Genomic DNA, 57,671 nt, shown 5'->3' on the forward strand with positions numbered 1-57,671 from the left:
AACTCGCGCAGCAGGGCGTCGGAGAGCTGGAAGACGCCCCAGTTGCGGGTGCCGTTGGTGTTGGGCAGCACGTGCAGCGGGTCGAGGAACGACTGGCAGCGCGCGATGCCGGCCGCGCGGTCGGGTTCCTCGGGGAACACCTCGCGCACCCGCGCCTCCACCTGCTCGGGGGTCCAGGTCACCAGGTTCGCGCGCCGCTCGTACAGGGCGTGCTTGGTGGGCTCGTCCACCACCCCCCTGGGCTGGAGGTCGGCCAGCACCTGGAAGGCGATCACCCGGCGCTGCGTCTGGGGGCCGAAGTCGCCGTCCACGTCCAGGTGGGCGCCCGCCTGGCTCAGCAGGACCTGCACCTCGCGCACGCACTCGTCGTGCTGCCCCATGCCGATCACCGGCGGGCAGGCCGCGGACAGCAGCAGCGGGCCCTCCACGTGCGCGGTCGGCCCGGCGGGGCGGGTCCACCACCACACCACGCCGCCGGCCAGGACCAGGGCGACCACCGCCAGCACCGCCGCCCACCTCCGCCGGTCGCGCGGGACCGGTGTCGCGTCGGCGGGCGCGGGGGCCGGGTCGGGAGCGGGGTCGGGTCGGTCGTCGGTCGGGGTCGGCGCGGCGGCCGGCTCGGGCGCGGCGGGCGGTGCGGGTTCCGCGCTCGACGCGGGCGCGGCGACCGGCACGGCGACCGGCGCGGGCGCGGCGGGCCGGGAATCCGGTCGAGGTGCGTCCGGTTCGGGCGCGGAGTCCGGTTCGGGTGCCGGGACCGGTTCGGGTGCCGGGGTCGGCTCGGGTGCCGGGGCCGGTTCGGGTGCCGGGTCGGGCGCGGGCCGGCGCTCGGCGTCGGCGAGCACCCACAGCCGGTGCAGCTCCTGGAGTTCCGCGCGGGTCGCGCCGCACTCCCGCGCGAACCGGTGCACGACGCCGTAATCGGCCGGGACCTTGGCGCCCGCGCAGTACCGGTGCAGGCTCGACCCACTCGTGCCGACTCGCTTGGCGAGCGCTTCGTAACTGCGCCCCGACCTTTCCTTCAGCATTCGCAGCATGCCGGCGAACTGCTGTTCCTGCAGCGGTCGCACCACCGCTCCCCCTCGTATTCGAACTCCTCGCCCGGCGCCGTCCCAGGCGCGTCCCAGCAGGTCCGACCCAGCGCCACGTCAGGGCGCCCCCGGCGTCCCAGCGTCCCAGCGGACCGGCCGGGGCTTGGCCGGGACGCGGCCATTGGTGAAGTGTTCTACCCGGTCCCGATGGATGGGGAAAGACCGCCGCCCCGGACGACTGGGGGTCGTCCGGGGCGGCGGTGGGACGCCGGAGAAGCACCGGGGACAAAAGAATCGGTGTGGTTTTTTCCGGCCGCGGGCGGCGGGGGCACCGAAATCCGGGTTCACCCGCGGCGCGGTTCTGCGAGACTCGCGAGGTGCCCCTCGATCACCACCTGCTCCTCGCGTTCACCCTGACCACGATCGTCGCCATGATCACGCCGGGACCGGACATGCTGTTCGTCCTCGGGTGCGGGATGCGGGGCGGGCCGCGCGCGGGGCTGCTGGCCACCGCGGGCGTGGCGACCAGCGAGGCCGTGCACGTGGCCGTGGCGGCGGCGGGCCTGGCCGCCCTGTTCGCCGCGGTGCCGGTCGCGTTCACCGTCGTGCGCGTCGTCGGCGCGGTCTACCTGGTCTACCTGGGCGTGCGGATGATCCGGCACCGCGGCGACGGTGCGGCCGACGAGCGGGCCGCGCGGGCGGGCCTGACCGGGCGGCGCGCGTTCCTGACCGGGCTGACCACCAACCTGCTCAACCCCAAGATGGTCACGTTCACCATCGCGTTCCTGCCCCAGTTCATCGACCCGGCGCTGGGGCGGGTGTGGCTCCAGTTCGTCGTGCTCGGCGCCATCCTGATCGCGCTGGAGTTCCTGGTCGACGGCACCGTCGGCCTGCTCGCCGGCCGGATCGGCCGCTGGCTGCGCACCCGGCGCGCGGCCCGCAGGCGCATCGACACCGCCACCGGCGGCATCTTCATCGGCCTCGGCGTCCGGCTGGCCCTCGACCGCTAGGCCCTTACGATCGGGGTGTCCGACCGCTCGACGATGGGGGTGCCGTGGAGTTCCAGGACGTCGTCCGCCGCAGGCGGATGGTGCGCAGGTTCACCGACGAGCCGGTGTCCGACGAGAGCGTGCGGCGGATACTGCGCAACGCGCTGCGCGGCCCGTCGGCCGGTTTCTCGCAGGGACAGGCGTTCCTGGTGCTGCGGGATGCCGAACTGGCGCGCTTCTACGAGGTGGTCCGGCTCTGGACGTTCGAGTCGGTCAAGGCCGCGCCGGTGGTCGTGGTGGCGTTCGCGGTGAAGGACGCCTACCTCGACCGGTACGCCGAGCCCGACAAGGGGTGGACCGACCGCAGCGAGGACCGCTGGCCGGTGCCGTTCTGGTACGTCGACACCGGGATGGCGGTGCTGCTGGCCCTGCAGACCGCGGTCGACGAGGGGCTGGGCGCGGTGTACTTCGGGATCGGCGCCGAGGACTTCGACGCGCTGCGCGCGGAGTTCGGGGTGCCCGGGGACCACGTGCCGATCGGGGCGATCGCGATCGGGCACGGTGACGAGGAGGACGTCTCCGAGGGCGCCTCGCCGCGGACCCGCCGGCGGCGGCCGTTCGACGAGGCCGTGCACTTCGGGCACTGGTAGGCGCGTCACGACCGGGGCGCTCCCGGCCCGGCACGTCACCGCACCCGCACGTCACCGCACCCGCACGTCACCGACCGGGTCCGTCACCCCACCTTCGGCGTGGCGCGGACACCGACGTGCACGTACCGCTCGCCGGTGGGCAGCCGGTGGAAGGTCACCGGCACCCACGCGCGCCACCGGGGCTCCCACACCACGTACCGGTCCCGGCCGACGGCCACCAGGTCGTACTCCTGGACCGGGTCGTCCTCCAGCTCGGCCAGCGGGCCGGTCGCGGTGGTCCGCAGCCGCGGCCCCGCCTCGCCCACCAGCACCTCAATCCGCTGGCCCGCGCGCTCGTAGGTGCCCAGGTGCGGGCGGGCGTCGGCGGTCACCGGCTCGTCGGGCGGCCGCGGACCGGGTGGCGGGGTGACGCCGGCCAGCTCGGCGAAGACCTCGCCCAGCAGCTGCTCGGCCAGGGGCTGGGAGCCGTCGCTGTTGGTCAGCAGGACCACCGCCAGCCCCGCGTCGGGCAGCACCCGCAGGTAGGCGGACTGGCCCGGGGTGTTGCCGTCGTGGCAGACCAGCGCGCGCCCGTGCCAGTCGGTGCGGAACCAGCCCAGCCCCATCGACTCGCCCGGCAGGTGCCCGGCGGGCAGCTCGGCCTGGCGGGCCGCCATGGCGGCGACGGCGCTTTCACCGAGCACGCGGGTCCCGTCCGGGGCCAGGCCGCCGGTCAGGTGCAGCCGGGCGAACGCCAGCACCTCCGCCGCGGTGGAGTGGATCAGCCCGGCCGGGCCCACCGAGCGCGGCAGGCCCCAGACCGGCACGGGTTCCGGCCGGGTCCCGGTGTGGCCGACGGCGGCGCGGTGCAGCAGCGCCTCCTCCGGCAGGGTGCCGGTGGCCCGCAGGCCCAGCGGGGTGATCAGCAGCTCGCGCAGCGCGGCGTCCCAGGTGCCGCCGGTCAGCTGCTCGACCACCCGGCCGGCCAGCACGAAGCCGGAGTTGCAGTAGGACCAGGTGGCGCCCGGCGGGTGGTTCTGCGCCACCTCGCCGAGCCGGGCCACGTACTCGGCCACGCAGTCGTCGCCGCGGCCGGTGTCGGTGAACACGTCGCCGTCGATGCCGCTGGTGTGGGTGAGCAGGTGCCGGGCGGTGACCCGCTTGGTCACCTCCGGGTCGGCCAGCCGCAGTTCCGGCAGCACGTCGACGACCGGGGCGTCCAGGTCGAGCAGGCCCTCGTCGACCAGCCGCAGCACCAGCGCCGCGGTCCACACCTTGGTGATCGAGCCGATCTGGAACAGCGAGTCGGTGGTGGTGGGCACGCCGGTGGCCAGGTTGAGCACCCCGTGCGCGACCTCCACCAGGTCGTCCTCGCCGCCGGGGCGCACCCGCAGCACGCCCAGCACCGCGCCGGGCACGTCGTGCAGGCGCGCCAGCGCGGCCAGCCTGCGCCGCCAGTGGTCCGGGTCGGGGCGCGGCGCGGCGGTCGGCGCCGCGTGCCGCTCCACCCAGTCCACCAGGCGCCGGTGGTGGTCGAGCCGGTGCGACGGCGGGAACCCGGCGCCGCCGGGGTAGAGGACCAGCCGGGTCGGCACGCCCCGCGCGCGCAGCGCCGCGTGCCACTGCCGGGTGACGTGCGCGTCCTCGGCGCCGTGCAGGAACAGGGTCGGCGTGCGCCCGTGGTCGCGCTCCCGGAGCGGACCGCCGGGAGCGCGCCCCGGGCGCAGGCCGTCGACCACGGCGGCGGCGAACCGGTCGCCCTGGCCGGTCAGGCGGTGCGCGGTGGAGCCGTGGCCCGCGACGGCCTGCCGCGCCGGGTCGACCAGCCCCTCGGCGATCAACCGGTCCAGCGGCTCCAGCGGGTGCCGCGCGTCGGCGTCGAGCAGCAGCACCACCCAGCCCCGCGCGGCCAGTTCCCGGTGGAGGGCTTCGGCGTCGTGCGGGCCGTCGTGCAGGTCGAGCAGCACCGGGCGCGGTCCCGGGAACGACGGGTCGCGGACCAGCCGGCCGTGGACGGCGGTGCCGTCGGAGGCGGTGAACTCGCGTTCCTCCTCGGGGAAGGGGACGGGTGCCCCGTGGTCGGTCAGCACCGCCTCGGCGCCGGTGGCCGGGTCGAGGCAGACCAGTTCGCCGCGCGAGGTCGGCGTGCGGCGCACCACGACCACCCGCCCGCCCGCGACGGCCGGGTCGGACACCACGAGGCCGGCGGTCGGCACGGGGCGCGGGGTGCCGCCGTCGACCGGGACCGAGCACAGGCGGCCGCGGTCGCGGAACAGCACCGCGCGGCCGTCGTCGACCAGGACGGGCGGCGCCCCCGCACCACCACCCGCCACCAGGTCCGCGGGCGGCCCACCGGCCGGCGGCACCCGCAGCAGGCGGGTCGGCCCGCCCGGTCCGGGAGCGGCCACGACCAGCAGCGCGGTGCCGTCCGCGGTCCACGCGACGTGCCCGGCCACCAGGTCGGCGGGCCCGACCCGCGCCGGCACCCCGCCGGCGGCGGCCACCACGTGCACCGGCACGTGCCCGGTCAGGTCGGCGTCCGGCGCGGTGGCCGCGGCGAAGGCGAGCGCGGTGCCGTCGGGCGACCAGGACGGCCGGCCGGCGTGCCAGTCGCCGTCGGTGATCCGGCGGCACCCGCCGGTGGGCACGTCCACCACGTGCAGGTGCGCGCGCACGCCGTCGGCGCGGTGGTCCAGGCGGTCGACCACGGCGGGTGCCGCCGCGCGCCGGGACCGCGCCCGGTCGTCCCGGTCCGGTTCGGCGTGCCGGTCGACCGGGGCGGTGAACGCGATCCGCGTGCCGTCCGGGCTCCACACCGGTTCGCCCGCGCCCAGCGGCAGCGCGGTCAGCGGCGTGGGCTCGCCGCCGGCGGCGGGCAGCAGCCACACCTGGGCCGGGCCGTCCTGGGCGCGCAGGAACGCCACCCGCCCGCCGTCCGGTGACCACGCCGGCGCGGTGTCGGCCCACCCCGCGGTCAGCCGCTCGGGGGCACCGCCCCGGGTCGGCACCCGCCACAGCCGCCGCACGTCGCGGTCGGCCTCGGTGTCGACGGTGCGCAGCACGTACGCGACGTGGGCGCCGTCCGGCGACAGCGCGGGCCGCTCCGGCACGGCGGACGGGGTCAGGTCGTCGATGCGCAGGCGTCGGGTCACCGGTGGCTCCTGGGGTCGGGTGGTGGCTGCGGCGGACCCCGGCCCGGTCGCGCCCTCCGGAACCGCACGTCCCCGGCCAGGATGACGCGCGCGACACCGCCCGCCCAAGCCCGGGTTCCCGCCGGTCGAGACGGTGCCGACCCGCCGGTGGCCCCGGGCACGGCCCCCGACGTGCTGCCATGCCGATCGGTTATGGCGCCGGGGATTGAGACGGCGTCCGGTTCCGGCCACGCCCGCCGGGGCCGTCAGCCGCCGAACAGCACCGCGAGGCGGTGGTCCAGCACGGCCACCACCTCCTCCACCCGGTACGAGCCGACGAGCACGCCGGACGCCAGGCCGGACGCCATCGCCACCAGCCCGGTCACCTCCAGCTCCGGGTCGACCGACGCGGGCACCGCACCCGCCTCCCGCGCCGCGCGCAGCACGGGCACCAGCTCGTCGGCGACGTGGTGCGGCACCCGGTTCAGCAGCTCCCGCACCCCCGGGTCGCCGAGCGCGTGGGACAGGTACGCGTCGTGGACCGCGGAGAGCACGCGGCCCTCCTCGGTGACCGGCAGCAGGCCCACCAGGCAGGTGCGCAGCACCAGGCGGAGGTCGCCGGTGGTCCGCACCCGGGTCAGCTCGGCCCGCCGGCGCTCGGCGGCCAGCTCCAGCAGCCGGCCCAGGCCGTGGTGGACCAGCTCGACCTTGGTCGGGAAGTAGTACTGCACGAGATTCATGGAGATGCCCGCCTCGGCCGCGACCCGCCGCAGGGTCACCGCGCGCAGCCCCTCGTCCGCCGCGATCCGCCAGAGCGCGCGGGCGACCTGGTCGCGCCGCCCGCCGTGGTCCACCCGCTTCGGCACGGCGTTATTTTATCGTGCAGGTGCACGACGAAACGACCGCGTCACCCGCGCACCGCGGTCACCGGCGCCAGCCACAGCCCCACGATGGCGGCGATCAGCCCGGAGGCCGCCTCGTCCCAGGACGCCCGCGCGGTGGGCGCCCGCGCGGCCAGCGCGCGTTCCCGCTCGGCGCAGGTGTGCGTGAGCAGGTGGCGGGTCATCGCGCCGCGCTCCAGGTACACGGCGACCGGCAGGGCGGGCAGGCACCGGTTGAGCCCGTCGAGCACCCGCACCGCGGACTCCGCGTCCAGCGCCTCGTCCACGACCACCTGCCGCAGCACCGGTTCGGTCATCACCCGCGCGCCGAACCGGGCGTACCAGGTGGGGCTGCCCAGCGCGGCCAGGTGCTCGGTCAGCGGCCGGACCAGGCACGCCACCCAGTCCTCCACGTCGTCGCTGTCGCCGATCCCGGCGAGCATCCGGACCCGGGTGCGCTCGACCTGCCCGGCGTGGCGGCGCACGATCGCGCGCACCAGCTCCGCCCTGGTGCCGAAGTGGTAGCCCACCGCGAAGTTGTTGCCCTGCCCCGCCGCCTCCCCGATGCGGCGGTTGGACACCGCCGACACGCCGAACTCGGCGAACAACCGCTCCGCCGCCGCCAGGATCCGGTCCCGCGTCTCCGAGGACCGCTCGGCCCCCGCCGTCCTGCCGCTCATCGCCCCCCAGCCCAGCACGCCGCGAAAAATCAGTCAAGCAACTGACTTAAAACGCCTGGTAGTCGGGGTGTGACGATCCGTCGCGAGGCTACTCCCCCGCGGGGGTCCGGGCGCGACCCGAGACCGGCGCCAGCCAGAGGCCGGTGATCGCGTCGACCAGCCCGGTGGCCGCGTCGTCCCAGGTGGGCCGGACCGGGGCGATCCCCTCGGCGAGGGCGCGCTCGCGCTCGGCGCAGACGTGCACCACGAGGTCGCGGACCATGTCGCCGCGCTCGGCCCGCACGTCGTCGGGCAGGTCGGGCAGGCACCGGCGCAGCCCGTCGAGCACCCGGCGCAGCGACGGCGTGGCCAGCGCCTCCTCGACCATGACCGCGCGGAACCCCGGGTCGGTCATGACCTGCGCGGCGAACCGGGCGAACCACGTCGGGTCGCCCAGCGCGGCCAGGTGGGCGGTGAAGGGGCGCACCAGGCAGTCGACCCAGCCCCGGACGTCCCCGGCCCCCTCGACCGCGGTCACCGCCTCCAGCCGCAGCGGCTCGATGCGCTCGGTGTGCCGGCGCACGATCGCCCGGACCAGGTCGGCCTTGGTGCCGAAGTGGTAGCCGACCGCGGCGTTGTTGCCCTGACCGGCGGCCGTGCTGATCTGGCGGTTGGACACCGCGTACAGGCCCCGCTCGGCGAACAGCCGCTCCGCGGTGTCCAGGATCTGCCGGCGCGTGGTGCCCACCTGCTCCGCCCTGGGGCTCCTGCCGGTCCCGGTCACCACGGGTGACACCGTACCCGGACCCGCGCGGTCCCGGTGGGCGCCGTGCCACCGGGACCACCGCGCCGTTGACACGGCGTTGGCGCGGACGCCCGTACCGCCCGCCGCTGACCGAGCGGCGCAAGGCCGAGACGCGGCCGGAGATCGCCCGCGAGGCCGTGCGGCTGTTCGCCGCGGGCATCGAGGCGGTGGCCGGGGTGCTGCGCGCCGGCCGGCCCGCACCGAACCGGCGCTGCGCGCGGTGTGGCCGCGGGCGCACGACAGCGCCGAGCCGGCGTTCGCCGCGCTGCGGGCGGCCGTGGAGCACTACGCACTACGCCTGGCACACCGCGCCCGAGGCCCGGCCGGAGGGGGACGAGGCCGGGCTGGTCGACGCGGCGCGGGAGGCGTTGCCGATCGCCGCGGGGGACGTCTCGCCGCTGCCCTCCTGACCGCGGCGGTTGAACAGGCCGTCCAGCAGCACGGGGATCGCGCGCCGGGCCGCGTCCGGCGTCGGCGCGGACTCGACCGCGGCCTGGAGCATGGTCAGCACCACCGCCACGTCGTCCAACTCGACGTGGCACCTGAGGTGCCCCGCCGCCCGGGCCAGGGCGAACGGCCCGCGCAGCGCGTCGAGCAGCCGGCGCAGCCAGTCCCGCCGGTCGGCGGCCGGCAGGCGGCGGAGCTCCTCGACCGTCGGCCGCATCGTCACCTGCTCGACCATCACCGCCCGCAGCAGCGCGTGGAACGCGCCGGGGTCGCCGGCGCCGCGCTTGGCGGCCCGGCGCAGCACGTCCAACCGCTCCTCGGTCACCGCGAGCAGCAGGCTGCGGCGGTCGGGGAAGTGCCGGTAGACGGTGGCCTGCCCGAGGCCGGTCAGGTGGGCGATGCGCGGCGCGGAGGGCACCCGCAGGCCGTGGACCACGGAGCTGCCCACCACCTTCATGATGGCGGCCCGGTTCCGCCGGGCGTCGCTGCGGCGCGGAGCGGTCATGTCGGCACCCCGGCAACCGATCGACGTTACTCGCAGGTAATGAGAGTAGCACCGCCTGTGATCCCTCGGTACCCGTTCGTAACTTCGGCGGACCGGAAGCCTTTCCGCGAGGCGATTCGAGGAAGGACTGGACGTGCGCAAACGTCTTCTCAGGGTCGTGTGTGCAGCGTTGCCCGCCGCCCTGGCGGTCGCGCTCACCGCTCCCGCCGCGCAGGCCGCGGCACCCGTGGACTACGTCGCCCTCGGCGACTCGTACTCCTCCGGCACCGGGGCACCGCCGTACAACAGCGGTGGCTGCTACCGCAGTTCGAGGGGGTACGCCCAGCTGTGGGCCGACACCCACGCCGTGTCCTCCTTCAAGTACGCCGCCTGCGGCGGCGCCACCACCGACAGCATGACCGACCAGTTCGCCTCGCTCGACGCGGGCACCGACCTGGTCACCATCACCATCGGCGGCAACGACGTCGGGTTCGCCAGTACGATGATCACCTGCGTCACCGGCAGCGACAGCAGTTGCACCGGGGCGGTCGACGCCGGCGTCGAGAAGGCCCGCACCGTCCTGCCCGCCAAGCTCGACGCCACCTACGCCACCATCCGCACCCGCGCGCCGAACGCGACCGTCGTGGTCCTCGGCTACCCGCGCCTGGTCGAGCCCAACGGCACCTGCATGAACGCCACCAAGCGCGCCGCCCTCAACCGCGGCGCCGACGACCTGCACGCGGTGATCTCCGCCCGCGCCGCGGCCGCCGGCGTCCGCTACGTCGACGCCCGGACCCACTTCGCGGGCCACGGCGCGTGCGGCTCGTCACCGTGGATCAACCAGTTCTCCCTGCTGCGGCTGGTGGAGTCCTTCCACCCCAACGCGACCGGCTACCGGTCGGGGTACCTGGCGCTGCTCAACGGGGTCACCGGGTGATTCCGGCGGGCCGGGGCCAGGGCCGGGGCCGCGGCGCGTGCTCGTGAACGGGTGACATCCGGTCGGCACCCCCCGGCTTCCGCGTCGGATGACGCGGAAGCCGGGCGCGGCGAGTGGTGCACAGCGACGTGAGAGCAGCCCCGCGCACGATCTGCACCACCGCCCTCGAAGCCGCCAGCGCCTCCCCCCAAAGTCCTGGTGCGCGAACTGCGCAGGCACAACCGCGACAACCCGGTGTTCCGGATGCCGGAGGCGAAACCGCTGGAAGACGCCCCGGCGCACTCGTCCGGGGTGCTCGCGCTGATCGTGTCCCCGCCCCTGTACGACGAGGACGACGGCGGGGAGTTCGAGATCTTCGTCGCGACAGCTCCCCTGGAAGTGGTCGGCACCGTGCGGAACTCCTCCGGCCTCCGCTACGACGCGGAGCGGTTGGCGGAACTCCGGGTGGCGGTCGCGGACCGGGTCCGGGTCGAGGTGGACCCCGACCTCACCCGCCGACCCCCGAGCCGGCGGCCCGCCGCCTTGACAGCACCTGATCACGGCTGTTCCGCTCGGAGCCGTGACCTCCCGAGATCCCGACCCCGAAGAGGTCTACCGGCACGCCCTCCGACTGGACGAGCGGACCCGGACGGTGACCGACCGCTTCGGGTGGAGCGCGCTGCTGGTCGGCGACCGCTCACTGGCCGGCCGCGGGCTCCCGGAGCGGTACCGCGCGGACCTGCGCGCCCGCGCGGGCGACCGGGTGCGGTTCGCGTTCTCCTGCCCCGACGGGGGCCTGCCGTTCGCGCGACGGCTGGGCGTCGACGAGCACGTGCCGTGCCTGGTGGTGCTCACCGACGTCGAGGACACCGGCGCGCACGTGCTGCCGATCGCCGACCGCACGGCCGACGACGTCCACCGCCTGCTCCGCTCCTGGGTCGACGACCACCACGAGGCGAACCGGGAGCGGCTGGAGCGGTGGACCGGCGTGGAGCGGGAGCTGCACCGGCTGCTCGGCTCGCTGTCCGGTTCACTGCGCGCGGTGCGCGACTGGTCCGCGGAGCAGCGCGCGGGGCGACGGCGACTGCGCCGGTTGGCCGAGCTCGTCCGGGAACCGCCGCACGACCTCGCCGCGCTGGACGTGCTCCTCGCCGACCCCCTCCTGGGGCCGCTGGCCGACGCGCTGTCGACGTGCCGGGCGCGCGTGGCCGAGTCGGACGGCGTCCTGGCCGCCCGGCGGCGGGTCGTCGACGCCGCCGGCAGGCTGGCCGGCGCCGACGCCCCGAGCACCGTGCGGCAGGTCCTCGCGGACCTGGTCGCGGACACCGCCGCGCGCCGCGCGCTCAGCGCCGAGACCCTGTCCGCGGCGCGCTCCGCGTTCACCGGCGACGACGACCCCGAGGACTTCCGGCGGTGGCGCGAGGGGAACAGGCCGCTGTTCGCGATGCCGGTGTTCACCGCCGCCCGCCAGTCGTGGCGGTGGATCGCGGAGCAGGGGCGCGAACCGGGTGAGACGCCGCGGCGGCACGGGCAGCGGGACTTCGCCGCGTTCACCCGGGCCCTGGCGGCGCAGCCGCTCGCGGACCCCGGCGCGGCCGCCGACGCGGTGCTCGACGCGCTGGCCGCCCACCACGACGTCACCGACGACGCCGAGTGGGCCGGGGCCACGGCCGGGTTCCACGCCTACCTGGTCGACGCGATCAGCCGGCTGCGCTCGTCCGCGCCGCCGGGGTTCGCGCTGGTCGGCCACTGCCTGCCGGGCTTCCCGCCGCCGGTGCGGCCGCTCGACGAGCGGGAACGCGGGCTGCGGGACGGGTTGGCGCGGCTGCTGGAGCGGGACGCCGGTGCGGCCGGCGAGGCGGAGGAGGAGCGCCGGGCCGCGCTGGCGGCGGTGCCCGCGGTGGCCGAGGAGTTCCGCGTGGACCTGGCGGCCCGGTCGGCGACCGCGACCCCGCCCGAGCCGACCGGCCGGGCGGAGCTGACGGCCCTGGAGGAACTGGCCGGGGTGCTCGACGAGTACGACGACGCGGTGCGCTCCGCCGCGCACCCGCACGTGGCCGATCCCTCGGTGATCCCCGTGGAGGGGCGGGTGAGCGCGTGCGAGGCGGCGGGCGTGCGCGGTGGGCGGTTGGCGGTCGACGTGCTCCGCGAGGAGGTCGCCCGGACGGTCGAGGAGTACCGCCGGGTCGTGGCGCGGTTCCATTCCACATCACCTCGAAACGTTGTCCCGTAACGAAATCCTCGTGGCGCGCGACAAACGGCGGTTGGCACGCGTGCTTCCCGGGGAGGTGGGGGTGCGGGTCGTTCGGCGGTGGGCGGGCGCCGTGGTGCGGCGGACCGAGCACGCGTTCCTGGCGTTCGCCGCCCTGATCGCCGTGCTGGGCGCGTGCACCGGCGCGTCGGGGTGGGCCGCGCTGGACCACCGGCAGGACCGGGTGGCCGACGCGGCGGACCGGCGGGCGGAGCTGACCGCGAAGGCGCTGGACGTGTACCGCGCCATGGCCGACGCCGACGCCCACTCGCTCAACGCGGTGCTGGTCGACGCCGAGCGGAGCACCCCGCTGCGGACGCGCTTCCTGGAGGACGTCTCCGCCGCGACGGAGGCGCTGCACCTCGCCTCGGCCCGGAGCGCGGACACCGGGGACAGGACCGCCGAGCAGGTCCGGGAGCTGGCCGGGCTGCTGCCGCCCTACACCCAGCTGGTGGTGGTCGGGTGGACGGAGAGCGACGCGGGGCACCCGGTCGGCACCTCGTACCTGTCCAACGCCTCGTCCATGGTGCGCACCGAGATCCTGCCCAGGGCCAAGCGGCTGCACGACGAGCAGAGCGAGGCGGTGGTGCAGGCGCTGCGGGACGCGGGCGCGGTGCCGTGGCCGCCGCTGGTCACCGGGGTGGCGATGCTCGTCGCGCTGGTCGCGGCGCAGCGGTTCGTCACGCGCCGGACGCGGCGGCGGGTCAACCCCGGCCTGGTGCTGGCCACCGCGCTGACCTCCGCCGCGCTGCTGGGCGCGGGCGCCGTCGTCGGCGTCGTGGCCGCGCGCGGCGACGTCGGCGAGCGCGAGCTGGCGGTCGTCGGGTCGCTGGCCGAGGTGCGCAACCGCGGCCGGAACGCGGACGAGGCCGAGGCCCGCATCCTGATCTTCCCCAAGGCGGGCGACGTGCGCGCGCTGGCGGAGATGTTCACCGACATGGAGGAGCGGGTCGTGGCGGCAGGCGGCGACGAGGTCGCCCTCGGGGCGCTGCGGGCGTGGCGCGCGCACGACCAGCCCCTGCTGGCCACGGCGCGGGGCGACGCGAAGCCGCCGGGGTTCACCGAGCTGGCGCGGATGATCACCGCCCCGGCGCCCGGCGGCGAGCAGACCCTCGGCCAGCAGCTCGACGCCCGGCTGACCGAGCTGGTCGAGCGGCACCGGGCGGTGGCGACCGACTCGACCGGGTCGGCCAAGGCGACCCTGGCGAACTGGGACGCGGCCGTGGCGGCGCTCATCGCCGCCGCGGTCGTGTCGGCCCTGCTCGGCCTCGGCGTCCGGATTCGGGAGTACTACACGTGATCAGGATCGCAGCCCTCGTCGCCGCACTCGCCTGCCTGGCCGCGTGCGCCGCCCCCGCCGCCCCGGGCGGCACCCCCACCGCGTCGAGCACGGCGAACCCCGCGCTGCCGCCGGGGTACGACGAGCACCCGCAGCGCACTCCCCCGTGCTCGACCACCTCGGCCGACAGCCCCGACCCCGCCGCCGGCCCGCTGGGCCCCGACGGGCGGCCCGACGGCCCCGCCGTCCGCCGCGTCCGCGAGCGGGGGCTGCGGGTCGGGGTGAGCCAGACCGGGCAGTTCCGCAGCAAGCGGGACCTGGTCACCGGCGAGCTGTTCGGCCTGGAGATCGACCTGGCCAAGCGGATCGCGGCCGCCCTGGGGGTGCCGGCGGGCGACGAGGGCCTGCGCCTGGTCAGCCTGCCCACCGGCGGGCGCCTGTACTCGCTCGACACCGCGGCGAACCGCGAGGCCAGGGCCGACACCGCGCTGGCCGACGTCCCCGAGGTCGACCTGGTGATCGCCGGGGTGAGCGCGACCCCCTGCCGGGTGGAGAAGTACGGCCTGCTGTTCTCCGAGCCCTACGGGCAGACCCACAGCGGCCTGCTCGTCCGCGCCGGCCTGACGGGGGTGGCCGGGCCGGACGACCTGGGTGGGAAGAAGGTGTGCTCGGGCGTGTCGACCACGAACAGCGACGAGGTGATCGACGAGCGGGACCGGCAGCTGGCGCAGCGGAAGCGGCCGCTCGTCGCGGTGGCGGTCAACGACACCGGCGACTGCCTGATGCTGCTGCAGCGGGGGTTCGTCGACGCCGTCTACTCCGACGTGCTGGTCCTGCACGGCTACCGGTACCAGGACCCGGGCACGGTGCTGCTGGACTACCACGGCCCGGTGACGACCCGGATGGCCATCGCGGCGAGCGGCGAGCAGGAGGACCTGGTCCGGTTCGTCAACGCCGTGCTCCACGACATGCGCGCGGACGGCAGCCTGCAACGGGCGAACGAGGAGTGGTTCGCGGGGCTGCCGGAGCACCACCGGCTGCCGCTGCCCGACGACCCGCACCAGCGCTGACGCACCCGGCACGGCGCGGGGGGCGGGCACGCCTCACGCCGGGAGCGGACCGCCGCACCCGCCGCAGTACGCGGAACCGGTCGGCCACCGCAGCGCGCACCTCGGGCAGGCCACGCCGGGGCCGGTCGCTCCCGGGCCGGTCGCCCCGAGACCGGTCGCCCCGAGACCGACCACGTCAGGGCCGATCACCCCGCCCGACCGCGCCGCAGCCGGCCCTGTGACCGACCCTGCGACCGACTCCGACCAGGTGCCGGACAGCGTCGACCCCACGGCGACGGACAGCAGGTCCTCGGTGGCGAGGCCGTCCCTGACCCGGACCACGCCGTCCTCCGGCCCGCCGACCACCTCGACCAGGCGCAGCAGCCGGGCCAGCACCCTGTGGTTGCCCAGCCGGGTCGCCAGCGCGACCGCGCGGCCCCAGGCCGCCTCGGTACCGCCCCGGTCGCCCCGGCCGTGCGCCTCGCCGCCCGCCAGCACCGCCCGGCGCAGCTCGGCCTGCCCGCGGTAGTGCGCGATCCTCGCGTCGGTGCGACTGGAGAGCTCCGGGTCGTCGGTGCGGTGCGCCACCACCGACCGCGCGACGCCCGCCGCGGTGAACCCGGTGGCGCCCGCCGGGCGCACCGCCAGGTCGACGCGCGCGACGCGGACCTCGCCGTCGCGCGGCAGGGCGGCGGGGTCGACCGAGAGCCGCAGGTGGTACTCGCGGCTCTCCGCGCCCCAGGAGCCGGTGGTGAACGCGGTGGTCCGCTCGTCGACGGGCTCGCCGCGCAGGTCGGCCTCGGAGGGGTGGATCTGCCGCAGGAAGTCCAGGCGGCTCGCGGCCGTCGTCCGGACCAGCACGCGCAGCTCCGGCACCAGCTTGCCCATGGCGGCCCGGGTCATGGCGGTGAAGTCCGCGACCAGGTCGGCGGGCGCGCGGACGGCGTCGGCCGTGCCGTGCAGCGCCTCGGCGACGCGCAGCAGCTCGGTGGGCAGCCAGTCCGCGCCGATGCCGCGCGCGTCGCAGGTGAACTCCGGGCCGAACTCCGCCAGCACCGCGTCCAGCTCGGCCGCGGGCCGGCTGTTCCGCCCGTCGGTGAGCAGGATGACGTGCCGCACCGCGGTGGGGTGGTCGCGCAGCAGCCGCCCCGCCAGGGCCAGCCAGGACCCGATGTCCGTGCCACCCGCGGCGGCCAGGCGGTCCACCGCGTCCGCCGCGGCCCGCCGGGTGCGCGGGCCGGCCACGGCCAGGCCCCGCTCGGGGAACACCTGGCGGGCCCGCTCCGTCCCCTCGACCACGGCGAACAGCGCGCCGTCGCGCAACGCGCCGACAGCGGCCTTGGTGGCCCGCCGGGCCGCGCGCATCTTGGTGTCCGGTTTGGACATCGAACCCGAGCAGTCGACCAGGATCACCTGCGCCACCTCGGGTTCGGCGCCGGGGGCCACCCGACCGCGCGCCGTCACCACGAGCGCGGCGTGCACCTCCCGGTCCGCCGGCGACAGGTACGGGTTCTGGCTGACCAGCAGGTCGAAGTCGGTCCGGTGCGCCACGCTCTCCACGGTGTCCCTGGTCTCCACGGTCTCCGGCCTCCGGGGCGGTCAGCGGAAGGTGAACGGGCGGTGCCGGTTGGCCAGGTCCACCAGGTCGGAGCGCCTGCCCCGGTCGGAGGTCTGCCGCGCGAGCGCGCGGTAGTCGGCCTCCAGCAGCACGCGCAGGCCGTCCCCCGCCCGGCTCGCCGCGTCGGCGGGCGGCAGCAGGCCGAACCTGGCCTCGTGCACCAGGGTCTCCAGGCGGGTGCGCGACTCCCCGGTCGGCTCGCCGCCGTCGAGGTGGAGCGAGGTCAGCCGGTCGGCGGCCTCGTCCAGGTCCGCCCCGCTCGGGCGGGCGCCGTCCGGCAGCCTGCCGACGAGCACCCGCACCGCGGCGACCCGGGCCGCGTCGTGGTGCCGCGAGACCTCGGGCACCTCATCCAGCAGCGCGACCGCGCCCGCCCGGTCACCCCGCGCCAGGTGCGCCCGGACCAGCCCGAACACGGCGCTGCCCACCGAGCGGTCCCGCCGCCACACCGCCAGGTGCCAGGGCTCCGCCGCCCCCGGGTCGTCGAGGTGCTCGGCGCAGCAGGCCAGCGCCAGCTCCGGCGCGATCTCGCCGGGCAGCGCGCCGCGCACGTCCGCGAAGTGCCGCCGCGCGGCCGCGCAGTCCGCCGCGGCGAGCCGCAGCAGGCCCTCGTGCCACCACAGCCGCCAGTCCGCGGGCCCGGCCAGCCCGCGGGCCCTGGCCAGCCCCGCCGCCGCGGCCGCGGGGTCGCCTGCCGCCAGCCCGGCGCGGACGCGGGCGAACGCCGCCTCGGCGGTGTCCAGGCCCGCCTCCGCGAGCTGGACGAGCAGCCGCCGCGCGTCCTCGGTGGCCGTGGCGAGCACGCCGGCGGCCGGGTCGTCGGGGAACGGGCGGGGCGTCGGCAGCCCGGTCGCCACCGCGAGGGGCGTCGGCGTCCCGACGTCGAGCGGCAGTTCGGCCGGCGGGACGCCCGCGGGCCCGCGGGTCCACCGGGTCAGCGGCGGCACCGCGCCCAGCCCGGCGTCCAGCAGCACGGCGCTGTCCGCGAACACCTCCGACGGCTCCGGCCGCGGCCGGCCGTCGCGCAGGGACGCGATCTCCCGGCGCACCCCGCGCAGCTGCCGCGCCATGTCCGCGGCCCCGGCGAACCTGCGCTCGGGGTCGGGGTGCCTGGCCCGCGCGCAGACCAGCTCGAACGACGCGATGCCCACCGCGATCCGCCGCTGCTCGCGCCGGTGCTCCTCGGCGGGCACGTGCCGACCGGTGTGGTCCGCGGTCGCCCGGTACAGCCGGTGCAGGGTCTCCCCCGCGGTGTGGACGTCGGAGGCCACGGTCAGCCCGCGGGCGGAGATCTCCGCCACCGACACCTGGTAGCGCCGGGTGATCACCATGGGCCTGGTGGTGTCGCCCGCGGGCCGCGCGCCGCCGAGGTCGATCAGCTTGATCCGGGTGTCGGGATCGCTGCGGTCGGCCGGCCGGAGCATCACGTTGTCCGGCTTGAGGTCGCAGTACAGCACGTCCCGCTCGTGCAGGTGCGCCAGCGCGGCCAGGACCTGGAGCCCGCAGGTGATCACGTGCTCGGTCCGCAGCGGTTCGCCGAACCGGCTGCCGCCCTCCCGCGCCTCGGCGGCCACCACGCTGAGCGGCAGGCCCGGCACGTACTCCATCACGATGTACTCGCGCACCTCGCCGGTGTGCGCGTCCGGGTGCCGGACGAAGTTGTAGACCCCGACGATGTTCGGGTGGTCCAGCTGGGTGAGCGCCCACAGCTCGAACGCGGTCAGCGCGGCGTCGGAGGCGTCGATCAGGCCCTTGAGGACGCAGTAGCGGTCGTTGAGCCGGCCGTCCCTGGCCAGGTAGACCCAGCCCAGGCCGCCGTGCGCGATCGGACCGCACACCCGGTACCGCTGCTCGACCACGTCACCCGGCGCGAGGCTCGGCCGGAAGGAGAACGGCGTGCCGCAGGACAGGCAGTGGCCGGACTCCTGGGCGGGGAGCCTCGTCCGGTCGGCGCACCGCTCGTTGGCGCACGTCCGCGCGCGGTCCGGCACGCGGGGGTCGGCGAGCACGAGGCTCTCCGGGTCCGGGAAGTCGAAGTCGGGCAGCGGGAAGGGGTCGTCGCCCGCGCCCCGCCGCCGCGCCGGGCCCGCGGCGGGTGGTGATGCCGCGGCGGGTGGTGACGCCGCCCCAGGCCGCGCCGAAGAGGACCGCGCCGCTCCCGCCGGTGCCGCACCGGAACCCGCGGGCGCAGCCCCGGACCGCCCGGCAGACGACGACCCGGCGGGCGACGACCCGGTGGACAGCGGCGGGAGGTCGCAGGTGTCGCAGTACCCGGTCTCGTCGATCGAACCGGCGCACCCCGCTCTGGCACACGCGGTCATCGGTCCTCCTCCCCCTCGCGACCTCGCTCCGCCTCACGCGCCGACCGCACCGCGTCCCGGTACGCGGTGACCGCGGCGTGCACCGCACGGGGGTCCACGGGATCGGCCCCCAGCGCCGCCACGGCCCGCCGGTACGGCTCGGCGAGCCCCAGGTCCTCCTCCAACCCGGCGTCGTTGGCCATCGCCCGCGACGCCTCCAGCAACCCGCGGTCGTCCTCCACCGCCCGCTCCCGGCGCGCCCGCCGCTCGGCCCGCTCCACACCGCCCTCGAACTCGTCCAGCCACCGGGCGGCGAGCACCGGGTCCCGCTCGGCCGCCTGGCGCAGCACCAGGAGCCGCAGTTGCAGGTCCGTGCCGTCGGGCAGCGCGTCGACGCGCCGGGCGAGCGCCGCCAGCCGCGTCCCGACGACCCCGGCGACCAGCGCGGCGGCCGCGGACGCCCCCGCCGAGCCCTCCCGCCGGAACCCCAGCACGATCCGGCCGCCACCGCCGAGGACCACCCGGGTCACGTCGTCCACCAGCGCGACGGGCTCCTCCGCCTCGTCGACGCCGTCCAGCACGACCGTCACGGGCGGCGCGTCGGCGCGCAGCCGCTCGCTCGGCCGCTCCACCTCCGAGGTGGGCAGCCCCGCGCGGTCCACGATGCGCCGCGCCACCTCCTCCACGCCGCGCCCACGCACGTCGAGTGCCAGGTCGACGCCACCCCCGCGGTCGGCCGCCGCCACCGCCTGCCGCACCGCGGCCAGTTCCTCCCCCAGCGCCACCAGCACGGCCGCGCCGCGACCGCGGTGGCGCAGCCAGTCCAGCACCCACCCCACGTCACCCGCCGGAGCCGCGGCGACGTCGGTGAAGAGGGGGTCGATGCCGGTGTCGCCGACGACCCGGCCGGCCAGGACCGGCAGGTGCGCGGCGATCGCGTCCACCGGGATCATCCAGGACAGGGCCGCCTCGCCCGCGCCGTACCGGGCGACCACGAGGCCCAGCACGTCGCCGGTCGCGTCGTCGGTGACGCCCGCCCCGCTGTAGCCCACGCGCACCTGCTGCTCGGTCGCGGAGCGCAGGTTCATCTGCAACCACTCGGCCCCGGAGTGCCCGAACAGCGTCAGCCTGGTCCACACGCCGTGGTCCAGCCCCTGCGGGAAGCCCTGCGCGTGCACCGGCCGGTCGCGGGTGACCGCCATGCGCCGCAGCACGGCCACGTGCTCCTCGGGCCGCGGCGCGTCCAGCCGGAGCAGCGCGACGTCCCCGGACGGGCCGTCCGCCTCGGGTACGCACATCCCGTCGACCAGCCGGGCCCGGCAGCTCGGCGAGCCGGGGACCTCCACCGCGTCGACGACGGGGTCCTCCACCCCGGCCACCACGTGCGCGCAGGTCAGCACGTGCTCGGGACCCACCAGGACCCCCGCGCCCAGCACCGGCCCGTCCCACCCCCGCCGGACGCGCACCCGCCACCTCTCGCGCGCCGCGGGGGCGTGCGGGCCGGCGGGCACCTGCCGCGACCCCGATCCGCTCGTCACCCGGGCACCTCCACCCCGCCTCGGCGCACACCCGACGATCGCGATGGAAGTGGAAAACGTTGCGCCGTGCCGCAAAAACCCGCGAAGTACAGGCATTCGGACGCACCCGGATTCCGCGCGGGGTGGAAAGCGGCGCCGCCCGACCACGTCCCGCCACACCCGCGAGCACGTGCCGCCCCTCACCGCGCCGCCCCACCGGCGCGACCAGGTCTCCCCGCGACCCGAGCCCGCCCCGCAACCAACGGGCGGTGGTCGACGCCCTCGGGCGCGCGAGCGGAACCGCAACCGTCCTAAAGGGACGAACGGCGGCGCCGCGCGGCGCGGGCCAGGACCTCCAGCAGCGGCACCGTGCGCTCCCAGCCCAGGCAGGCGTCGGTGACGCTGAGGTCCGGGCGCGGCGGGCCGGCGCCGAGGTCCTGCCTGCCGTCGGCCAGGTAGGACTCGACCATCACGCCGACCAGCCCGCGGTTGCCGTCGGCGACCTGGGCCGCCAGGTCCTCCAGCACGGCCGGCTGCCGGTCGTGGTCCTTGCCGCTGTTGCCGTGCGAGGCGTCGACCACCACCCGGGGCGGCAGGCCCGCCGCGGTCAGCGCGGCCAGGGAGGCGGCGACGTCGGCCGCGCCGTGGTTCGGCTTCCGGCCGCCGCGCAGGACCAGGTGCGCGTCGGGGTTGCCGGTGCTGCGCAACGTGGTCAGCCGCCCGTCCGCGGCGATGCCGGGGAACGCGTGCGGCAGGCCGGCGGCGCGCACCGCGTCGACCGCGGTGCCGATGTCGCCGGACACGCAGTTCTTCATCCCGACCGGCATGGGCAGCCAGGACGCCAGGTGGCGGTGCGGCTGGCTGGCGACCGTGCGGGCGCCCACCGCGCCCCACGACACCACGTCGGCCGCGTAGTGGGCCACCAGCGGGTCGACGAACTCGTAGGCCAGCGGCAGGCCGGTGGCCGCCGCCTCCAGCAGGAACGACCGGCCCAGCCGCACCCCGGTCGCGACGTCGCCCTTGCCGTCGAGGGTGGGGTCGGGCAGCAGGCCGGTCCAGCCCGAGACCGTGCGCGGCTTCTCCAGGTAGGCGCGCAGCACCACGACCAGGTCGTCGGCCAGGCGGTCGGCCGCGCCCGCGAGCAGGTGCGCGTAGTCCAGGGCCGCGGCCGGGTCGTGCACCGAGCAGGGGCCGACCACCACCAGCAGCCGGGGGTCGCGGCGGGTGAGCACGGCGGTGACCGACTCGCGGTGCCGCGCCACCGCCTCCGCCACGGGCGCGGGCAGCGGGGGTCCGGCCTCGGCGGGCGTGGGCAGGGTGTCCTGGTCAGGCATCTGCGGAGTCCTTCTCGTGTGCGGGTCGGGCCACCGGGGGGCGGCGGGGCAGCCTGGTCGCGCCGGCGGCGGCGACGAGGACCAGGGCGAGCACCCACCAGAAGGTGTCGGCGAACGCGGCGGCGACGTCGGGCCCGCGGACCGCCGACCGCTGCCGGAGGACCACCGCGAGCACGGCGGTGCCGATGCCGCCGCCGACGGTGTTGAGCAGGTTGAGGGCGCCGGCCGCGCGGGGCAGCCGCGCCGGGGCGACGGCGCGGTAGACGGTGTTCATCACCGGCGCGCCGATCATCGCCGCGCCGAGGCCGCGCACCAGCAGCGCGACCGCGACCGCGGCGTCCGGCAGCGCCGGGCCGAGCTGGGTGAGCGGGGCCGTGCCCAGGGCCACCAGGCCGATGCCCGACAGCACCAGCGTGCGCGGGGCGGTGGTGTCGATCAGGCGGTTGACGAGCACCGAGCCCGCCGCCGCGCCCACGCCCTGCGGCGCGAGCAGCAGCCCCGCCTGCCACGCGGTCAGGCCGCCGCCGGTCTGGAGGTACAGCGGCAGCAGGAACATCGTGCCGAACACGGACGCGCCCAGCACCACCAGCGCGAGCGCCGCCACCCCGAACGGCGGCCGGGCGAACAGGCGCGGGTCGATCAGCGGGGTGCGGGAGGTGCGCAGCCCGTGGACCACGAAGCCGACCAGCATGCCCAGGCCCACCAGCACCGCCGCCGCCACCAGCGGCACCGGCCGGGCGTCGCCGACGCCGGTCAGGCCGAAGACCAGCACGGCCAGGCCGGGCGACAGCAGCAGGGCACCGCGCACGTCGAACGCCACCCGCCCCTCGGCGGGCGGTACGACGGGCACCCAGCGCCGGGCCAGCACGATCGCGGCCAGGCCGATCGGCACGTTGACGTAGAACAGCCACGGCCAGTCCGCGGCGCTCAGCAGCGCGCCGCCGACCGGCGGGCCGAGCACCGGCGAGAGCAGCGGCACCACGCCCACCACGCTGATCAGCCGACCGATCCGCTCCCGGCCGGCGACCCGGGCCAGCAGGGCCTGCCCGGTCGGCGGGAGCAGGCCGCCCGCCAGGCCCTGGAGCACGCGGAACACCACCAGGCTGGGCAGCGACCAGGCCAGCGCGCACAGCACCGAGGCGAGCAGGAACCCCGCCACCGCGACCAGCCACGTCCGGCGTCCGCCGAAGCGGTCCGCCAGCCAGCCCGAGGCGGGCACCGCCGCGACCACGGCCAGCAGGTAGGCGGTGGTGGCCCACTGCACGTCGGTGACCGGCGCGTCGAACCGGTCGGCCAGCGCGTCCACGCCGACCGAGACGATGGTGCCGTCCAGGGTGGCCATGAAGGTGCCGAGCACGAGCACGAACGCGACCCGCCACAGCGCCGCGTCCACGGGCGGTCGGGTGGCGGGGGCGCGGTTCACAACCCCTCCGGCAGCGCTTCGGCGGCGTCGTCGAAGCGCCCCGGCAGGTCGCGCAGCACCCGCAGCAGGTCGTCGGCCAGCGCCCGGGCCTCCCCGGCGCCGAACAGCCCGGCCTGGTGGCCCAGCACGCCGTGCCAGCCGTCCTCCCCCGGCACCACGGTCAGCGTCACCGGGTGGTGGGTGCGCTCGCGGAACCGGGTCGCGGTGACGGTCAGGCCCGGTGCCGGTTCGCGCAGCCGCGCCGGGTCGACCGGGTAGTTCTCGAACACCACGAGGCTGTCGAACAGCCGTCGCCGCCCGGTCAGGCGCTCCAGGTCGGCCAGCCGGACGTGGTGGTGCTCCAGCAGGTCCTGCTGCCGCGCCTGGAGGTCGGCCAGGGCCTCGGCCACGGTGCCGGTGAACCGGGCGCGCACCGGCACGGTGTTGGCCAGCAGGCCGATGACCTCCTCCACGCCCGGGACCCCGGCACCGCGACCGGACACCATGGCGCCGAAGCACACCTCGCGCCGCCCGGACCGGGCCGCCAGCACCGCCGACCACGCGCCCTGCACCAGCGTGTTGGGCGTCAACCCGCGCCGGGCCGCGGCCCGGGTGAGGTCGGCGACCAGCGGGGCGCCGACGGTGAACAGCACCGGCTCCGCCGCGCCGATCACGACCGCCCGGTCGCCCACCAGGTAGTCGCCCTCGCCCACGCCGGCCAGCTCCGCGCCCCACCTCGCCAGGTCGGCCGCGGTGTCCCGCTCGGCCAGCCGGCGCGCGTGGGGGGCGAACGGCACGGGCTCGGGCAGCGGCGGCCCGCCGTGCACGCGCCGCGCGTAGAGCGCGAACAGCTCGGTCAGGATGCGCGGCGCCGACCAGCCGTCCGACAGCACGTGGTGGCTGGTCAGCACGACCACGTGCCGGTCGGGGCCGGTGCGCAGCGCGGTGAGCCGGACCGGCGGGCCGGCGGCCAGGTCGAACGGCTCGGCCAGGTCCGCGTCCAGGGCCCGCTCCGGGTCGGGCGCGTCGAGCACGCGGAACCCCGGGCGCGGGTCGACCGGCACGAGCTGCACGCCCGAGCCGGGCGGGAACACCGCGCCGAGGTTGGGGTGGCGGCGCAGCAGGTCGTCGCCCGCGGCGCGCAGGGCGTCGACGTCGAGCGCGCCGGACAGCGTGAACGCCGCCTGCACGGTGTAGGGGTCGTCGGGCCCGGCGTACCGCAGCACGACCTCCTGCAACGGGGTCAGCGGCAGCACGTCGGCGGCGCCGTCGAAGGCGGCGACCTCGCGGGCGAGCCGGACCAGCTCGTCGCGCAGGTGCCCGGCCAGCGCCTCCACCTCGGCCGGCGCGAACAGGGCCGCGGGCCAGGTGAACCGGACGCCCAGCACCTCGTCCCGGGCCAGCGCGTTGACCACCAGCGCGTGCGGCAGCGGCAGGTCGTCGGAGCCGCCCGAGCCGAGCGGGTCGGCGTCCGGCGGCACCTGCCACGGCGTCTCCACCGCGGGCGGTGCCGGGAAGCGGCCGAGGTAGTTCCAGCTGATCCACGGCTGCCGCGCCGGGGCCTCGGCACCGAGGATGCCGTGGCCCAGGCCGTCGCCGGCCGCCTCCAGCTGCTGCTTGACCGCCTCCAGCGCGCCGTCGTCGGGCACGACCACGCGCGCGGGGTGCACGGCGGTGAACCAGCCGACCGTCTGGGACAGGTCGACCGGGCCCGAGCGGTCGGGCTCGTGGCCGGGGCGGCCGTGGCCCTCCAGGGCGACCAGGAGGTCCGGCGCGGTGCCGCGCCACGCGCCGACCGCGCGGGCGAGCGCGGTGAGCAGGACGGTGTCCGGGGTGGTGCGGTGGGCGGCGGGCAGGGTGGTGAGCACGGCCCGCGTGGTGGCGGGGTCCAGCTCGACCACGTGGTGCACGGCCGTGGCCGCGGTGTCGCGGGCCGGGTCGAGCGGGGTGTCCGACAGCGGCACGTCCGGCGCGGCGGCGACCCACTCCCAGTGCGGCAGCTCGGCGCGGCGGTGCGGCACGGCCTCGCGCAGCGCCCGCGCCCAGCCCAGGAAGGAGCGGCCGTGGCGGACGAGCGCGCCGCCGGTCTCGTGGACGTGGGCGATGTCGTCCAACAGGACCCGCCACGACACCGCGTCGACCAGGACGTGGTGCGCGACCAGGACGAGCCGGCCGGGCCTCGGGCCGGCGTCCACCCACACCGCGCGCAGCAGCGGCCCGGTGCGCAGGTCCATGGCGGCGCGGGCGGCGGCGACGTGCTCGTCCACCACCGCGCGCGGGTCGCCGTCGGCCACCGCGGTGGTGAGCACGTCGGCGCCCGTCACCGCGCCCTCGGCGGGGATGCGCAGGACCGGTTCGCCGTCGCCGTCGGCCAGGTGGGCGCGCAGCACGTCGTGCCGGGCCAGGACGGCGTCGAACACCGCCCGCCACCGCGCGGCGTCACCACCGGCCGGCACGCAGACCTCCACCCACTGGCAGAAGCCGTCCGCCGCGCCGCGGCGCAGCAGGTCCCGCATGACCGGGGTGAGCGGCGCGTCGCCGACCGCGGGCGCCTCGTCCACCGGCCCGCCGGCACCGCAGCGCGCGGCGATCCCGGCGACCGTGCCGCCCTCGAACACGTCGCGCGCGGTCAGGCCCAAGCCCTCGCGCCGGGCCCGCGACACCACCCGCAGCGACACGATGCTGTCGCCGCCGACCTCCAGGAACGCGTCGTCGAGGTTGACGTGCTCGCCCAGCACCTCGCGGAACACCGCCAGCAGCACGGCCTCCGCGCGGGTGGCGGGCTCGCGGGCGGCGGTGGCGCGGGCCTCGGGCGCGGGCAGGGCGGCGCGGTCCAGCTTGCCGCTGGGCCCCAGCGGCAGGTGGTCCAGCGCCACGAACGCGGTCGGCACCATGTGGTCGGGCAGCTCCGCGGCCAGGTGCTCGCGCAACCCCTCCGGCGACGGCCGCGCGCCGTCGGTGGGCACGACGTAGCCGACGAGCCTGCGGTCGCCGGGCCGGTCCTCGCGCACGATCACCGCGCACGCCCGCACGTCGGGGTGCCGGGTCAGCACGGTCTCGATCTCGGACAGCTCGATCCGGAAGCCGCGGACCTTGACCTGGTGGTCGGCGCGGCCCAGGAACACGATCTGCCCGTCGGGCCGCCAGCGGACCAGGTCGCCGGTGCGGTACATGCGCTCGCCGGCTGGGCCGAACGGGTCGGCCACGAACCGCTCCGCGGTCAGGCCCGGCCGGTTGAGGTAGCCGCGGGCCAGCTTCGGGCCGGCCAGGTACAGCTCGCCGGTGACGCCGACGCCGACCGGCTGGAGGCCGGCGTCGAGCACGTAGGCGCGCACCTCCGGGTCGGGCCGGCCGATCGGCAGCGGGCCCGGGTCGGCCGGGTCGTAGTGCCAGGTGACCGAGTTGATGGTGACCTCGGTGGGTCCGTAGGCGTTGAACAGCGCCCGGCGGTCGCCCCAGCGGCGGGCCAGCTCGGGGTCCAGGCGCTCGGCGCCCACGACGAAGAACACGTCCGGCGGCACGGTGCGGTCGTCGGGCATCGCGGCCAGGAACGACGGCAGCAGGTTCACCCCGGTCACCCGGTGCTCGGCGATGTAGTCCAGCAGCTCGTCGCCGGGCACGCGGACCTCCTCCGGCGCGATGACGGAGGTGCCGCCGGACAGCAGCGGCAGCATGAACTGCCAGAACGCCACGTCGAAGCTGGTCGAGGCGAAGTGCAGGTAGCGCTCGCGCTCCCCGATGCCGACCACGTCCTCCTGGAGCGAGACCAGGCTGGGCACGCCCCGGTGCGGCACGCCGACGCCCTTGGGCCTGCCGGTGGTGCCGGAGGTGTAGATGACGTAGGCCAGCGAGTCCGCGGTGAGGTCGCGGCGGGCGTCGACCGGGTCGGCGTCCCACTCGGCCGGGCCCTCCGGCGCGGTGGGGTCGACCACCGGGACGGTCACCGGCAGGTCGGGCACGCCGGTCGCGACCACGGCGGCCGGCGCGACGTCGTCGAGCATGAAGGCCAGCCGGTCCCGCGGGTAGTCCGGGTCCATCGGCACGTACACCGCGCCCGCCTTGAGCACGCCGAACAGCGCCACCACCATCTCCACGTCGCGGCCCAGCAGCACCGCGACCGGGTCCTGGGGCCGCACGCCGCGGTGGAGCAGGGCGTTGGCCAGGCGGTTGGCCCGGCGGTCCAGCTCGGCGTAGCCCAGGGAGCGGTCGCGGCAGACCACGGCCTCGGCGTCGGGGGTGCGGCGGACCCACTCGCCGAACTCGTCCAGGCAGCCGCCGCGCGGCCGGGTGGGCGCCGGCCCGGTGCCCAGGGCCAGCAGGGCGTTCCGCTCGTCGTCGTCGAGCGCCCGCAGCCGGGCCACGGGCCGGTCGGGGTCGTCGACCAGCTCGTGCAGCAGGGTGCGCAGCCAGCGGCCGTAGGCGCGCACGGTCGCCTCGTCGAAGGCGTGCGGCTGGTAGCCGAGGCCGATGACGAACTCGTCCTCGGGGATCACGATGACGGTGAGCGGGTAGTGCGTGGCGTCGGTGATGTCGACGCCGACCAGGTCCAGGCCCGGGGCGAGGGTGGTGCGGCGGCGGCTGGAGAGCGGGAAGTTCTCCATCACCAGCATGGTGTCGAACAGCTCGCCCGCGCCGACCGCGCGCTGGATGTCGGGCAGGCCGACGTGGTGGTGGTCGGTGAGCGCCACGGCGTCGGCGTGGACCCGGTCGAGCAGGTCGGCGGCGGTGTCGGCGAGCGCGTACCGGACCCGGACCGGGATGGTGTTGCCCAGCTGGCCGATCATCGACTCCACGCCGTCGACCTCGGCGGGCCGGCCGGAGACCGGGCAGCCGAACACCACGTCGCGCCGACCGGTGAGCCGGCCCAGCAGCAGGCCCCAGGCGGTCTGGAGCACGGTGGTGGGCGTGATGCCGCGGTCGCGGGCGAACGCGCGCAGCCGCTCGCTGAACTCCGCGCCGAGGCCGACCGCCACCCGTTCCGGGCGGTCCACGGTGGACACGGCACCGGCCGGGGCGAGGTGGGTGCCCTCGACGCCGGCCAGGGCGTCGCGCCAGGCGTCGAGCGCGGCGCCGGGGTCGCGCTCGGCGAGCAGGCGGTGGTACTCCGCCGGCGACGGCGCGACGGGCGCGGCCGGGCCGCCGCCCAGCTCGGCGTAGGTGGCCAGCAGGGTGCGGCCGACCAGGGGCATGGACCAGCCGTCGAGCAGGGCGTGGTGGTTGGTGATGACCAGGCGGTGCTCGTCGGGACCGAGGGTGCAGAGCAGGAAGCGGATCAGCGGCGGCCTGGTCGGGGAGAACGGGCGCGCCAGCTCGGCGCGGCAGTGCGCGGCCAGCTCGTCCTCGTCGGCCGGCGTGACGTGCCGCCAGTCCAGGTGCACGTCGGCGGGCACGACCTGGACGACGTCGCCGGCGGCCGTGGTGTGCAGGTGGACGCGCAGCGCGGGGTGGCGGCGCAGCAGCTCGGCGGTCGCCGCGCGCATCCGCTCCGGGTCGAGCGCGCCGCGCAGCGCGGTCACGGCCTGCACCACGTAGACGTCGGTGTCCTGCTCGCCGCGCACCATGGTGTGGAAGGCCAGGCCGACCTGGAGCGGGGTGGCGGGCAGCACGTCGGCCACCCGGCCGGCGCGCTCCAGCGCGTCGATGGCGTCCTGGTCGAGGTCGACCAGCGGCAGGTCGGACGGGGTGAGGCCGCCGCCGTCGGGTCCGATGCGCGCCGCGTGCGCGGCCAGCGCCTCCAGCGCCTCGCCCCAGGCGCGCTGGAGGTCGGCCACCACCGGGGGCGGCAGCACCTCGCGGGCGGCGGTCCACTCCACGGCCAGGCGCGGCTCGCCGTCCTCGCGCACGAAGCAGTTGAGCGCCAGCAGCTGCTCCAGGGCCTTGGCGGGCGGTTCGGCGACCGCGAACGCGTCGCCCCCGGGCAGCCGCCAGCCGGTGCCGGGCAGCGGCGCGAACCGGCCCAGGTAGTTCAGCAGCACGTCCGGCGGCGGTGCCGACAGCTCCGCGCGGCCCACCGGGTCGAGGTGGCGCAGCACGCCGTAGCCGACGCCGTGGTCGGGCGTGGACCGCTTGGCCTCCTTGGCGGCGCGCAGCAGGCGGTCGAGGTCGTCGCCCGCGGCGGGCACGCGCACCGGGTACTCGGTGGTGAACCAGCCGACCGCCCGGGACAGGTCGAGGCCCGGGTGCTCGCGGCCGTGGCCCTCCACGGTGACCGCGACGTCGCCGCGCACGCCGTGCCGGCGCAGCGCCAGCACGAGCGCGGCCAGCAGCACCTCGTCCGGGCTCGCCCGGTAGGCGGCGGGCAGGGTGGTGAGCACCGCGGCGGTCACCTCGGGCGAGGCGGTCGTGGTGGTGCGGTCGGCGGTGGCCACCACGTCCACCGCGGGGTCCAGCGGGCGGGCGCCGAGGCGGGCGGTGTCGAGCGCGCGCCGCCAGTGCGCCAGCTCGCCGCGCCGGGCGCCGCTCCCGGCCTGCCCGGCCAGCAGCAGCGCGTGCCGCCGCCACGAGGCGCCGACCGGGGCGAGCGCGGCACCGGCGCAGGCGGCGTGCAGGTCCGGCAGCAGGACGCGCCACGACACGCCGTCCACGACGAGGTGGTGCAGCACCACCACGAGCCGGTCCGGTTCGCCGGCCGGGGTGCGCACCAGCGCCACCCGCACCAGCTCGCCCGCCCGCGGGTCCAGCGACGCGACCAGCTCCCCGGCCACCGCGGCGACGTCGCCGGAGGTCTCGCGCACGTCCGGGACCACCGCGCCGCGCGGGCGCACGACCAGCCCGCCGTCGAGCACCACCAGCCGCAGGGCGTCGTGGTGGTCGAGCACGGTGCGCACACCGCGCACCAGGTCTTCCAGCGCCAGGTCGTCGTCGACGCGCAACGCGGTCCACTGCGCGTACCCGGCCACGGCGGCGGGGTCGGGGTTCGGGTCGAGCAGGGCGCGCACGATCGGCGGCGCGGGCACCGGCCCGGTCGGCTCGTCGACCGGCTCGGCCGCGGCGGTGGTCTCGCGGGCCGCCGCGGCCAGGGCGGCCAGGGTGCGGCGGGCCAGCAGGTCGCGCGGCCGCAGGTCCAGGCCGTGGGCGCGCAGCCGGCTGCTGACGCTGATCGCGCTGATGCTGTCGCCGCCCAGGGCGAAGAAGTCGTCGTCGACGCCGACGTGCTCCGCACCGGTCACCTCGGCGACGACCGCGCACAGCAGCCGCTCCCGCCCGGTGGCCGGGGCGCGGCCGCCGCCGGTGGCGCGGGGCTCGGGCAGCGCGGCCCGGTCCAGCTTGCCGTTGACGGTGACCGGCAGCGCGTCGAGCACCACCACGACCGAGGGCACGAGGTGGTCGGGCACCCGGCCGGCCAGCTCCTCGCGCACCGCCTCGGGCGTCAGCGCCACGCCGGCGGCGGGCACCACGTAACCGACCAGCCGGGCGGTGCCGGTGCCGGTGCGCACGGCGGCGGCCGCCGCGACGACCCCGGTCACCGCGCCCAGCGCGGCCTCGACCTCGCCCACCTCGACCCGGTGGCCGCGGACCTTCACCTGGCCGTCGCGCCTGCCCAGGTAGGCCAGGCCGCGGTCGGTCCAGCGGACCAGGTCGCCGGTGCGGTACATGCGCTCGCCCGGCCCGCCGAACGGGTCGGCGACGAACCGCTCCGCGGTCAGGTCGGGCCGGTCGAGGTAGCCGCGGGCCAGGCGCGGCCCGGCCAGGTACAGCTCGCCGGCCACGCCGGGCGGCACCGGGCGCAGCGCGTTGTCCAGCACGTAGGCGCGGGTGCCGGGCAGCGGGGTGCCGATGGTGGGCTCGTCGCCCTCCAGGGTCGCGCCGGTGGCGTCGACGGCGGCTTCGGTGGGGCCGTACATGTTGCGCGCGGCCACGCCGGAGGCCACGACGCGCCGCCACAGCGCGGGCGGGGTGGCCTCGCCGCCCAGGACGAGCAGCACCGGCCGGTGGTCGCCGTGCAGCAGGCCGCCGTCGACGAGCGGCGCGGCCATCGACGGGGTGGTGTCCACGACGTCGATCCGGTCGCGGGCGTAGGCGGCCAGCAGCGCGTCGGCGTCACGCGCCAGGTCGGCGCCGTAGAGGTGCAGCTCGTGCCCGCACAGCAGCCACAGGAGCTGGTCCAGCGCGGAGTCGAAGGCGAACGAGTAGGTGTGCGCCACGCGCAGCCGCCGGCCCGCCGCCTCCCGCGCCCGCGCGACGGTGGTCGAGCGGTGGTGGTGCACCAGCGCGGTCAGGCCGCCCAGGCGGCCCAGCACGCCCTTGGGCCTGCCGGTCGAGCCGGAGGTGTGGATGACGTAGGCCAGGCGGTCCGGGTGCCGGTCCACACCGGACAGCGGCTCGCCGCTCAAGGCGGCCACCTCGGCGCGCACGGCCGGGTCGTCCAGGAGTGTCGCGTGTGGACTGATGTCGGCGGTCTCGGCGACCGCGAGGACGAGCTTCGCGCCCGCGTCGGCGACCAGCCCGCGCAGCCGCTCGGCTGGGTGCTCGACGTCGAGCGGCAGGAAGGCCGCGCCCGCGTCCAGCACCGCGAGCAGCGCCACCACCAGGTCGGTCGAGCGGGGCAGCGCGAGCGCCACCACGTCGTCCGGTCCGACGCCACGCGCCCGCAGCGCGCGGGCCAGGCGGTGCACCCGCCCGGCCAGCTCACCCGACGTGAGCCGGTCGTCCCCGCACACCAGGGCGACGGCGCCCGGGTCCAGGTCGTCCAGCAGCGACACCACGTCCCGCGGCGTGCCGGGCGGGGCGGCGGGCGACCACCGCGCGAGCAGCCGGTCCCGGTCGGCGGGCTCGACCAGGTCCACCCGGCCGACCGGCGGCGCGTCGGGCCCGGTGAGGTCGGCGAGCAGCCGGCGCAGCGCGGTCAGCTTGCCCTCGACGCCGGCCCGGTCGTGGGTGCGGGCGTCGACCTCGAAGCCCAGCAGCAGGCCGCCGTCGTGCGTGGGCAGCACGCTCAGGCCCATGTCCTCGGGCGGCCCGCCCGCCACGTTGCGCATCACGCCGGTCGCGCCGGCGAAGTCGAGGGCCAGGTCGAACGCCTTGAGGTTGATGCCCCGGCCGTGCAGCAGGGCGCCCGCGCCCGGCACGGCCAGGTCGCGCGGCAGGTCCTCGCCCCGGTAGCGCTGGTGGGCGCGCATCCCGCGCATCACCCCGGCCACCCGCCGGGCCAGCTCGCCCAGCCGGTCGTCGCCGCGCACCGCCACCCGCAGCGGCAGCACGTTGACCGCCATCGCGGGCGTGCGCAGGCCCACGCCCGTGCGGCACATCAGCGGCAGCGCGAAGACCACCTCGGTGCGCCCGAGCACCCGGTGCAGGAACGCGGCGTAGACCGCGATGAGCGCCTCGCCCCAGGTGACCCCGTCCCGCTCGGCCGCGGCGCGCAGCCGCGCCACCTCCTCGGCCGGCACGACGGCGCGGGCGGTCAGCGTCCGCTCCCCCGGCGCGTCGACCACCGGGGCGGCGGCGGGGTCGTCGAGGTCGGGCAGCGGCGTGAACCGGTCCACCCAGTAGCGGCGGTCCTCCTCGGCGCGCCCGCTCGCCCGGTACGCCAGGTCGGCCGCGACCAGGTCGGCGAACCGGCCGAACGTCGACGGCGGCGGCTCGGCGCCCGCGACCAGGGCGGTGTAGCGGGCGGCGGTGCGGCGGGCCAGCATCGCCGCGGTGTAGCCGTCGAAGACCAGGTGGTGCCCGAGCTGGGTGTACCAGACCTCCCGGTCGGACAGGCGGATCACCGTGCACGAGAACAGGTCCCGGTCGACCATGCCCCGGCACGCTTCCGCCACGCGCTCCCGCTCGGCCGCCACGAACGCGTGCGCGGCGGCCTCGGGGTCGGCCTCGCCGCCCAGGTCCACCACGCGCGGCAGCGGCACCGGCTCGGCGGAGACGACCTGGCGCGGCCCGTCCGGGGTGTCGAACACGCGCAGCCGCAGCGTCTCGGCCTCCTCGGCGGTGGCGCGGACCGCCTCGGCGAGCAGCCCGGTGTCCACCGGCTCCCCGCCGCGCACCTCCACCACGTCGCCGACCACGTAGTAGGGCGAGTCCGGTTCCAGCCGCTGCGCGTGCCAGATGCCCAGTTGGGCGCCGGTCAGGGCGAGGACCGGGGTGGCGGCGTCCGGCGCGGGCCGGGCGGGCGCGGTGGTCGGCGCGACGGGGTTCAACTCGGTCTCCTGGTTCTACGGCGCGGTTCTACAGCGCGGGCACGACCATGGGCGTGCCGGTCACGGGGTCGGGCACGACGACGCTGGGCAGGTCGAAGACCTCCTTGAGCAGCGCGGCGTCCACCACCTCGCCCGGCGCGCCCTCGGCGACCACCCGCCCGTCCCTCATGGCGACGAGGTGGTCGGCGTAGCGGCACGCCTGGTTGATGTCGTGCAGCACGGCGATCACGGTGCGGCCCTCGTCGCGCAGCCGGGCCAGCAGGGACAGCAGCTGGTACTGGTGGGTGATGTCGAGGAACGAGGTGGGCTCGTCGAGCAGCAGGTGGGGCGTGTCCTGGGCGAGCACCAGCGCCACCCACACCCGCTGCCGCTGCCCGCCGGACAGCTGCTGCACGGGCCGGTCGGCCAGCTCCTCGACCCCGGCGAGCACCATCGCCTCGGTCACCGCGGCCTCATCCCGCTCCGACCACGTGGACAGCAGCGACTGGTGCGGGAAGCGGCCGCGGGCGACGAGCTGCCGCACCCGGATGTCCTCGGGCGCGACCGGGTCCTGCGGCAGGAAGCCCAGCACCCGGGCCAGCGCCCTGGTCGGGTACGCGCCGACCTCGCGGTCGTCCAGCCGCACCTCCCCCTCGGCGGGGCGCAGCAGCCGCACGAGCGACCGCAGCAGCGTGGACTTGCCGCAGGCGTTGGGCCCGACGATGGCGGTGAAGGCGCGGTCGGGGATGTCGAGGCTCAGCCGCGTCGACACCACCCGGTCGCCGTAGCGCAGGGTCAGGTCCCTCGCGGTCAGGCGAGCGGTCACGTGCGCCGCACCTCCTTGATGAGCAGCCAGATCAGGTAGCAGCCGCCGATGGCGGTGCTGATGACGCCGACGGGCAGCGGCACGGGCGCCAGCAACACCTGCGCCAGCAGGTCGGCGCCCTGGAGCAGCACGGCGCCGGTGAGCGCGGCGGGCAGCAGCGGGATGCCGGGCGAGCGGGCCAGCCGGCGGCCGATCTGCGGCGCGGCCAGCGCGATGAACGCGATCGGACCGGCCACCGCGGTGACGGTCGCGGTGCAGCCGACGCCGATCAGCACCATCTGCAACCGCAGCCGCTCCAGGTGGACGCCGGTGGACGCGGCCACGGCGTCGCCCAGCGCCGCCTGGTGCACCGCGGACGACCGGGCGACCAGCAGCACGAGCAGCACCGCGATGATCGCGAACGGGATGCGCAGGTCGGCCCAGTCGACGCCGTTGAGGGAGCCCGCGCTCCACCCCACGGCGGCGATGGCCACCTCCAGCTCCGCGCGCAGCACGATCCACGAGTTGACCGCGGTGAGGGTGGCGTTGACCGCGATGCCGATCACCACCAGCCGCAGCCCGGACAGCCCGCCGCCCAGCGACAGCAGGTAGACCGCGGCCGCCGCGACGACGCCGCCCACCACGGAGCCGAACGCCAGTTGCGCGGACGTGCCGGACAGCACGGTGATCGCGACCAGCGCGCCGGTGTAGGCGCCGGCGTCGAGGCCGATCACGTCCGGGCTGCCCATGGGGTTGCGGGTGAGGTTCTGGAAGATCGCGCCGGCCACGCCGAGCGCCGCGCCGAACACCAGGCCCGCCAGCACCCGGGGCAGCCGCCACTCGCGGATCACCACGTTGGACCCGCCGCGCGCGCCGCCCAGCGCCTCGAACACCTTGGCCGGGCTCGCCCAGGTCGCGCCGTAGCACAGCCCGAGCAGGCCCAGGCCCGCGACGGCCAGCGCCATGACGGCCACCAGCAGCAGCGTCCGGCGCTCCACGTTCGCCGAGAACCGCCCCCGGCGCAGGACCACGGCGCTCACAGCGGCGCCGCCCCGTACCGGCGGACGGCCCAGACCAGCACCGGGCCGCCGAGGAACGCGGTCACGATCGCCACCGGCACCTCGCCGGTGGGCAGCAGCACCCGCGACCCGATGTCGGACACCACCAGCAGCACCGGGCCGAGCACCGCCGCGTACGCGGTCAGCCAGGGCACCGACGCGCCCGCCAGGCGCCGCGCCAGGTGCGGCACGATCAGGCCGACGAACAGGATCGGCCCGGCCACCGCCGTGGCCGCCCCGGCCAGCGCGGTGATCAGCACCAGCGCGACCAGCCGGACCCGGGCCACGTTGGCGCCCAGGGCGTGCGCGGTGGTCTCGCCGAGCGCGATGGCGTCGAGCTGCCTGCTCAGCAGCAGCGCGCCGAGCACGCCGAGCGCGATCACCAGCAGCGGCCACGCGTTGGGGGCCTGCTCCCGGCCGGCCAGCGAGCCGACCGCCCAGAAGCGGTACTCGTCGAACACGTCGGGCAGCAGCAGGCGCATGCCCAGGGACACGCCCGCCAGCACCGAGCTGAGCGCGACCCCGGTCAGCACCAGCCGCAGCGGGGAACCGCGGCCGACCGAGTAGACCAGCAGCGCCGCCGCGACGGCGCCCAGGACGGCGAGCAGCAGCTCGCCCGCCGCCGAGGCGGTCAGGCCCAGCGCCGAGCCGACCGTGATGGCGAACCCGGCGCCGGCGGTCACGCCGAGCACGCCCGGCTCGGCCAGCGGGTTGCGGGACAGCACCTGCACCAGCACGCCGGACACGGCGAGCGCGGCACCCGCGCCGACGGCCAGGACCGCGCGGGGCAGCCTGATGTCGCGGACCACGAGGTGGTCGCTGGAGCCGTTGGGCTCCAGCAGCGCCCGGACGACCTCGGCCGGGGCGATGGCGTGCGCGCCGACGCCGACGCTGACCACCGCCACCCCGACCAGCAGGACGAGGGCGGCGACGAGCAGGACGACCCGCGCGCCCGACCGCCGGCGCGTTCCGGTCACTTCTGCAGCAGCGGCGCGAACGCCTGGTCGGCGGCTTCGAGGGTCTTGATCGCGGACCGGTACGTCGCGGCCTCGGTGTAGCGCAGCGGGAAGGTCTTGCCCGCCTTGACCGCGGGCAGCTCCTTCCACAGCGGGGAGTCCAGCACGTACTGCACGCCGGCCGGGACCGAGCCGTCGGCGGCGACCGAGTAGGTGATGGCGTCGGCCTCGCCGAACGCGGCGGTCAGCTCCTCGATCGACGGGTACTCGCTGACGTCCTTGGAGCCGCCGCCCTTGACCTTGACCTGGCCGTAGTAGGTGGCGCCGAGGTCCTGGGCGACGTTGGTGCCCCAGGAGCCGTTGAACTCGCGCTGGAAGTTGCCCTTGGCGACCTCGCCGTAGGCGCCGACGTGACCGAGCTTGAGCTTCGGCAGGACGTCCTTGTACTTGTCGGCCAGCTCCTTGGCCTTGGTCTCGTACTGGCCGCGCACCGCGTCGAACTCGGACAGCGCGCCGGCCGCGTCGGCCTGCTTCTCGGACAGCTCGCGCCACGCCGACGGCACGCTCGGGCCGATGGCCACGACCGGGGCGATGGCCTCCAGCCGCTTGAGGTCGATGTCGGCCAGCACCGGCTTGGGCACGCCGATGACGATCAGGTCGGGGTCGGCCTGGGCGATGGCCTCGTAGTTGGTCTCCGCCGCGGACTCGCCGGCGACCTTGGCCAGGCCCTCGTAGGTCTTCAGGTCCTCCTCGGTCATCAGCGGCACGCCGCGCTTCCAGGTGGAGATCCCGACGAGCGGCGCGTCCGCCTCCAGCAGGGCGGGCACCGCGTAGCCGGTGGCCACCACCCGCTTCGGCGAGACCGGGATGGTGATGTCGCCGTTGTCGGCGGTGAACACGCGGGTCCCGGACCCGGTCGTCCCGGCCGCGGGCGCGTCGCCGCTCTCGGCGGAACCGCAGCCGGTGGCCACGGCGAGGGCGACCGCGAGCGCGGCGGCGAGGCGGGGGGATCTGGCGATGGACATGCTCGTTCCTCGGGGGTTTCGTTCTTCTCGGGTGGTTCTGGGGGGATCAGTGGTCGTGGTCGTCGTCGAAGTCGGCGACGCCGCGCTTCCAGTAGCCGGTGACGTCGTGGTCCGCCTTGCCCAGGCCCAGCTCGTCGCGGATCCAGCGGCGCAGCGGCTTGATCGCACCGGCCTCGCCCGCGACCCAGGCGTAGACGCGCTCGCCCTCGGGGACGCGCACGCCGGCGCGCACGGCGCGGGCCAGCAGGTCGGTGGTGCCCGCCGGGGCGTCGCCGCGGTGCAGCCAGTGCACCTCGACGTCCTCGGGCGCGGACAGCTCGATCTCCTCGCCCGCGTCGGCGACCTCGACGAACGCCCAGCCGGCCGCGGTGCGCGGCAGCTCCTCCAGCCACCGGGCGATCGCGGGCAGCGCGGTGAGGTCGCCCGCCAGCAGGTAGCGGTCGTAGCTGTGCGGCACGATCAGCCCGCCGGGCGGACCGGCGACGTGCACCACCGCGCCCGGCTCGACCGACCGCGCCCAGTCCGCGCCCAGCCCGCCGTCGTGCAGGGCGATGTCGATGTCCAGCTCGCCGGTCGCCGGGTCGTAGCGGCGCACGGTGTACTCGCGCGAGGTCGGCGACGGCTTGGGCCAGCGCAGCATGGTCCCGTTCGGCTCGGGCAGCCGCAGGGTGCCGTCCGGGTCGGGGAACAGCAGCTTCACGTGCTCGTCGGGCGAGTGGGCCTCGAACCCGGCGGTGCCCGGACCGCCCAGGGTGACCCGGAGCAGCCCGGAGCCGACCCGGCCGGTGCGCACGACCTCGGCCGCGCGGACGCGGATGGGGTAGCCCACCTTCTCCGCGGCGCGGCCCGCGCGGACCTCGGCGATCCGCTCCAGGTGCCGGTCGCGGTGGTCGACCCGGCTCACGCGCGCGTCCCGGCGACCAGCTCGGCCCAGCGCTCCAGGCGCGGGTCCTCGGCCAGGTCCGCGAACTCCAGGCCGGTCGCGCCGGCGGCGCGCCACCGCTCGACCAGGCTCATGATCCGCATCGAGTCCAGGCCGAGGTCGAGCAGGTCCGCGTCCGGCTCCAGTTCGGCGGGCGCGACGCCCAGCAGGTCGGCGACGTCGGCGCGGACGCGTTCGACGGACAGCGGTTCGGTGCCGTGCTGGTCGGGGTTGCTCATCGGGTGGCTCCGGCGGGGATCGGGGCCGACAGCGCGGCGAGCGCGTCGGCGGTGGTGGTGACGGCGCCGCAGCGCTGGGCGACGTACTCGCACGCCTGGTCGTGCCGCTCGCGGGAGAAGTCGGCGACCGCGTCGCTCACCAGGAACGGCCGGACGTCGCGCATGAACGCCTCCACGGCCGTGGCCAGGCAGCCGATGTGCGCGTAGACGCCGGTGATCAGGAGCTGGTCGCGGCCCAGCTCGTCGAGCTGCTCGCCGAAGGTGCTGCGCTGGAACGCGCTGTAGCGCCACTTGGTCAGCACGGTGTCGCCCGGCGCGGGCGCCAGCTCGGTCACGATGTCGGCGGCGGCGGGGTCGGCGTCGATGACCCCGCCGATGCCCGGTCCCCAGAACTCGGTGAGCAGGCCGCGGTCGGCGGCCTCCGGGCGGGCCGGCTGCGCGGTGTAGAACACCGGGATGCCCCGCTCCCGCGCCACCGCGATCAGCGCGGCGGTGTTGGCGACCATCTCGGGCAGCGGCGCGCCCCGGTACGGCGCCAGGAAGTAGCGCTGCGCGTCGTGCACGAGCAGCGCCGCGCGCGCCGGGTCGGGTCGCCAGGCCACCCGGCCCGCGGGCAGGTCGGCCGCGGTGGGCATCGGGTAGGGCCGGATCTCCGGCAGGGACACGTCTCACCCCTCCTTCGCCAGGGCGGCCAGCGCCGCCCGCAGTTCGCGCTTGCTGGTCTTGCCGACGCCCGTCACCGGGAACGCCTCGACGACCTGGACCAGGTCGGGCACCTTGAACGCGGCCACGCCGCGGTCCCGGACGAAGCGGCGCAGCTCCGGGGCGGTGGGCGCGGCGCCCGCCACGGGCACCACGTAGGCGCAGGTCCGCTCGCCCAGGTAGGCGTCGGGCACCGCGACCACGGCGGCGTCGAGCACGCCGGGGTGGGCCATCAGGTGGTTCTCCACCTCTTCGGCGGCCACCTTCTCCCCGCCCCGGTTGATCTGCTCCTTGGCCCGGCCGACGACCTCCAGGTGCCCGGTCGGCGTGCGCCGCACGAGGTCCCCGGTGCGGTAGAAGCCGTCCGGGGTGAACGCGGTCGCGTTGTGCGCGTCGGCCCGGTAGTAGCCGCGGATGGTGTACGGGCCGCGGGTCAGCAGGGCGCCGACCTCGCCGGGCGGCACCTCGGCGGTCGACGCGGCCCGCGGGTCGTCCGGGTCGACCACGCGGATCTCGTCGTCGAGCGAGATCGGCCTGCCCTGGGTGGACAGCACGACCTCGTCCGGGTCGTCGAGCCGGGTGTAGCAGACCAGGCCCTCGGCCATGCCGAACACCTGCTGGAGCCGGCAGCCCAGCGCGGGGCCGATCCGCTCGGCCAGCTCGCGGCCGCACTTGGCGCCGCCGACGAGCAGCACCTCCAGGCTGGACAGGTCGTGCGCGCCGCGCGCGGCGGCCTGCACCCAGGCGGCGGCCAGCGGCGGCACCACCCCGGTGATGGTGACGCGCTCGGCCTCGATCAGCCGGAACGCGGTGTCGGCGTCGGGGCGCGGCGCCAGCACGACCTTCGCGCCGGCGTGCAGCGCGCCGAGCACACCGGGCGAGCTGAGCGGGTAGTTGTGCGCCACCGGCAGGGCGGCCAGGTAGGCGCTGTCCGGGCGCAGCGCGCAGATCCGGGCGCTCTCCCGGACGCTGTAGAGGTAGTCGTCGTGGGTGCGCGGGATCAGCTTGGGCAGCCCGGTGCTGCCGCCGGAGAGCTGGAGGAACGCCACGCCGGCCGGGTCGGGGTCGGGCAGCTCGCGCGGCGCGGCGGCGGCCAGGTCGGCGAACTCCGCGGACCCGACGACGAGCACGTGCCGCACCGAGGGCACCTCGGCGGCGACGGCGCGCGCGGTGGCCGCGTGGTCGTGCCGCTCGTGCTGGTCGACGGTGAGGACGGCGACGGCCCCGCTCTGCTCGGCGAAGTGCCGCAGCTCGCTGTGGCGGTGCGCGGGCAGCGCGAACACCGGCCAGGCGCCCACCCGCCACAGCCCGAACACCGCGGGCAGGAACTCCGGCACGTTCGGCAGCTGCACCACGACCCGGTCGCCCGCGCGGACGCCCAGCTCCACCAACCCGGCGGCGATCCGGTGCGCCCGGTCGTCCAGGTCGGCGTAGGTCCAGCGGACCTGCCCGCCGCCCTGCTCGCCGACGACGGCGGTGCGGTCGGCGTGGGCGGCGCGCAGCGAGGTGAGCAGCGCGCCGAAGGTCTGGCCGCGCCAGTGCCCGGCGGCGCGGTAGCGGGCCGCGACCTCCGGCGGCCAGGGGACGTGGTCGGCGTTCACGCGGAGACCTCCAGCCCCAGGGCGCGCAGCAGGGTGCGGAACTTGGCGCTGGTCTCGACGACCTCGGCGGCCGGGTCGGAGCCCGCGACGATGCCCGCGCCCGCGAACAGCCGCACGGTCCGGTCGCACACCTCGGCGCTGCGGATGGTGACCACCCACTCGCCGTCGCCGCTCGCGTCGGTCCAGCCGACCAGGCCGGAGTAGTAGCCGCGGTCCTCGGGCTCCAGCTCGGCGATCGCGGCGCGGGCGCGCTCGACCGGCACCCCGCACACCGCGGGCGTCGGGTGCAGCGCCTCGGCCAGCGCCAGCGCGGACGCGCCGGGGTCGTCGGGACGGGCGAGCCTGCCGGTGATCCGGGTGGACAGGTGCCACATGGTCGGCGTCCCGATCACGGTCGGCTCGGGCACGTCCAGGTCGGTGCAGAACCGGCCCAGCACCTCGGCGACCTGGGCGGAGACGTGCGCGTGCTCGGCCCGGTCCTTGGCCGAGGCCAGCAGGGCCGCGACGCGCCTGCGGTTCTCGGCCTCGTCCGCGACGCGCGGCAGCGAGCCGGCCAGGGGGTTGGCCACGACCTCGTGGCCGCGCCGGGAGACCAGCAGCTCGGGGCTCGCGCCGACCAGGGTGCGCGGCGCGGGGTCGCCGGGCGCGCTGACGTCGACGGCGAAGGCGTGCGCGGCCGGGTTCAGCCGCACCAGCCGGGTCAGCAGCGCGGGCACGCCGACCGGCTGGTCCGCGGTCAGCTCCAGGCAGCGGGCCAGGACGACCTTGCCCAGCTCGCCGTCGTCGATCAGGGCCAGCGCGCGGCGCACGCCCTCGGCGTAGACCTCCGGCTCGGGCCGCGGCGTGATCGACCACGAGGCCGAGCCGGTGGCGGCCACCGGGCCGTCCGTGCCCGGCGCCCCCGCGCGGCGCACCACGGCGGGCACGACCAGGCTGGTCTCGGCGTCCGGCCGGAACCCGATCGCCCCGACCACCACCGGGTCCCCGACCCCGAGCACCGACGCCGCGTCCAGCGCCTCGGCCGCCGCGCGCGCCCGGGTCCCGTGCGGGGCCCGCACGGTCGCGTGCACGCCGTCGGCGAGCAGCGAACCGGTGGTGGAGGAGTAGTAGAACGACCCCGGCAGGTAGGCGGCCAGCAGGTCGGCCGCCCGGTGCACGGGGTGTGGCCGGACCAGAGCAGGTGAGGACACGTCGGGGCTTCCCTTTCGGAGCTCGGTGGTGGTCGTGGGGCGGCGTCGGGTTACACACTCTTTACTTAGGCGAGCCTAGCCTAATTTAGTAATGCTCAGGAAGGCTCCGGAAGGCGTGCGACCCGGTCAGACGCGCAGGGTCGCGCCGCCGTCGACGAACAGGTTCTGCATGGTGATGTGCCGGGCGCGGTCGGAGACCAGGAACAGCACGGCCTCGGCGATGTCCACCGGATCGGCCAGGCGGCCCAGCGGGATGCCGACCCGGAACCGCTCCGGGTCGCCGGCGACCACCCGGGCGGGCGCGTCCTCGTCCGTCCACAGCAGACGCTGCATGGGCGTGTCGGTCGAGCCGGGCGACACCACGTTGCACCGGATGCCGCTGCCCGCCAGCTCCAGGCCCAGGCAGTGGGTCAGCATGGTCGCCGCGGCCTTCGAGGCCGCGTAGGCGGCCATCCCGACCCGGGGCACCCCGGCCGCGTTGGACCCCACGGTGACCAGGGCACCGCTCCCGCGCGGCACCATCTTCCGCGCCAGCGCGCGCAGCACGGCGAACACACCGGTGGTGTTGACCGCGAACGTGGCCGCCCAGTCCTCGTCGGAGGTCTCGCACACCGCGCCCGGCCGCAGGATGCCCGCGACCGAGACCCCGATGCCGATCGGGCCCACCTCGCGCTCGACGTCCTCGACCAGCCGCGCGACCGCCGCGGTGTCCCCCACGTCCACCGCGCGGGGGTGCACCCGCCCGCCCGAGCCCGCCGCGGCCTCCTCGACGCCGTCCGCGTCCACGTCCACCGCGACGACCGTCGCGCCCGCGCGGACCAGCACGTCCACCACGGCCGCCCCGATACCGCGGGCGGCCCCGGTGACCAGGGCGACCCTGCCCTCGACACCCGGCTCCCGCTGCCCCGACGAGGCCACCCGGCGCTCCCTTCACCGACGAATTCATTAGGTTGGCCTAACCTAACTTGCCCGAAGGGCCCGTGGTTAGCCCATTTGAGTGATCTGAATCATGGTCGCGTTCGGGGGTTCGGGGCTTGCGGAACGGCGTGCCCCGCCTGTCCCGCGGCGGTTGTTCGACTCGGTGAGCCGGTTCCCCGGAGCGGAACTCCGGCCGGCGGCGGGACCGGGTCGAGGTCCCCCGAGGAGGACCCGGAGCCCGGGAGTCGGGGCGGCCGGCCGACGCCGTCCCGTTCCGCGCGCGCGAGGTCGACGCCGACCGTACACAGTGGACTTCACCGAAAACAGGTGGCCCGTTCCCCGCTCGAATGCTTATTTTGTCGGGGAAACCGGCATTGGGAGGCGATCATGCGCGTGCCGTACCCGCGCACCCCGCACCTCCCGTGGTCACCGGGTGCCTCCTCGGACGACGTGCGGGTCGTCGACCTGACCGGCTTGCGCGGCCACGAGGTCGTGGTCACCGAGAAGCTGGACGGGGAGAACACCACCCTGTACCCGGACGGCCTGCACGCCCGCTCGCTCGACTCGGCGCACCACCCGTCCCGCTCGTGGGTCAAGGGCCTGCACGGGCGCATCGCGGCGAGGCTGCCCGCGGGGTGGCGGGTGTGCGGGGAGAACGTCCACGCCCGGCACTCCATCGCCTACACCGACCTGGAGAGCTGGTTCTACGGCTTCTCGGTGTGGGACGGCGACCGGTGCCTGGGGTGGGACGGCACGGTGCGGTTCCTGCGGTCGGTCGGCGTGCCCACTCCCCCGGTGCTGTGGCGCGGGGTGTTCGACGAACGGGCGCTGCGCGCGCTGCGGGTCGACACCGAGCGGCAGGAGGGGTTCGTGGTGCGGACCGCGGAGGGGTTCGGGTACCCCGAGTTCGGGCGGCGGGTGGCCAAGTGGGTGCGGCCGAACCACGTCCGGACCGACGCGCACTGGACGAGCGCGCCGGTGGTGGCGAACGGGCTGGGGTCGGCGGCGGTGCTGTGGGACGTGCGATCGGGTGCGGCGGTCGACGTCCGGGCACTGCTCGCGGCGGCCGGGGTGAACGGCTCGGGTGGCTTGGACGGCTTGGACGGGTCAGGCGGCTCGGCGGGCTCGGGCGGCTCGACGGGCTCGGGCGGCTCGGTGACGGCGATGGGCGCGCGGGACGGGAACGCGGGCGGCTCGGCGGGCTCGGTGGCGGCGGTCGGCGTGCGAGACGGGATCGACCTGGTGGCCGCCGAGGAGGTCGCCGCCACCCCGCTGGGAACCGGGGACACGCGGCTGGCGGCCGTGCTCGCGGCCGCCCTGCACCGCGTCCCACGCGGCCGGGTGGCACCGCTGCCGGCCGCCGCGGGCGTCGGCGTGGCACGCCGGGCCGGCGACCTGGTCGGCCTGCACCGCCTGCTGCACGAGCCGTTCCCGGACGACTCCCGCGCCGCGGGCCTGCTGCGCCTGTCGACCGCCGTCGACCTGACGGCCCTGCACGCGGTGTCCGCCGCGGTCGCCCCCACGCCCGAGGCGCGAGACCTGGTCGCCTGGTCCGCCCTGCACGCCGAGGAGGTGCGGCCCTGGGACCCCCTGCGCTCGGGCCTGCGCGCCCAGCTCGGCCGGGGCCCGGCCGCCGACCGGTGCCTGGCCGAGGCGCGGGACGCGAGCCTGCGCGCCGGGCGGGTGCTGGACACCGCCGAGGCGGTGGCCGCGACGTGGCGGTGGCGGTCCGGCGACTTCCCGGTCCTGGTGCAGCTCGTCGGCTTGTCGGGCAGCGGCAAGAGCACGTTCGCCGCGGGCCTGCCGGGGGTGGCCGCGCACCTGTCGCTGGACGACCTGCGCGCCGAGTCGGGCGACCGGGCCGACCAGCGGGACAACGGCCGGGTGCTGCGCACCGGGCTCGCCCGGCTCGACGCGGCACTGCGCGCGGGCGGCACGGTGGTGTGGGACGCGACCTCGCTGTCGGACCACCAGCGGTCCGCGGTGCACGCGGTGGCCCGGCGGCACAACGCACTGGTGACGCACGCGGTGGTGCTGGTCGACGAACGCACCGCGGCCCACCGCAACCGCACGCGGGCGCACCCCGTGCCACCCGCCGTCCTGGCCGCCCAGGCGCGCCGGTTCAGCCCGCCCTACCCGTGGCAGGCCCACCGCACCTGGTACGTCGGCCCGGCCGGCACCGTGGACGACACCGACGACGGGGAGCCGTGATGCGCACCAGCGAACAGGTCTACCACCAGGTCCGCTGGGACCCGCGGCTGGACCCGGCCAGGTTCGTGCTCGGCGTCGGGCAGCGCGGCGGGCGGACCGAGCGGATCGCCCTGCCCGCGTTCACGCCCGGTGGCGAGGTGCCGTGGCACCGGGTGCTGTTCGTGGAGGCGGACGGCGAGCTGGTGTGGGACCGGGCGACCGGGCTGGACCGCGTCGGCGCGACGGAGGCGGGACGGGTGCGCGCGCCCCGGCGGCTGCGGGCGCCGGCGTTCACCGCGAGCACCCCGCACGCCTGGGACCCGCGACGCGGCTGGGTCCCGGCGGAGCCGCGCCCCGCCGAGCCGCGGCGTGTCGAGCCCGCCGAGCCCCGGGACGTCGGACCGGCCGAGGTGCGCGTGCTGACCTGGAACGTGCTGTGGGACCGCTACGACCACGAGCGCATCGACACCGCCAACCGCCGCCCCCTGCTGCCGGCCGAGCTGGCGACGGCCGACGCGGACGTGATCGCGCTCCAAGAGGTCGAACCGGACCTGCTGGCGGCGCTGCTGGCCGAGCCGTGGGTGCGGGCGGACTACACCGCGGACGTCGACCCGACCGGCCCGGACGTCGACCGCACCGGCCTGGTGATCCTCAGCCGCCTGCCGGTGCTGGAGGCCGGGCGGCTGGCACTCGGCCCGCACAAGGCCGTCGCCGCGATCGTCGTCGGCACCCTCCTCGTCGCCACCACGCACCTGACCAGCGACCACACCTCCGGTGGCGCCGCCGAGCGGGACCGCCAGCTGACCCGCATCGCCGAGGCCCTGGACGGCGTCGGCGGGGACGTGGTGCTGGTCGGCGACTTCAACGACGGCGGGCCGCGGCCAGCCGCCGCGCTCGGGGCGCGCGACGCGTGGCCGGAGGCGCGCGACGACGAACCGCCCACCTTCGACCCGGCGACCAACCCGCTGGCCGCGGTGTCCTCGCCGGCCGGCCGGGCGGCCCGGCTGGACCGGGTGTTCCTGCGCGGCCGGCCCCGGTGCGTCGGCGCGGAGCTGCGGGGCACCGCGCCCACGGCCGCCGGCCTGTTCGCGTCGGACCACTACGGCGTGCTGGCGCGGGTGGCACCGGCCGACCTGGTCGCGTCCGACCACCACGGCACGCCAGTGCGGGTAGCGCCCGCCGAGGTGCCGCCCCCGACGCCGCGGACCGCGGTGGTGTGGCTGCCGGCGGCGCGCGAGGACGTCGACCGCGTCCGCCGCGAGCACGACCACCGCGCCACCCGCTGGCCGGCGCACGTGACCCTGCTGTTCGGCTTCGCCCCGGAGCACGACTTCGACCGCGCCGTGCCCCTGCTCGCCGCCGCAGCCGCCGAGGTGCCCGCCTTCGACGTGCGGGTGGCGGGCGTCCGGGAGTTCCGGCGCGACGTGGTGTGGCTCGACCCCGCCGCCGCGGGCACCGAGCGGTGGACGGCTCTGCACGACGCGCTGCGACACAGATTTCCCTTGTACGCCAAGGACTTCACCCCGCACCTGACAGTCGGCCGTTCGCGGGAGGCGGCCGATGGGATCGGCGCGTGGTCGGACCGCGTGGACCGGCTCGTGGTGCTGTCCCGCCGCGGCGACGGCCCGATGCTGCCCCGCGCTGCGGTCGCCCTGGGCACGGGTGAGGTGACGTGGTTCGCCGAGCCGCCGACGGCGCCGGGCCCCGCGGTGGACGGGGTGGCCGGGCGGGTGCTGGACGCGGTGGCGGCCGCGCTGGGCGAGGTGCACGTGGTGGGCTCGCGGCGGATGGGGTGCGCGCTGCCCGACGCCGACCTGGACCTGGTGGCGGTGGTGCCGGACCCGGCGGTGGCGGCCGGGCGGGTGGCGGAGGCGCTGCCGGGCGCGACCTCGGTGCGGTCGGTGGTGGGCGCCCGGTCACCGGGGCTGCGGCTGGTGGTGGACGGGCTCGGGGTGGACCTGGCCCTGGTCGGTGGGGCGGACGGGGCGGCGCCGGACGCGGGGACCCACAGCGAGACGGCATCGGGCGCGATCACCGATCGCAGGACCGACCGCGAGGTGGCGTTGAGCGCGATCACCGATGCCGAAGCGGTGCTGGCGGCCGTCGGTGACCGGGTGGACGCCTTCCGGCGCCTGGCCCGCCAGGTGAAGGCGTGGGCACGGGCGCGCGGCCTGGACTCCGCGCCGTTCGGCGGAATCCCGGGCCTGGGCTGGGCCGTGCTGGCCGCGCTGACCACGCGCGAGCACGACGGCCCCGACCCGCTAGGCGGCTTCTTCGCCACCTGGGCCGCGTGGGACTGGCGCGACCCGGTCGCCCTCTCGTCCCCGCCGCACCGCACCGGGGCGCCGATGACGATCCTGACCCCCACCGCACCCGTGCGCTCCTGCACCGAGCAGGTCACCACCGGGTTCCGCGACCTGCTGACAGCCGAGCTGTACCGGGCGTGGGAGATCACGGGGGCAGGCGGCCGACTGCTGTCCCCACCCGACCTGCACCGCCTGCACGCCACCTGGGCCGTGGTGACGGTGCCGCACGACCTCGTCGGGCCGGTGCGCGGGCGGATGCGCGCCCTGCTCACCGCCCTGGCGCCGGACGCCCACGCCTGGCCCCGTCCCATCGCGCGCGACGCGGACGCGGTGCGGTTCGCGATCGGCCTGGGCCGTCGCCCGGTGCCCGCTTCAGCGCTCGCCGGGATCGCCGCCGGGTGGGCGAAGGGGTGGCGCGGCGTCGAGGTCGCCCTGGTGGGCAATGGCGAGGTGCCCACCCCGCGCTGACCCAACCCGGCTCCACCTGCCCGACCCAGCCCAGCCCAGCCGCGCCCCACCCCGCCGCGCCGCGCCCCGCTCGGCCCAGTCCAGCCCCACCCAATCCAGCGCCGCCCCGCCGCGCCCCGCTCGGCCCGACCCAGCCCCACCCAATCCAGCCCCGCCCCACCCAGCCGCGCCGCGCCCCGCTCGGCCCAGTCCAGCCCGCCCCAACCTCACCCAGCCCAACCTCACCCAGCCCAACCCCGCGCTGACCAGCCCCGCGCCGCCCCACCCAACCGCTCAGCCACCCAACCGCTCAGCCACCCAACCGCGCGGCCGTCCGCTCAGCCGTCCCCCGCGCCCACCGCCCCGTGGTCAGCACCCCCAGCACCAGCACCACCCCACCGCAACCCGCGACAACCCACCACCCGACCTGGGGCAACCCGACGCTCAACGGCCCACGAGCGGCCGACGTGACCACGGCGCCGATCACGGCCACGCCGAGGGACTGGCCGACCTGGCGGCTGGTCGAGGCGACCGCCGCGGCGACACCCGCCTGCGCGCGCGGCATCCCGGACACCGCCGTGTTGGTGATGGGCGCGTTGAGCATGCCGAACCCGATGCCGAACAACACGTACGAGGTAATGATCTGCCACAGGGGTGTGTCGGCCGACAACCCGGTGAGCACCAGTGCGCTCGCGGTGATCCCCACCCCCGCGACGAGCAGCGGAACGCGCGGCCCGACGCCGCCCACCAACCGCCCGGACAGCGGCGCGCACACCGCCGTCAGCCCGGCCATCGGCAGGGTCAGCAGGCCCGCGTGCAGGGCGGACAGGCCCAGCACCTCCTGGAGGTGCAGGGTGTTCAGGAACAGGAACCCGGCCAGCGCGGCGAACCCGCACACCGCGATGCCCGTGGCACCGGCGAACGGCGCGCTGCGGAAGAACCTCGGGTTGATCAGCGGTTCCGGCCGGCGCAGCTCGTGGGGCACCAGGCAGACCAGCGCCAGCGCGGACACCGCGAAGCAGCCGAGCGTCTGCGCCGAGGTCCACCCGGCCGCCGGCGCCTCGATCAGCCCGTAGGTGAGGCCGACGAGCAGCACGACGACGAGCACCTGCCCCACCGCGTCCAGCGGCCGGGCGCGCGGCGCGCGGGACTCGGGCACGTACCGGCCGCACAGGGCGAACGCGACCAGCCCGACCGGGAGGTTGATCCAGAAGACGGCCTGCCACCCCACCGCCGCGACCAGCACGCCGCCCAGCACCGGCCCCAGCGCCATGCTGATGCCGACCACACCACCCCACACGCCGATGGCCCGCGCGCGTTCCCGGGGTTCGGTGAACGTGTTGGTGATGATCGACATGGCGACCGGGTTGAGCATGGACCCGCCCACCGCCTGCACCGCGCGCGCCGCGACCAGCCACCCGAGCCCGGGCGCGAGCGAGCACAGCAGCGAGCCGAGCGTGAACAGCACCAGCCCGGCCCGGAAGGTGCGCCGCCGCCCGATGCGGTCGCCGGTCGAGCCGGCCAGGACGAGCAGGCTCGCCAGCACCACCGTGTAGGCGTCGATGATCCACTGGAGGCCGGAGAGCGGGGCGCCCAGGTCCTGGCGCATGGCGGGCAGCGCGACGTTCACGATCGTGTTGTCGAGGCCGACGATGAACAGGCTGGTGCAGCAGATGGCCAGGACGACCAGCCGGCCGCGGCGGTCCAGCCGCGCGGTGGGTGCGTCGACCGCGGTCACCCAATTACTATATTAGGCTAAGCAACTTCCCGGCTCCGGGCCGCGGCGTCAGGTGGCGGCCGGCTCGTGCTCGGGGCAGTCGACCCGCAGGTCCGCCAGCGGCAGGGGGATGCGCAGCAGGTGGCAGTGGTGGGGCGCCACGGGGTCGCGGTAGGTGTTGGCGCCGAAGAAGCGGCAGCTCGGGCACGTCCGCGCGACGCTCACCACGCCCTGGCGCTGCAACTCCGCGATCACGTGGAGCAGGCTGCCCAGCGTGGTCGCCCGGTCCGCGGCCGGCACCCCTTCGAGCGCCGTGAGCAGCGGCCCGTCCCACGGTTGCAGCCGCCGCGCCACCTCGTCGCCCCCGGCGGTCAGGGTGAGCAGCCGCCGACGCCCGTCGCGGCCCGGCGACCGGCCCACGAGCCCCTTGCGCTCCAACGCGCTGACGGCGTCGGACATCGTCGGCGTGGTGACGTCGAACTCGGCGGCCAGGGCGCTCACCTCGCGGCGGATCCCCGGCTGCCGGGCCAGCGCGAGCACCGCCTGCTGCTGCAACGGGGTCAGGCCGTGCTCCCGGGCGGTGCGCTGGGCGAGCGAGCGCAGGCCGTGCCCGAGCCGCTCGACCGCGTCGGCCAGTCGTCGGTCCAGGTCAGGCGTGCCGCCGGCCGCGACCTCGTGCTCGGTCATGCCACCCGCTTCGCGCGTAGGACTCCTAATCGCCCCGAATGATACGTGCCGGGTGGGCGGCGAGCGGGGCGCCGCCCACCCGGCACCGGATCAGGCGGACTTGCGCAGCGCGACCCCGGGGAAGTCGAGCGGGACCCCCAGGGCGACGTTGACGTAGTTGGTGAACAGGTTGAGCGCGACGTGCGCCACCAGCTCCACGACCTCCTCGTCGTCGAAGCCGGCCGCGCGCAGCGCCTCCACGTCGGCGTCGGTCACCTGCGCGCGGTCCTCCACCAGCTTGGCCGCGAAGCCGAGCGCGGCGGCGGTGCGCGGGTCGTGCGAGTGGCCCGCCTGCGCCCGGCGCATGTCCTCCGCGGAGACGCCCGCCTTCCGGCCGAGGGCGGTGTGGGCGGCCAGGCAGTACTCGCAGGCGTTGCGGTCGGCGACGAGCACGGCGACCTGCTCGCCCAGCTCCGCGCCCAGGCGCCCGCCACCGAGCGCCCCGAAGCCGGTCCACATCATCTTCAGCGCGGCGGGCGAGTTGGCGACGGCCCTGAACATGGCCGGGGTGACGCCGAACGCCGCGGTGATGTCGTCCAGCAGGGGCTTGGACTCGGCGGGGGCGTCCTGGAGGTCGGTCAGTCGGACTCGGGACATGGTGGTGCTCCTGTCGTGGAGGGGGTGTTGCCGCGAGCACGCGGGTGCGCCTCGTTCGGGGGCGGTCGGGGCCGTGGCGCCCGACCGCGCGGTTCCGGTGTGGCTCAGGGGTTCGCCGGCGGCGAGCCGTGCAGGCGCGGTGCCTGGTCGTCGACGTGGCCGTCGAGGCGCTTGCGGAGCAGGCCGACCCAGGCGGTGGGCAGCGCTTCGGGGTGCTCCAGCAGGAAGCGGGCCGCGGCGCGGTCGGCGCGGTCGACGTTGAGCACGCGGTGCACCTCGGCGGCGGTGATGCCGTGCCGGGGCCGGAAGAGCGGTTCGAGGCGGTCGCCGGCGGCCAGCAGCCCGGGGCGCAGCACCCGGCAGTAGAACCCGGTCCTGCCGGTGCGCTGGGTCCTCACCGCCATGTCCTCGACGCCGTGGTGGGCGGCCAGCTTGAAGCAGGGGCGGCGCGGTTGGGTCACTTCGAGCACGGTCGTGCCGACGGCGTAGACCGCGCCCAGCACGACGTCGTCCTCCAGGACCCCCTCGGTGGTGAGGTTCTCGCCGAACGCCGGCGCGGTGAGGTCGCCGAGCTGCCGGGCCCACTCCCGGTAGTGCTCGCCCGGGTGGACGAGGACCGCCTTGTCCGGGCCGCCGTGGTGCTCCCGGTCGCCCTGCTCGTCGCCGGCCAGGCCGAGCCGGGTGACCTCGACCGGCCCGCGGACCGGGGTCTTGGCGATGCCCGAAGCCACGGTGCGCCCGTGCCAGGGCAGTGGCCGCACGGTCCCGGTGGACACGACCAGCACCCGCCCGCCGGCCACCGGATCGGGGTCTTCGTGCCGGATCGCCCCCACCTGGACCTCCTACGTCGCCGTGCCGACGCGGTGTCGTGCCGACGCCGAGATCATGTCAGGTTGTTAGGAGTCCTATCAACCCTTCGCGCTGTGTTCGCCGACACCCGTGTCGATCAGCGGGGCACCGGCGGGCGAGGGGTACCGCCGGTTCCCGGGGCCCGGGTGGTCGGTTGCTAGCGTGATGCGGTGTCTGAGCGAGAGCACACCGGGCGGATCGTCGACGGCCGGTTCGAGCTGCTGGAGAGGCTGGGCAGCGGCGGGATGGGCACGGTCTGGCGCGCCCTGGACCTGGGGCTGCACCGCGAGGTGGCCATCAAGGAGGTCCGCCCGGCCGACGCCGACCAGGTCGAGGGCAACCCCGCCGTGGCCGCCCAGCTGCGGGAGCGGGTGCTGCGCGAGTCCCGCGCGCTGGCCCGCCTGCAGCACCCGAACGTCGTGTCGATCTACCAGATCATCGAGTCGGCCGACTCGCCGTACCCGTGGATCGTCATGGAGCTGGTCCGCGGCACGTCGCTGGACGCGCGGCTGGACGAGGGCGTGCTCACCCCGGCCGAGGCGGCGCGGGTCGGGCGGGACGTGCTCGCGGCGCTGCGCTCGGCCCACTCCGCGGGCGTGATGCACCGCGACGTCAAGCCGGGCAACGTGCTGCTGCGGACCGACGGCAGCGCCGTGCTCACCGACTTCGGCATCGCCGCCCTCCAGGGCGCGACCCAGCTCACCGCGACCGGCGACGTCATCGGGTCCCCGGAGTACATCGCCCCGGAGCGGCTGCGCGGCGACGAGACGCACGCCGCGTCGGACCTGTGGTCGCTGGCGATGCTGCTGTACGTGGCGGTCGAGGGGTACCACCCGATGCGCCGCGCCAGCACGATGGCGACCCTCGCCGCGGTGATGACCGAGCCGGTCCCCCCGCCGCGGCGCGCGGGCGCCCTCGCGCCCGCGCTCAACGCGGCCCTGCGCAACGACCCGGCCGAGCGGCCCAGCGGCGAGGTGCTGGACCAGATGTTCGCCGCGGCCGAGCGCGATCCGGGGGTGTTCCAGGGACCGCCGACCCCGGCGGGTTACGCCGTGCCGGAGCGCGACCCGGGGGCGTTCTCCGGACCACCCACCCCGGCCGGTTTCCCCGCGGCCGAGCGCGACCCGGGGGCGTACCCCGGACCACCCACCCCGGCGGGTTTCGCCGTCCCAGGGTCGCAGAGCGGCCCCCAGGGCCGGGCGGGTTACCCCCGGTGGCAGTCAGGACCGACGCCGGCACCGTCCGGCGGTTCGCACCCCCACGGCTACCCGCAGCCCCACCCGACCCCGCTGCCGCGCAAGCGGACGGGCGCCGTGGTGCTCTCACTGGTCGGGGTGGCGCTGATCGTCGCGGTCGCGGTGCTGGTGGTGCGCATGAAGGACGCGGACACCACGGCGAACTCCCGCACGGGCTCGTCGGCCACGGCGCCGACCGTCCAGCAGAACGCCGACCTGCCCACCGGCCCGACGACCACGGTGGCCGAAGCGGTGAAGGACGACCTGCTCACGCCCGCCGGTGCGCGCAAAGCGGTCGGTGCGCTGGGCGAGGCGATGGGCGGCACCAAGGTGTCCGAGCTGACGCTGTGGCCGGAGCGCGCGTCGGCGGTCGCCCCGACCGCGGCGGTCGCGCACGGCTTCGACGACTTCGAGTACAAGGGCGGCAAGGCCACCAGGCAGGGCCCGGACGGGGTGGACGCCGACCGCGCCGTGCTGGACCTGAACGAGGTCAACTGGGACGCCCTGCCCGCGCTGTTCGAGCAGGCGAACAAGGAGTTGGGGGTGCCGCAGCCGACCATGCGGTACGTGATCGTGGACACCGACATCATCGACGGGACCCCGTCGCTGAAGGTGTACCTGCTCGACGACTACGGCGCCGCGTACCTGCGGGCGAACCTGAAGGGCGAGGTGGAGAGGACCTACCCGCGCGACAAGTGACCCCTCGGCCCGGAAAGCGGTGTGGGGCACGGCGACCGGGTGCGGGCGGGACTCGCCGCCCGCACCCGAAGTCAGTCCATCGGGCACAGCCAAGCCGAGTGGTCAGACATCACCCCGATACGTGTAAGGGCTTTCCACCCGCCGCTCCCCCGCACTGCCCGAGCCACCCGCGCCGCCCGAACCACCCGCACCCCCTCGGCTCCCCGCGCTCCCCCACCCCCCGGCCTCCCGCCAGGCGTCCTCCCCCACCGCCGCCCGCACGTGCTCCACCGAAGCCAGCACCGCCGCCCGCGCCGCCTCGATGTCAACATTCAACATCCGGTGCTCGTACTTCACCACGCGCCCCTTGACCACCACCGTGTGCACGTCACCGCGCTGCGCCTGGAACACCAGGTGCCCGTAGGGGTTCAACACCGGGAACATCGCCGGCGACCGGTCGTTCTTGACCAGCACCAGGTCCGCCGGCGCTCCCGCCGCCACCACCCCCACGTCCAACCCCAGCGCCCGCCCCCCACCGACAGTCGCCCAGTGCACCACCTCCCGCACCCCCAAAGCGTTGCGCGCCAACGTCTCGCCCTCCCGGTGCGCCTCCAGGTGCGCCCGCCCCCGGTCAGCCGACACCGTGGCCCGCATGGCGGCGAACAGGTCCCCGCTGAACCAGGCACCGCTGTCCACCGACAACGACACCGGAATCCCGTACCGGCGCAACAACCAGGTGGGCGGATACCCCTGCCCCGCGTTCAACTCGCTCTCCGCCGACACCGACACGTGCCCACCGGAAGAGGCGATCCACCGATAAGCCTCCGCCGACAACGTGGCCGCGTGCACGTACGTGACCGACGGCGTCATGAACCCGTGCTCCCACATCAACCGCATGCCGTCGTCGTTGGTGGCGCCCCGCACCCCCGCGTGGGTGGTCACCCGCAACCCCAGCTCGCGCGCCACCTCGAACGCCGCCCGCTCCGGGAACCCCGGCTCACCGGTGACGTCGAACGCCAGCTGCACCCCCTCGAACTCCCCCGCCCGCCGCTCGACGAACGACCGGAACCCCGAACTCCTCGCCCACTCCCAGGGCGCCCCCGCCAGGTTCCCGTACCCCAGCACGAACCGACCGGGCACGGCACCCAGCGCGTCCGCCGCCGCGTCGGCGTGCTCGGGCGTGCGCAACCCGTGGGACCAGTCCAGCGTCGTGGTGACCCCGGCGTCCAACGCCTCCAGCGCGGCCAGGGTGTTGCCGGCGTGGATGTCCTCCGGTCGGAACACCGCCCCGTGGTCCAGGTAGAAGAACGTGAAGTACTGCCCGAGGGTCCAGTCCGCGCCCAGACCGCGCAACAACGCCTGCCACATGTGCCGGTGGGTGTCGACCATGCCCGGCATCAGGATGCCACCGCGGGCGTCGACCTCCACCGCCTCCGGCGGCGCCTCCAGGAACCGGCCCACCGCGGCGACGCGCTCGCCCACCACGAGCACGTCCGCGCCGTCGAGCACGCCGGCCCGGTCCATGGTGACCACGGTGGCGCCGCGGAGCACGACGGGCCGACCGGGGTGGAATTCCGCTGCGTGCGGCGACACGGGCGCCTCCTGGGGTGCTCGGGGCGGTGCGGCAGGATTGCGCGCCCGCCGGTTCGGGCAACATCAGTTCGTGACTACCAGCAGCCTCGACCGGCGAACAGTCGTCACCGCGGAGAAGTTCGCGGTGCGCAGCGCGGTGTCCCTGATCGCCGCGAGCACGGCCGGTACCGCCTTCTTCGCGGTGCTGGCCCTGGTGTGGTCGGGCTGGGCGCCCGTGCGCGAGGCCGACCAGGCGCTCTCCGCCCTGCTCAACCGCTGGGTCTCGGGCTCCGGCACCACCGTCGCCGTGCTGGGCGCGGTCACGCGGCTGGGCGACACCGCCACGCTGGTCGGGGTGTGCACCCTGGCCGTGGCCTGGCTGCTGGTGCGCCGCCGCCCGTGGGTCGCGGTGCACGTGGTGGTCACCGCGCTCGGCGGCGGCGTGCTGGGCGTGGTGGTCAAGGAGCTGGTCGGCCGGCTGCGGCCGCTGGTGGAGGTCGAGGTCGCGCGGGCCGAGGGGTTCAGCTTCCCCAGCGGGCACACGCTGGGCGCCACGGTCACCTACGGCGTGCTGCTCCTGGTGTTCGCCTCGCTGCCGCGCGGCCGCGTCGCGCTGACCTGGCTGACCGTCGCGGTCGTGCTCGCGGTGGGCCTGAGCAGGGTGGCGCTGGGCGTGCACTACGCGACCGACGTGCTGGGCGGCTGGCTGCTGGGCCTGCTGTGGCTGGCTTTGACCACCGAGGTGTTCCGGCGGTGGCGGCGCGACCGCGGCATGCCGGACGTGCCGGTGTCGCACGGCCTGGTCCCGGAGGCGGCGGGCGACCTCGAACCGGCGCCCGAGCGGGTGCACGTGCCGGGCGGCGCGTGGCGGGCCGCGGCGCGCCTGCTGGTGGCCTGGGCGCTGCTGCTGGTCGCGCTGTTCGCGCTGGGTTCCTGGCTGACCGCCGCGGGCCCGGACGTGCCGCCCGCGTGGGACCGGGCGGTGGTCGAGTGGTTCGCCGGCCTGCGCACCCCCGAGCGGGACGCGCTGCTGGTCCCGATCGGCGACGCCACCGGCACCGGGCCGGTGGTCGCGGCGGCGGTCGTGGTGTGCGTGCTCGCCCTGGCCGGGACGCGCGACTGGCGCCCCGTCCTGCTGGTCGTCCTCGGCCTCGTCGGCGAGGTCACCCTGTTCCTGCTCATCACCTCGGTCGTGGAGCGCGCCCGGCCCGCGTCCCGCATCCCCAGCGACGTGCCGCCCACCTCGGCGTTCCCCTCCGGCCACGTGGCCGCGTCGCTGGTCCTCGGCGCCGCGGTGGTGCTGCTGGTCAGGCGCGCCGCGAGCGGCTGGTGGCGGGTGCCGGTGCTGGTGGTCGCGGCGGCGGTGCCCGCGGTCGTCGCGGCGCAGCGCCTCTACACGGGCCTGCACCACCCGACCGACGTCCTGGGCAGCGTCCTGCTCGCGCTGGTGTGGATTGCCGTAGTGCACGCCACGACCTACGGTTCCACGCGGACCGCAGAAGGGCGGCCGCGGGGCTGAGACCACCCCTTACCCCCGAGACTCGTGCGGTGGAACGGTGCCCGCCTGTATAGGGTTCGGCCGAACGCTCATGACACACCGCATCCAAAAGGGGGCGATCGGTGCTCGGGCAACCGGACGGGCGTGACGTCGACGAGTGGCGGGCGGCCGACCCGGACGTCCTGCGCGCCGGCCTCGACCGGGCGCTGGACGGGGGCACCGACGACGCGGGCGGCGGCCTCGGCAACGCGGGCCACACAGGCGACGGCGGCACCGGCGGCGGGAGCGCGTCCTCGGACGCCGAGCTGATCGCGGCCGTGCGCGACGGCAACACCCGGGCCTACGGGCAGCTGTACGCGCGGCACGTGGGCGCGGCGCGCACCCTGGCCCGGCAGCTCTCCCGCTCGCCGGTGGAGGCCGACGACCTGGTCTCGGACGCCTTCGCGAAGGTCCTGATGGCCCTGCGGGCCGGGCGGGGCCCCGACTCGGCGTTCCGCCCCTACCTGCTCACCGCCCTGCGCCACACCGCCTACGACCGGACGCGGCAGGAGCGCAGGCTGGAGCTGGCGGGCGACGTGGAGGCCGTGTCCGGGGTCGAGCGGGTGGCCAGCCTGCCGTTCCACGACACCGCCGTGGCCGAGCTGGAGCGGTCGCTGGCCGCGCGCGCGTTCGCCAGCCTGCCGGAGCGGTGGCGGGCCGTGCTGTGGCACACCGAGGTCGAGGGGCAGTCGCACGCCGAGGTCGCCCCGCTGCTCGGGCTGACCGCCAACGGCGTGTCCGCGATGGCCTACCGGGCCCGCGAGGGGTTGCGCAAGGCGTACCTCCAGGCGCACGTCGAGCAGAACCCCGGCGGGCGCTGCCGGGCCGCGGTGTCCCGGCTGGGCGCCTGGACCCGGCGCGGGCTGTCCGTCAGGGAGAGCGCGCAGGTCGAGGCGCACCTGGACGAGTGCCCCGCCTGCCGCGCGCTGGCCGCCGAGCTGGCCGACGTCAGCGGCGCGCTGCGCGGCGTGGTCGCGCCCCTGGTGCTCGGGGTGGGCGCGTCCGGCTACCTGGCGTCCGCCGGCACCGGCTCGGCCGCCCTCGCCGGCGGTGCCGCGGCCGGGGGCGCCGCGGCCGGCGGTGCCGCGGCGGGCAACGCCCTGGCGGGCGGCACCGCGGCGAGCGGCACCGCGATCGGCGGTGGCGCGGTGGGTGGCGCGGTGGGGAGCACCACCTCCTCGGCCGCGCAGTGGCTCGGTGCCGCCGCCTCCGCGGTGGCGGTGGCGGTCGTCGTGGTGTCCGGCACGGCCACCCGGGACGAGGTGGTGCCGGGGCTCGGCGCGGACCCGACCCCGACCGTCGCCAACGGCTTCGTGCCCACCGCGACCGCCACGTGGCAGCCGCCGGCCGGCAGCACGTCGTCCCCCGGCGGCTCGCCGACCGACGTCCCGGGCCTGGCGACCACCGGTGGTTCCCCACCGGTGGTGCTCCCCCCGGCAACGACCACGACCGGCGCGGGCGCCACCACCCCCGCCGCCGAGCCCCCCGGCGACCGGCTCACCCCGACCGCGCCGGCGGGGCTCTCCACCGACACCGGCGGGCCGCCCACCCCGCTGCCGGT

38 protein-coding genes (2 of these 38 cut by a window edge) are annotated in these 57,671 nt (G+C 76.6%); 11 read left to right on the top strand and 27 right to left on the bottom strand.

Features of this window, described 5'->3' with window-relative positions:
* A protein-coding gene (locus EKG83_RS32770; RefSeq protein ID WP_228122305.1) for a helix-turn-helix domain-containing protein crosses the window boundary here: on the bottom strand, positions 1 to 1,070 show its 5' portion. Its footprint begins 148 nt before the window's first position; only the first 1,070 of its 1,218 coding nucleotides appear in the window; it begins with the start codon at positions 1,068 to 1,070; its stop codon lies beyond the left edge, outside the window.
* 338 nt (positions 1,071 to 1,408) lie between these two features.
* Here EKG83_RS32770 and EKG83_RS32775 point away from each other — a divergent pair, with 338 nt between their 5' ends.
* Both EKG83_RS32775 and EKG83_RS32780 read left to right on the top strand, forming a co-directional pair.
* On the top strand, positions 1,409 to 2,041 hold the full coding sequence (locus EKG83_RS32775; RefSeq protein ID WP_033435059.1) for a LysE family translocator: 633 nt from the start codon (positions 1,409 to 1,411) through the stop codon (positions 2,039 to 2,041).
* Positions 2,042 to 2,085: 44 nt separating this feature from the next.
* Positions 2,086 to 2,670: a nitroreductase family protein gene (locus EKG83_RS32780; RefSeq protein ID WP_033435058.1), complete on the top strand. Its 585-nt coding sequence runs from the start codon at positions 2,086 to 2,088 to the stop codon at positions 2,668 to 2,670.
* 83 nt (positions 2,671 to 2,753) lie between these two features.
* Here EKG83_RS32780 and EKG83_RS32785 read toward each other — a convergent pair whose 3' ends face one another.
* From EKG83_RS32785 to EKG83_RS32810, 5 genes are all read right to left on the bottom strand, one after another.
* On the bottom strand, positions 2,754 to 5,801 hold the full coding sequence (locus tag EKG83_RS32785; RefSeq protein WP_033435057.1) for a serine hydrolase: 3,048 nt from the start codon (positions 5,799 to 5,801) through the stop codon (positions 2,754 to 2,756).
* A gap of 245 nt (positions 5,802 to 6,046) precedes the next feature.
* Positions 6,047 to 6,646, bottom strand: a complete 600-nt coding sequence (locus EKG83_RS32790) for a TetR/AcrR family transcriptional regulator (protein WP_033435056.1) — start codon at positions 6,644 to 6,646, stop codon at positions 6,047 to 6,049.
* A gap of 41 nt (positions 6,647 to 6,687) precedes the next feature.
* The gene (locus tag EKG83_RS32795) at positions 6,688 to 7,341 is read right to left on the bottom strand and encodes a TetR/AcrR family transcriptional regulator (RefSeq protein WP_033435055.1); all 654 of its coding nucleotides are present in this window, start codon (positions 7,339 to 7,341) and stop codon (positions 6,688 to 6,690) included.
* A gap of 88 nt (positions 7,342 to 7,429) precedes the next feature.
* The gene (locus EKG83_RS32800) at positions 7,430 to 8,116 is read right to left on the bottom strand and encodes a TetR/AcrR family transcriptional regulator (protein ID WP_153278606.1); all 687 of its coding nucleotides are present in this window, start codon (positions 8,114 to 8,116) and stop codon (positions 7,430 to 7,432) included.
* Between the two features lie 301 nt (positions 8,117 to 8,417).
* Positions 8,418 to 9,077 (bottom strand): TetR/AcrR family transcriptional regulator, encoded by a 660-nt coding sequence (locus tag EKG83_RS32810; protein ID WP_051766872.1) that lies wholly within the window; start codon positions 9,075 to 9,077, stop codon positions 8,418 to 8,420.
* Between the two features lie 157 nt (positions 9,078 to 9,234).
* On the opposite strand from EKG83_RS32810, the gene EKG83_RS32815 reads away from it, so the two are divergent.
* The 4 genes from EKG83_RS32815 to EKG83_RS47195 all read left to right on the top strand — a co-directional run bounded on the left by EKG83_RS32815 (position 9,235) and on the right by EKG83_RS47195 (position 14,572).
* A complete protein-coding gene (locus EKG83_RS32815; protein WP_153278607.1) occupies positions 9,235 to 9,993 on the top strand; it encodes an SGNH/GDSL hydrolase family protein in 759 nt (252 codons plus the stop codon).
* Positions 9,994 to 10,552: 559 nt separating this feature from the next.
* A complete protein-coding gene (locus EKG83_RS32820; protein ID WP_033435053.1) occupies positions 10,553 to 12,205 on the top strand; it encodes a hypothetical protein in 1,653 nt (550 codons plus the stop codon).
* Between the two features lie 61 nt (positions 12,206 to 12,266).
* A complete protein-coding gene (locus EKG83_RS47190) occupies positions 12,267 to 13,523 on the top strand; it encodes a hypothetical protein (protein WP_033435052.1) in 1,257 nt (418 codons plus the stop codon).
* Positions 13,520 to 14,572: a transporter substrate-binding domain-containing protein gene (locus EKG83_RS47195; RefSeq protein ID WP_033435051.1), complete on the top strand. Its 1,053-nt coding sequence runs from the start codon at positions 13,520 to 13,522 to the stop codon at positions 14,570 to 14,572. Before EKG83_RS47190 ends, EKG83_RS47195 begins: the two co-directional genes overlap by 4 nt.
* 33 nt (positions 14,573 to 14,605) lie before the next feature.
* Here EKG83_RS47195 and EKG83_RS32830 read toward each other — a convergent pair whose 3' ends face one another.
* The 16 genes from EKG83_RS32830 to EKG83_RS32905 form a co-directional block, all read right to left on the bottom strand.
* Positions 14,606 to 16,129, bottom strand: a complete 1,524-nt coding sequence (locus EKG83_RS32830) for a VWA domain-containing protein (RefSeq protein ID WP_051766871.1) — start codon at positions 16,127 to 16,129, stop codon at positions 14,606 to 14,608.
* Between the two features lie 21 nt (positions 16,130 to 16,150).
* Complete coding sequence (locus EKG83_RS32835; protein WP_084717091.1) at positions 16,151 to 18,490, bottom strand: serine/threonine-protein kinase; 2,340 nt, start codon at positions 18,488 to 18,490, stop codon at positions 16,151 to 16,153.
* Positions 18,487 to 20,007 carry a S1 family peptidase gene (locus EKG83_RS32840; protein ID WP_170191954.1) on the bottom strand — a complete coding sequence of 507 codons (1,521 nt, stop codon included), beginning with the start codon at positions 20,005 to 20,007 and terminating at the stop codon, positions 18,487 to 18,489. The genes EKG83_RS32835 and EKG83_RS32840 overlap by 4 nt, the downstream gene beginning before the upstream one ends.
* Positions 20,008 to 20,297: 290 nt before the next feature.
* Positions 20,298 to 21,320: a 3-deoxy-7-phosphoheptulonate synthase gene (locus tag EKG83_RS32845; protein WP_033435049.1), complete on the bottom strand. Its 1,023-nt coding sequence runs from the start codon at positions 21,318 to 21,320 to the stop codon at positions 20,298 to 20,300.
* Entirely contained in the window at positions 21,313 to 22,743 is a 1,431-nt protein-coding gene (locus EKG83_RS32850; RefSeq protein ID WP_033435048.1) for an MDR family MFS transporter, read from the bottom strand. The genes EKG83_RS32845 and EKG83_RS32850 overlap by 8 nt, the downstream gene beginning before the upstream one ends.
* Entirely contained in the window at positions 22,740 to 32,861 is a 10,122-nt protein-coding gene (locus EKG83_RS32855) for a non-ribosomal peptide synthetase (RefSeq protein WP_051766869.1), read from the bottom strand. The genes EKG83_RS32850 and EKG83_RS32855 overlap by 4 nt, the downstream gene beginning before the upstream one ends.
* 28 nt (positions 32,862 to 32,889) lie before the next feature.
* Positions 32,890 to 33,666 carry an ABC transporter ATP-binding protein gene (locus EKG83_RS32860; RefSeq protein WP_033435047.1) on the bottom strand — a complete coding sequence of 259 codons (777 nt, stop codon included), beginning with the start codon at positions 33,664 to 33,666 and terminating at the stop codon, positions 32,890 to 32,892.
* Positions 33,663 to 34,685 (bottom strand): FecCD family ABC transporter permease, encoded by a 1,023-nt coding sequence (locus EKG83_RS32865; protein WP_211269284.1) that lies wholly within the window; start codon positions 34,683 to 34,685, stop codon positions 33,663 to 33,665. Before EKG83_RS32865 ends, EKG83_RS32860 begins: the two co-directional genes overlap by 4 nt.
* Positions 34,682 to 35,680: a FecCD family ABC transporter permease gene (locus EKG83_RS32870; RefSeq protein ID WP_033435046.1), complete on the bottom strand. Its 999-nt coding sequence runs from the start codon at positions 35,678 to 35,680 to the stop codon at positions 34,682 to 34,684. The genes EKG83_RS32865 and EKG83_RS32870 overlap by 4 nt, the downstream gene beginning before the upstream one ends.
* Positions 35,677 to 36,684, bottom strand: a complete 1,008-nt coding sequence (locus EKG83_RS32875; RefSeq protein WP_033435045.1) for an ABC transporter substrate-binding protein — start codon at positions 36,682 to 36,684, stop codon at positions 35,677 to 35,679. Before EKG83_RS32875 ends, EKG83_RS32870 begins: the two co-directional genes overlap by 4 nt.
* 46 nt (positions 36,685 to 36,730) lie before the next feature.
* Positions 36,731 to 37,588, bottom strand: coding sequence for a siderophore-interacting protein (locus EKG83_RS32880; protein ID WP_033435044.1), 858 nt, complete (start codon positions 37,586 to 37,588; stop codon positions 36,731 to 36,733).
* Positions 37,585 to 37,845 (bottom strand): phosphopantetheine-binding protein, encoded by a 261-nt coding sequence (locus EKG83_RS32885; RefSeq protein WP_033435043.1) that lies wholly within the window; start codon positions 37,843 to 37,845, stop codon positions 37,585 to 37,587. The genes EKG83_RS32880 and EKG83_RS32885 overlap by 4 nt, the downstream gene beginning before the upstream one ends.
* Positions 37,842 to 38,510: an isochorismatase family protein gene (locus EKG83_RS32890; protein ID WP_033435042.1), complete on the bottom strand. Its 669-nt coding sequence runs from the start codon at positions 38,508 to 38,510 to the stop codon at positions 37,842 to 37,844. The genes EKG83_RS32885 and EKG83_RS32890 overlap by 4 nt, the downstream gene beginning before the upstream one ends.
* Before the next feature lie 3 nt (positions 38,511 to 38,513).
* Positions 38,514 to 40,148 (bottom strand): (2,3-dihydroxybenzoyl)adenylate synthase, encoded by a 1,635-nt coding sequence (locus EKG83_RS32895; protein ID WP_033435041.1) that lies wholly within the window; start codon positions 40,146 to 40,148, stop codon positions 38,514 to 38,516.
* Positions 40,145 to 41,338: an isochorismate synthase gene (locus EKG83_RS32900; protein ID WP_033435040.1), complete on the bottom strand. Its 1,194-nt coding sequence runs from the start codon at positions 41,336 to 41,338 to the stop codon at positions 40,145 to 40,147. The genes EKG83_RS32895 and EKG83_RS32900 overlap by 4 nt, the downstream gene beginning before the upstream one ends.
* Positions 41,339 to 41,464: 126 nt before the next feature.
* On the bottom strand, positions 41,465 to 42,256 hold the full coding sequence (locus tag EKG83_RS32905) for a 2,3-dihydro-2,3-dihydroxybenzoate dehydrogenase (protein WP_033435039.1): 792 nt from the start codon (positions 42,254 to 42,256) through the stop codon (positions 41,465 to 41,467).
* A gap of 387 nt (positions 42,257 to 42,643) precedes the next feature.
* Between EKG83_RS32905 and EKG83_RS49240 the strand changes: the two genes are divergently transcribed.
* Positions 42,644 to 44,467, top strand: coding sequence for an RNA ligase family protein (locus tag EKG83_RS49240; protein ID WP_033435038.1), 1,824 nt, complete (start codon positions 42,644 to 42,646; stop codon positions 44,465 to 44,467).
* A complete protein-coding gene (locus EKG83_RS32915; RefSeq protein ID WP_033435037.1) occupies positions 44,467 to 47,220 on the top strand; it encodes an RNA repair domain-containing protein in 2,754 nt (917 codons plus the stop codon). Before EKG83_RS49240 ends, EKG83_RS32915 begins: the two co-directional genes overlap by 1 nt.
* A gap of 289 nt (positions 47,221 to 47,509) precedes the next feature.
* On the opposite strand, the gene EKG83_RS32920 is transcribed toward EKG83_RS32915, so the two are convergent.
* From EKG83_RS32920 to EKG83_RS32935, 4 genes are all read right to left on the bottom strand, one after another.
* Positions 47,510 to 48,937: an MFS transporter gene (locus EKG83_RS32920; RefSeq protein WP_228122307.1), complete on the bottom strand. Its 1,428-nt coding sequence runs from the start codon at positions 48,935 to 48,937 to the stop codon at positions 47,510 to 47,512.
* 48 nt (positions 48,938 to 48,985) lie between these two features.
* Positions 48,986 to 49,603, bottom strand: coding sequence for a MarR family winged helix-turn-helix transcriptional regulator (locus tag EKG83_RS32925; RefSeq protein WP_051766868.1), 618 nt, complete (start codon positions 49,601 to 49,603; stop codon positions 48,986 to 48,988).
* 90 nt (positions 49,604 to 49,693) lie between these two features.
* Complete coding sequence (locus EKG83_RS32930; RefSeq protein ID WP_033435036.1) at positions 49,694 to 50,239, bottom strand: carboxymuconolactone decarboxylase family protein; 546 nt, start codon at positions 50,237 to 50,239, stop codon at positions 49,694 to 49,696.
* A gap of 104 nt (positions 50,240 to 50,343) precedes the next feature.
* Positions 50,344 to 51,072: an MOSC domain-containing protein gene (locus tag EKG83_RS32935; RefSeq protein WP_228122308.1), complete on the bottom strand. Its 729-nt coding sequence runs from the start codon at positions 51,070 to 51,072 to the stop codon at positions 50,344 to 50,346.
* Positions 51,073 to 51,258: 186 nt separating this feature from the next.
* Between EKG83_RS32935 and EKG83_RS32940 the strand changes: the two genes are divergently transcribed.
* Positions 51,259 to 53,022 (top strand): serine/threonine-protein kinase, encoded by a 1,764-nt coding sequence (locus EKG83_RS32940; RefSeq protein ID WP_153278609.1) that lies wholly within the window; start codon positions 51,259 to 51,261, stop codon positions 53,020 to 53,022.
* A gap of 102 nt (positions 53,023 to 53,124) precedes the next feature.
* Here the strand turns inward: EKG83_RS32940 and EKG83_RS32945 are convergent, their stop codons facing one another.
* Positions 53,125 to 54,525 carry an amidohydrolase family protein gene (locus EKG83_RS32945; protein WP_084717015.1) on the bottom strand — a complete coding sequence of 467 codons (1,401 nt, stop codon included), beginning with the start codon at positions 54,523 to 54,525 and terminating at the stop codon, positions 53,125 to 53,127.
* A gap of 139 nt (positions 54,526 to 54,664) precedes the next feature.
* Between EKG83_RS32945 and EKG83_RS32950 the strand changes: the two genes are divergently transcribed.
* Positions 54,665 to 56,092 (top strand): phosphatase PAP2 family protein, encoded by a 1,428-nt coding sequence (locus tag EKG83_RS32950; protein ID WP_051766778.1) that lies wholly within the window; start codon positions 54,665 to 54,667, stop codon positions 56,090 to 56,092.
* A 101-nt stretch (positions 56,093 to 56,193) separates the two neighbouring features.
* Positions 56,194 to 57,671 carry the 5' portion of a sigma-70 family RNA polymerase sigma factor gene (locus EKG83_RS32955; protein ID WP_051766779.1) on the top strand. It continues 343 nt past the right edge of the window, so 1,478 of the gene's 1,821 nt are visible here — the first part of the coding sequence; its start codon is at positions 56,194 to 56,196; its stop codon lies beyond the right edge, outside the window.

The organism is Saccharothrix syringae (genome assembly GCF_009498035.1).
GTDB classification, from domain to species: Bacteria; Actinomycetota; Actinomycetes; order Mycobacteriales; family Pseudonocardiaceae; genus Actinosynnema; species Actinosynnema syringae.

Bases quoted from the DNA above. Each gene is read 5' to 3' on its own strand.
- EKG83_RS32795 (WP_033435055.1), bottom strand. From the start codon at position 7,341: ATGAGCGGCAGGACGGCGGGGGCCGAGCGGTCCTCGGAGACGCGGGAC.
- EKG83_RS32810 (WP_051766872.1), bottom strand. From the start codon at position 9,077: ATGACCGCTCCGCGCCGCAGCGACGCCCGGCGGAACCGGGCCGCCATC.
- EKG83_RS32835 (WP_084717091.1), bottom strand. From the start codon at position 18,490: ATGACCGCGTGTGCCAGAGCGGGGTGCGCCGGTTCGATCGACGAGACC.
- EKG83_RS32845 (WP_033435049.1), bottom strand. From the start codon at position 21,320: ATGCCTGACCAGGACACCCTGCCCACGCCCGCCGAGGCCGGACCCCCG.
- EKG83_RS32875 (WP_033435045.1), bottom strand. From the start codon at position 36,684: ATGTCCATCGCCAGATCCCCCCGCCTCGCCGCCGCGCTCGCGGTCGCC.
- EKG83_RS32885 (WP_033435043.1), bottom strand. From the start codon at position 37,845: ATGAGCAACCCCGACCAGCACGGCACCGAACCGCTGTCCGTCGAACGC.
- EKG83_RS49240 (WP_033435038.1), top strand. From the start codon at position 42,644: ATGCGCGTGCCGTACCCGCGCACCCCGCACCTCCCGTGGTCACCGGGT.
- EKG83_RS32915 (WP_033435037.1), top strand. From the start codon at position 44,467: ATGCGCACCAGCGAACAGGTCTACCACCAGGTCCGCTGGGACCCGCGG.
- EKG83_RS32925 (WP_051766868.1), bottom strand. From the start codon at position 49,603: ATGACCGAGCACGAGGTCGCGGCCGGCGGCACGCCTGACCTGGACCGA.
- EKG83_RS32930 (WP_033435036.1), bottom strand. From the start codon at position 50,239: ATGTCCCGAGTCCGACTGACCGACCTCCAGGACGCCCCCGCCGAGTCC.
- EKG83_RS32945 (WP_084717015.1), bottom strand. From the start codon at position 54,525: ATGGACCGGGCCGGCGTGCTCGACGGCGCGGACGTGCTCGTGGTGGGC.